The sequence below is a fragment of the Teichococcus deserti genome, from assembly GCF_001982615.1.
GTDB lineage: Bacteria > Pseudomonadota > Alphaproteobacteria > Acetobacterales > Acetobacteraceae > Pseudoroseomonas > Pseudoroseomonas deserti.
This window is the reverse complement of record NZ_MLCO01000059.1, coordinates 1-49,082: the sequence shown is the minus strand read 5'-3', so window position 1 is coordinate 49,082 and position 49,082 is coordinate 1. Positions and strand designations below refer to the sequence as shown.

The following is a 49,082-nucleotide window of genomic DNA, read 5'->3' as shown; positions in this document are numbered from 1 at the left end:
CCCCAGGAGGTGCCGGTCTTCCCCGCCACCCCCGACGGCCCGCCGCCCGGAAAGCCCCGCGTCAGGATCGAGGCCACCTGCGCCGCCGCCCGCGGCGCCAGCACCGGGGCGGCAGGCTCGGTTGCCACGTCGTCGGCCCGCCAGCGCAGCGGCGCCGCCCGCCCGGCATCGCCCAGCATGGCGGTCACGCTGACCACCTCGCGCAGCGTGACCCCGGCGCCGCCGAGCGCCAGCGGCAGCGTCGCCTCGGCCCCGGGCGGCAGCCGCGGGATGGCGCCGGCCCGCTTCATGGCGGTGGCGAAGCGCAGCGGCCCGATCCGGTCCAGCAGCAGCACCGCCGGCATGTTCAGCGACTTGCGCAGCGCCTCGGCCGCGGTGACCCGGCCGGTGAAGCCATGGTCGAAATTCTCCGGCGCATAGGTGCCGAAGCGCATCGGCGCATCGTCCAGCAGGCTGTCCGGCCGCGCCACCCCATCCTCGAAGGCCAGGGCGTAGAGCAGCGGCTTCATCGCCGAGCCCGGCGAGCGCACCGCCTGCGTCAGGTCCAGCGCGCCGGCCCGCGCCTCCTCGCCCCAGGCGCCGCCGACCAGGGCGCGGATTTCCCGCGTGTGCAGGTCGGCGACGATGGCGGCGGTCGAGACCCGGCCCGGCAGCCCCTCCCGCGCGCGTTCCAGCAACCCTTCCAGCGCCCGCTGCAGCCCGGCATCCAGCGTGGTGCGCGTGGCCCCTTCCCGCGCCGCCTGGCGCGACAGATGCGGCGCCAGCCCGGGCATCGGCAGCCGCTCGGACGGCACCACCGCGGCCAGCAGCGCGCGGTCGGCGGCGGAAATGCCCTCGGCCCCCGCCGCCCGCACCAGCAGCGTCCGGTCCCGCGCGACCCTAGCGGCTTCCGGATGGCGGTCGGGCCGCAGCGCCTCCGGCCGGCGCGGAATGGCCACCAGCAGCGCCGACTGCGCCGGGTCCAGGTTGCGCGCCTCCCGCCCGAACCAGGCCAGCGCCCCGGCCCGCACGCCCTCCAGATTGCCGCCCATCGGCGCCAGCGTCAGCCAGATCTTCAGCACGCCCGCCTTGCCGTAGCGCGCCTCCAGCTGCAGCGCCCGCGCCATCTCGATCAGCTTCGAACGCAGCGTCCGCGGCCGCGGCTCCAGCAGCCGCGCCGCCTGCATCGACAGCGTCGACCCGCCCGAGACCACCCTGCCCGCCCGCGCCCATTGCAGCGAGGCCCGCGCCATGGCGATCGGATCGACCCCGGGATGCCAGGCGAAACGCGCATCCTCGGCGGCGATCAGCAGGTTGACCAGATGCGGCGGCACGTCGCCGGCGGTCGTCTCCACCCGCCAGATCCCGCCAGGCGCCGGCAGGACCGAGAGGGTGCGGCCCTGCGCGTCGACGACCACCCGGGCCAGGGAATCAACCCGCGACAGGTCAGGCGGGAAGACGCGGTCCAAGACCGCAGCACTCAAGCAAACCAGAAAGGCAAACAGGAAGAAAAGTCGGGGGAAAGTATTCCCCCGAATCCCCCATCTATTTTTATTCTTTTTTAAGGCACTCATTCACGCGCCAGGACCGTGATGCGGCCCGTATTCTGCCGCGCGAAGACACCCGGGCGATACATGTCCTGCACCTGCGCCCCCGGCAGCTCGAAGCTGCCCGGCGTCACCGCCCGCACCACCACCGCGAAGCGCACCACCGCCGCCCGCGCTGACAACGGCGCCGCCACGGCGAAACGGTCGTCCAGAGCGGCGACATTCTCCGCCTCGCTCAGCGCGCCCAGGAACGGCATCCCCGGCACATTGCCCGAGGGCAGCCGCGTCGCGATCTCCCAACCGGCCGGCAGCCCCTGCTGGATCAGCGCACGATGCGCCTCCCCCGTCTCCGACCGCGCCTCGATCAGCAGGATGAACTGCCGGTTCTGCCGCAGGTCGTCGAGGTTCACGTCGCTGCCGTCCATCGCCAGGAACTTGCGGCTGATCCGCAAGCCCGCCCGCGCCGCCGGCTGCGGCTGCGAGGGCAGCCCGGTGACGGACACCGCCTGCAGCACCGCCCGGTCGCCGCCGTTGCGCGCCACCAGCCCGCCGCCCGGCACCGGACGGATCACGGTGGTCGCCGGCGGCACCGCCGCGCCATCGACGCTCATCCGCACCGGACGCCCATCGCGGCCCAGCGCGCTCGCCAGCAGGATGCCCCAGGCCTGGTCCTGCGTGCTGCTGCCGTCGGGCGTCAGGTCGCGCGCCCCTGGCAGCCGGCTCAGCTGCGCCGACAGCCGCTCCGGCAGCAGCCCGCTCTCGCGCAGCAGCAGCGTCACCGCCAGCAGGTCGCGCGCCGGGCTGCCATAGTCATGCGTCCAGTACAGCCGCGGGGCCGCGTCCAGCGCCGACTGGAAGGCCAGCGTGGCGCGCGGCGCATCGCCGATCCGCATCAGGGCGGCGCCAAGCTGGGCGCGGGACAGCGGCGTCGGCAGCTGGTCCAGCGTCTCGGCCAGCCGGCGCGTGGCGCCCGGCATCGGCCGCCCGGCCAGCGCCAGCGCATGCAGGCGATAGGCCTGGTCGGCGAACTCCTCCGGCTTTTCCGGCGCGACGTCTTCCGCCGTGCGCGCCAGGTTCTCCAGCGCCGCGGTCAGCGCCGCTTCGGGCACCATGGCACCACCGTCGCGGGCGCGCAGCAGCGCCTCGGTGGCATAGGCGGAAATCCACTGGTCGGCCTCGCCCTGCGCGCTCCAGGCGCCGAAGGCCCCGTCCCAGCGCTGCTTGTCCAGCAGCCGCGCGACCGCATCGGCCATGGCCAGGTTGCGCGGCTCGGAGACGGCGCCGGTCGACAGCGCCAGCAGCTTGGTCGCCGTCTGCTCGGCGCACCACAGCGGGAATTCCAGCGAGGCACGGCGCAGCGCCTCGGCATCGTAGCGCACCGGCTGGCCCCAGCTGGCCACCACCTGCGCCGTGCCCGGGACGAAGCCGGACAGGTCGGGGGCAATCTTCGCCTCGACCCCCGGCGCCAGCTCGGTCACCGCCACCTCGGTCAGCCGCGGACGGGAGGAGCGGATGGTGATCCGGCTTTCCCGCTCGGCGCGGTAGTTGTTCGGGCCGGTGACGGTCAGGCGCAGCACGCCCTCGCCCGCCCCGGTCGCGCGCAGCGTCAGGAAGGGCTCGGCCCGCGCGCCGGTGGCCAGGGTGGCCGCGACGCGCGAGGCGCCGTCGAAGGCCAGCGGGCCTTCCAGCTTGATCTCCGCGGCGACCTCGCCCTGCGGCAGCTCCAGGTTATGCAGCAGCACCGGCAGGCGCAGGCTGTCGCCCGGCGCCAGGAAGCGCGGCAGCAGCGCCTCGGCCACCACCGGGTCGCGCACCTGCAGCGGCTTGCTGGCGGCGCCCACCCGGTTGCCGGACCAGGCCACCGCCATCAGCCGGATCTCGCCCGCGAAGTCCGGCAGGTCCAGCGGCACCCGCGCGACGCCATCGGGGCCGGCTTCCACGATGCCGGAGAACAGCGAAACCACGCGCTGCGGCGGCTGCACGCCGGCGCCTTCGGCATCGCCGTCGCCGCCCTGGCGGAGTGCGGCCACCTCGCCCTCAGGGGGCGGGATCAGCCGGCCGTAATCGTCGCGGATATCGGCGCCCAGGCGACGACGTCCCAGGAAGTGCTTTACCGGATCAGGCGTCGCGAACTGGGTGATGCGCAGCACCCCCTCATCCACCGCGGCCAGCGTCAGCCGCACGGGCTGGCCGCCGGCATTGGCGACGCGCACCGGCACCTCGACCCGCTGCCGTGGGCGCAGCTGGTCGGGCACGTCCAGCGCCACCTCCAGCCGGCGCGGCACCGGGTCCAGCGCCACCCAGGCCAGGCCCAGCGCCCGGCGCGGCTGCCCCTCGGCGGCCGAGCCCGGGCGGAAGACGGTGACGGTGACATAGGCGCCGGGGCCCCAGGCGGCTTCCACCGGCAGGTCGACGGTGGTGCCGCCCTCCGGCACCTCGACCTCGCGCAGCGAGACCAGGCGGTTGGTCACCACGGCCAGGCTGGCGCGGCCGGCGAAGGGCGGGTTGATGCGGATCTTCGCCGTCGCCCCATCGGCATAGCTCTGCCGGTCGGCCGAGACATCGACCTTGTCCGGCACCTCGGCGCTGTCCGAGCCGACCCAGCCGGAGCGGAAGCGGATGGCGGCGATGGCCAGGCTGCCGGGCTTGCTGACCTCCAGCCGGTAGCGGCCGAAGGGCAGGCTGCGGGCGAAGCGCGCCGGCTTGCCCGGTTCCGTCTGCAAGGTCGCGGTATCCACCGGCTCGTCGCGCCAGATGGTCTCGTAGCGGGCGACGCTGCCGCGGGTCACCAGCCGCCATTCGGGGCGCTCGCGCAACAGCCGCGCCGCCAGCCGCCCGGTCAGGGCCGAGCCGTCGGGCGCCACCAGCGCCACGTCGAAGCCGGCCTCGGTGTTGACGTCGACGCTGCCGCCCTCGAAGCCCGGGCGGATGGCGATATAGGGCTCGCGGCCCAGCACCGGCAGGTCGACGGTGGCGCGGCTGGCGCGGCCGTTCGGATCGGCCAGGCTGACCGTGTAGCTGGCGCGCAGCGGCCGGGTGACGTCGGGCACCTCGGCCAGATTGGCCTGGAACACCGCCTTGCCCTCGGCATCGGTCTGCAGCGTGCCGCCCGGGATCTGGCCGCCGTTCAGCGGCTCCTCCGCCAGGCCGAAGCGCCAGCCGGCCCAGGGGCTGCGGCGCGGCCGGCCATCGGCGGCATCGGGCGCGAAGGGCTCGGGGTCGAGGCTGAGCTGGCCTTCCACCTCCGCCTCCAGGTCGGCCGCCGGGGCGCCGTAGAGGAAGCGCCCGACCAGCGGGATGTCGAGCGGCCGGCCGGGCACCAGCGCGCCCGGCGCCGGGCCGAAGGTGACCGCCAGCCGCTCCGGCACGAAGGCGTCGACGCGGAAGCTGATCTTGCCGATCGGCGGCTGCTCGGGCTCGAGGCGCGCCTCGACGGTCCAGACGCCGGCGGCGGCCCCGGCCGAGAGCGGGATGCTCCAGGCGATGGCGCCGTCCGGGCTGCGCGCCGGCACCGTCTCGGCCGCCACCTGGCCGTTCGGCCGCAGCAGCTTCAGCCGCAGCGGCAGGTCGCGCGGGCTGCCTGCGGCATCGCGCAGCAGCCCGGTCAGGTTGACCTGCTCGCCGGGGCGGTAGATGCCGCGCTCGGTCCAGAGGAAGCTGTCGACCGGCCCGGGATGCGGCAGCCCCTCGGCGCCGCGGTCGGACAGGTCGAAGGCCGCCGCCTCCAGGTTCAGCCCGACCAGGTCGTCGCCAGCGCTGGCATGCAGCGCGACGGGGGCCAGCGGCCCGCTGCCGCGCAGCAGCGGGGCGGCGAAGCGCACCAGCCCGTCGGCGCCGGTCTCGGCCTCGGCGAGGACGTCGTTGTTGCGCGCCATCAGCGCGACCTTGACGCCGGCGCGGGGGGCGGCGCCCTGCAGCGAGCGCACCTGCGCCGCCAGCCCCTCGCTGCTGCGCCAGGCGGTGACGCCGAGATCGGTCGCCACGATCTGCAGCGCGCCGACCACGCCGTTGCCGTTGCCGTTGCGCTCGCCGGCCTCGCTGGCGATCAGGACGTAGAGGCCGGGGCCGGCGCCGGTGATCTCGGCCGGCAGCGGCAGGGCGATGCGGTTGGAGGCATTGGCGCGGAAGCCCGGCACCTCGGCGCTGCCCTGCCAGACGACGCGGCCCCAGCTTTCCGGGACCTCCTCGGCCGACCAGGATTCCATGGCCTCCCCAAGCGGGTTCTGCCGGCCGAAGGGCAGCAGGTTGCGCTCGGTCAGCCGCACCAGCCGCAGCTTCAGCGCGCGCACATTCATCGTGGCGATGCCGACCCGCGCCACCTGGCCGCGCGGCAGCAGGAAGCGGGTGGCATCGAAGCCGATGCGCGGCGCGCGGTCGCGCATGGCGATGCTGACCGGCGTCTCGGCGCGGAGCCGCGCGCCATCCTCGCCCGGCATGCCGGCGCGCAGCACCAGCTTCGTCGTCTGCCCCCAGGGCAGGCCCGCGACGCACAGCGCGTTCTGCTCCCGCGTCACGGCAAGGTCGGGAATGGCGGGCTCGGCGCGCACCCAGTCACCCGCGCGGAAGTCGCCCGCCTGGCTGATTCGGCCGGTGAAGCCGATGCAGGCCCGCGCCGGCTCGGCCTCGGGCTCGGTGCGGATGGTGCGGACCAGCAGGCCCGCGGCACGGCGGGCGGTGGCCAGCGCCTCGCGCGCGGCGGGGTCGAGGCGGGCACGCTCGACCACGGCTTCCAGCGCGGCGATGGCGGCAACCCACTGGTCCTGCCGCTGCAGGGCTTCGGCGATCAGCTTCAGCGCCGGGATCTCGGCCGGGCCGGTCTCCATCGATGTGAAGTTCTGCCAGGCGGCCTGAAGGGCGCGGTTGAGGTCCGGCGTCGGCCGGGCCAGCTGGGCGCGGGCCAGCGACAGCCAGAAATCGGGCCTGGCGTCCGGCATGCCCACCCGCTGCTCCCAGGCCTGGGCGGCGGCATCCCAGTCGCCACGCGCCTCGGCATCGGCCGCGCGCTTCTCGGCCTGCAGCCGCTGCTGCGTGCTGGCGCCGGCCGGGAAGCGCCGGGTCAGGTCGCGGGCATAGCCGCCGGCGTCGCGCTGCAGCCCGGGCAGCGCAAAAGGCTGCGCCGCCGCGCTGCCGATGGCCAGCCCCCCGAGGCTGAGGCCCGCGGCCAGCACCGCGGTCGCCAGCAGGCGCGCCCGCCGGGGCGCCTTGGAAAACCCGGGCGCCTTGGGAAACAAGCTCATGCGGGCCATCCTGCAGCCATTGCGGTGGCGGCAGGATAATCCAGGCGAGAAACCCCGCCCACGGGGCCATCCTTCACAAGCGCGGGCGCAGCCTCACGCGGCGGCCACCAGGGCATCACGCATCCAGGAGGCCGCCGAGCCCAGCGCGTCGTTCTTGCGGTAGGCGACATGGAGCGGCAGCGGGATCGACCAGTCGAGGCTTTCGATCGCTTCCACCGCCAGCGGCACCAGCCTTCCGGCGGCGATCTCCGGTTCGGCCAGGTGACGCGGCAGCCGGCCCCAGCCGAGCCCGGCCAGCAGCGCCGCCTGCTTGGCCGCCATGTCGTTGACCCGCCAGATCGCGGCCGAGGGCAAGGTGAACTGCCGCCGCCGGCACCGGGCCGCCGGATCGCGCCAGCGGGTGGTCGGGTGCCACCGCCCGGCCGCCTGGGCAACGCCGCCAACAGCGACCAGACGGCACGCCTGGATACAATTTCATTCTATGCCCAGGGCGCCATCCACCTGTCGGATCGCTGGATCCTGGTTGGCGGGCTGCGCTACCAGCGTTTCCACCAGATCGCCGGCAAGGGCCGCCCCTTCAGCCTGAACACCGACGTTGACAAGCGCCGGTTGATGCCGCGCGCCGGGCTGGTCTTCAAGCTGCGCCCGGATGTCTCTCTCTTGGCCAGCGGCAGCCAGTCCTTCAGGCTGAATTCCTTCATCGCCAGTGCCTGTGGCGCGCGGCCGCCGGAGCCCGGCGAAAGTTGGGAGCGCGGCGTCAAGTTGGAGCTGCCGGGCGGCAGCAGCCTGACCGCCTCGGTCTTCAACATCAACAAGCAGAACATTCTACATATCTTTGATCTTGCAGAAACTTCCTACAATCCCAAGGCTGGCGATCTGCGCTTGAGGGGGCTCGAGCTCGACTAGGCCGGGCGGATCACGCCGCAGCTCTCGGTGATCGGCAGCTCCGCGCTGATCGACGCCAAGGTGATGACGAGCCCGAGGTGCAGGGTAAGCGTCTGCTCAATGTCGCCCGCCACATCGCAGCGCTGTTCTTCACCAGAGGCTTCGGCACCGTGCTGGGTCGGAGGAGCTGCGCGCCGGCTTCGGCGGCTGCACATGGCCGGCCGCCCAGGCGACCGCGACAAGGCCGGCGCCACGGTGCTGCCGGCGCAGGCGCCGGTCGCGGTCACCGACCTGCTCGGCCGCCGCATCACCCTGGCGCGGCCAGCCCAGCGGATCGTGCTGGCCCAGGGGCGGCTGCTCAGCCTGTTGGAGCTGCTGCACCCGGACCCGGTCAGCCTGCTCTCCGGCTGGGCCACGGACCTGCCGGTGGTGCTGCCCGATGAACATGCCGCCTGGGTCCGGCGCTTCCCGGGGCTGGCGCAGCTGCCCTCGCTGGGGCGGCAGGTGGCGGCGGGGCTGAACATCGAGCAGCTGGTGGCGCTGCAGCCCGACCTCGTGCTGCTCAGCCGCGGCGCCGCCGGCGCGCTCGACACCCAGGGCCGCAGCGCCGTGGTGCAGAAGATCGAAGGCCTGGGGCTGACGACCGCGGTGATCGACTGCATGGCGCGCCCGCTCGTCGAGACCGCGCCGAGCATCTCCGTCCGGGCGCGCTGATCGGGCGCGAGGCCCAGGCCGCCGAGCTCCGCGGCTTCTACGAGGGCCGCATGGCGCGGCTGATCCGCTGGTTCGCCGAGAACCACCCGCCCACCGTCCGAGTTATGCTGCATAATCATGGTGGTGGGCGGGAATGCTGCTACTCGATCGCAACCACCAGCTTCGCCGATCTGCTGGCTGAGGTCGGCGGCTACAGCATCGCCGGCGACTTCCTGCGCCGCCCGCTGAGCCAGCTGCACAAGGAATATGTGCTGACCGCGCCCTGGGACGCCTATCTCACCACTGGCGGCGTCTATAATGGCCGCGGCGGCGTCTCCCTGGGCGCCGGCATCGCGCCCGGGGAAGCGCGCACCACCCTGGCCGCCATGCTGAAGGCTCAGGGGCTGGACATGCTGGCGCCGGTCCGGGCCGGGCGCGCCTATGCCCTGTGGCACGGCTTCAACGAGACTCCGCTGCATTGCCTGGCGCTGGAAGCCATGGCCGGCTGGCTGCATCCTGCGGCGCGCGGCATCTTCGACCCGGCGGAGGGCTTGCGCAGCGTCAACCAGCGCTTCGCAGCCATCCCCGCCGAGGGCACCTACTGGACCCAGCTTTAAGCCACAGGATCAGCAGGTTGCGGCGTGATCTTCAGGCGCGCGCCGCGATCGGACGTTGGTCGAGCTTCGGCTTCCAACCCAGCAATCTCAAAGCATTCAGCGTCACCAGCACGGTCGCGCCGGTATCGGCCAGGATGGCCAGCCACAGCCCGGTGGTCCCGGTCAGCGTCGTCGCCACGAAGAGCAGCTTCAGCCCGACGGCCACCGCCACGTTCTGCTTAACGTTGGCCAGCGTCGCCCGCGACAGGGCGACCAGCTCGGCCACCCCGGTCACCCGCTGCTGCAGCAGCGCGGCATCCGCCGCCTCCAGCGCCACGTCGGTGCCGCCGCCCATGGCGACGCCGACGCTGGCCGCGGCCAGGGCCGGCGCGTCGTTGATGCCGTCGCCCACCATCACCACCGGGCCGCGCGCCTTCAGCGCCTCGATCTCGCGCAGCTTGTCGGCCGGCAGCAGCCCGGCCTTCACCTCCAGCCCGAGCCCTGCGGCGATCGCGCCGCCGGTGCGCGGATTGTCGCCGGTCAGCATCACCGCGCCGATCCCCTGCCGGCCCAGCGCCGCGATCGCCGCCGCCGCATCGGCCCGCGGCTCGTCGCGGATCGCCAGGATGCCGAGCGCGGCGCGGGCCGCGGTCAGCACCACCACGGTCTTGCCCTCCGCCTCCAGTGCCTCAGCCTGGGCGGCCAGCGCCGGCGGCAGGGCCGCGCCGCTCTCGGCCGCCCAGGACGGGCTGCCCAGCCCGATGCGGCGGCCCTCGATATTGGCGGCCACCGCCTTGCCGGGGATGGCGGCGCCGGCCCGGGCGGCGGGCACGGTCACGCCGCGCGCCGCGGCCTCGGCCAGCACGGCGCGGGCCAGCGGGTGGCTCGAACCTGCCTCGACGCCGGCGGCCAGGCGGAGCACCCCGTCCTCGGTCTGGCCCTCGGCCGCGCGGAGATCGGTGACCCGCGGCTGGCCGGCGGTCAGCGTGCCGGTCTTGTCGAAGGCGATGGTTTTCGCCGCCCCCAGCGCCTCCAGCGCCGCGCCACCCTTCACCAGCAGCCCGCGCCGGGCGCCGGCTGACAGCCCCGAGGCCATCGCCGCCGGCACCGAGATCACCAGCGCGCAGGGGCAGGCCACCAGCAGCAGCGCCAGCCCGCGATACAGCCAGGTCCCCCAGTCGCCGCCCAGCAGCAGCGGCGGCACCAGGATGACCAGCGCCGCGACGCCCATGGCGGCCGGGGTCCAGATCTCGGAGAAGCGCTCGATGAAGCGCTGCGCCTGGCCGCGCGAGGCCGTCGCCTCGGCCACCATGCGGGCGATGCGGGCCAGCGTGCTGTCCTCGCCGGCACGGGTCACGGCGACGGTCAGCACGGCCTCGGCATTGATGCTGCCGGCGACCACCGGCGCGCCCGGTCCGCGGGCGATAGGCATGGACTCCCCGGTGACCGGGCTTTCGTCCAGCGAGGAATGGCCTTCCGTGATCTCGCCGTCGCAGGGCACGCGCTCGCCGGGGCGGACCAGCACGCGGTCGCCGACGCGCAGCGCCTCGGCCGGCACCGTCTCGGCGGCACCCGAGCCGCCGATGCGCTGCGCCGTCCGCGGCATCATGGCGACCAGCGAGCGGATGCCGGCCCGCGCCCGCCCGGCGGCGATCCCCTCCAGCAGCTCGCCCAGGGCGAAGAGGAAGACCACCAGAGCGGCTTCCTCGGCCGCGCCGATCACCGCGGCGCCGAGGGCGGCGACCACCATCAGCGTCTCGATGCTGAAGGGGCTGCCGGCGCGGGCGAGCGCCAAGGCCCGCCGGCCGAAGGGCACCAGCGCCACCAGCGTCGCCGCCAGGTAGAGCGCATAGCCGGCCGAGGGCCAGAGCTGCGCCGCCCCCCAGGCCAGCGCCACCAGCCCGCCCAGCAGGAAGACCAGCCGGGCGCGCGCGGTCGCATGCCAGGGCCGGTCGGCATCGCCGGGGGCGCCATGATCATGGCCATGCGCGCCATGTCGCTGCCCGCCCTGCCCCTGCACAGCCGGGGTGGCATGGTCGCGGTCGTGATGGCCGCCGCCGGCCGCTTGGTCGTGAACGTGGTCGTGGTCGTGATGATGCCCGCCGCAGGCCGAATGGTCGTGATCATGGTGGGCATGCCGCGGCGCCGGCGCCGTGGCGCCCTCCAGCCGGGTGACGCCATAGCCCAGCGCGGCCACCTGGCGCTGCACCGCCTCGGCGGCGGCGGTCCCGGCCAGGCGCGCGGTCAGCCGCTCGGCCATCAGGTTGACCTCGACCTCCGAGATGCCCGGCAGCCGCTCCACCGCGCGCGTCACCTTGGCAACGCAGGCGGCGCAATCCATGCCCGCCACCCGCCAGACCGTCTTGCCCTCGTTCGCCATCCTGCCGCTCCGCCTGCTGTGCGGCGGTGGATATGCATCCTCCAGTCACTGGAGGTTCAAGGGCGGAAATGCGCGGTCGCGAAAAATCGCGCTGACGGCCGCAACCGTTGCGCTCCGCGCCGGTTTCCTTCCACGCAACCGTTTGCATGGGAGGAAAATCCTTCATGCCTGTCGCCGCCGAGGATCAGATCGCCCGCGCTGCCCTGGCCGCCCTGGTCGAGGCCATCGACGACCTGATCGCCCAGGGCGCCATGGCGCCGCAGCTCGCCCCGGGCGTCCTGCACCGCGCCATCGCCCATCTGCCGCCGCATCCGCGCGGGCTGCTGTCCCGCGCCGCGCGCGACATCCCCCATCTGCAGCCGCCCAAGGGCATGCGGGACAGCCTGGCCCGGATTGCGCCCTGACCGCGCCTCTGCTTCTGTCGCTGCCGCTTCAGGAGAGGAACAGAGCATGCGCGCCTATCGCTACGACCACCTGCATCTGCGCAGCCCGGATCCCGAGAAGGCCGCCGCCTTCTACACCGGCCTGCTGGGGGCCACCGAGAAGGCCCGCCTCGACAACAACGGCGCATTGCGCATCGTGCTCGACCTCGGCGGCGTCACCGTCTTCGTCGAGCAGGTGCCGGCCGCGACGCCCGTGCCGCCGCCCGCCCCCTTTGTCGGCATCGAGCATATCGGCCTGGTGGTCGACGACATCGCGGCCGCCATCGAGGAGCTCCGCGGCCAGGGCGTCGCCATCCTGGCCGAGCCGAAGCAGATCAAGCCGGGACTGAGCATCGCCTTCATCGGCGGACCGGATGGCGTGCGCATCGAGCTGCTGGAACGGAAGTAAGCCAGCGGCGGCAGGGCCAGTCGGGGGGACCTGTCGGGCGGACCTGTCCGGGGAAACGCTCCGGACAGGCCCTGCTTCGTCTATCCCACCAGCGGGTCGTCGAAGGCGGGCAGCGAACGCTCCCACGACCGCGCGGCGCGCAGCAGCGTCCGCTCGTCGAACATGCGCCCGACCAGCTGCAGCGATGTCGGCAGGCCGCTGGCCGACAGCCCCGACATCATCGCCAGCGCCGGATGGCCCGTGACGTTGAACGGTGCCCGCGCATGCATCGGATAGCTGCGCGCCACCTCGGCCGGATCGTCGATCCTCGCCGGCAGGGTCAGCGAGCTGGCGCAGAGCAGCAGGTCGAACTTGGTCAGCGCTGTCTCCACCGCCGCCGTCATCTGCCGCCGCAGCCGCATCGCCTGCAGCAGGTCGGCGGCCGTCAGGAAGCCGCCCACCAGCAGCGCGTCGCGCGTCAGCGTGGCATAGTCGCCGGGCCGCTCGGCCAGCCAGCCCTGGTGGATGGCGAAGGCCTCCGCCGTCAGGATGGTGCGGTTCACCGCGGCGAAATCGGCCAGCGACGGCAGCGCCATGTCGCGCACCACCGCGCCCATGGCGGAGAAGGCCGCCGCCGCCGCATCCAGCGCCGAGGCCACCTCGGGATCGGTGCCCGCCATGTCGCGCTCGTGGAAATGCCGGACATAGCCGATGCGCAGCCCGGCCACGCCGTTCTCCAGCCCGGCCAGCGGATCGGCCCAGGCGGCCGGCCGCGCGCTGCCCGGATCGGCGGCGTCATGCCCGGCCAGCGCCGCGGTCAGCGCCGCGACATCGGCGACCGTGCGCGCCATCGGCCCGACATGGTCCAGCGTCCAGGACAGCGGGAAGACGCCGGTGCGCGGCAGCAGCCCGTAGCTGGGCTTCAGCCCGACCACGCCACAGGCGCTGGCCGGGTTGCGGGTCGAGCCGCCGGTGTCGCTGCCCAGGGCGAGGGGGAAGAACCCCGCCGCCAGCCCGGCGCCTGAGCCGGAGGACGAGCCGCCCGGATGATGCGCCAGGTTCCAGGGATTGCGCGCCGGCGGGAAAGGCAGGTCGAAGCAGGGCCCGCCGAGGGCGAATTCATGCGTCGCCACCTTTCCCATCAGGATCGCCCCCGCCCCGCGCAGCCGCGCCACCACGGTGGCGTCGCGCGCGGCGCGGTGGTCCAGTCGGATCCGCGAATGGCAGGTGGTCGGCTGGCCGGCAACGTCGATGATGTCCTTCAGCCCGACCGGCACGCCATGCAGCGGGCCGCGCAACCCGCCGGCGGCGATCTCCTGCGCCGCCAGCGCCGCCGAAGCGCGGGCGCCGGCAGCGTCGAGCCGGATGAAGGCATGCACCTTCGGGTCCAGCGCGGCGATGCGCCCCAGCAGCGCCTCCACCACCTCGACCGGGGTGAAGCGGCCATGGGCATAGCCGGCCTGCAGCTGCGCGGCCGACAGCCGGTGCAGCCCGGCGGTCACCGCGGGCCCCGCGCCGGCTCGGGCTCGAGCTCCGGCGGCAGCGGGCGGGCCAGGCTGGCGCGCAGCTGGGCCGCCTTGCGCGCCGCCTGGCGCAGCAGCTCGGGCTGCTCCTGCCACAGCCGGGTCAGACCTGCCGCCTCGGCCATGGCCTTCACGCCGGAATCGTCGCTCATCGGGTCCCCTCCTGCTGCGACGCCATCATGCGGCAAGCGGGCGCAATGTCATCCATCCATCACAGGAGCAGAAATCTGGTTCAGCCGCTGGAATGGCCCTGCGGCCGGTCTTCGCGGGTCAGCCCGAGAATCCTGGAGGATCCATTCGTAATATCGTTGGTCATTCCATATCCGGAATCTACTCTGCGGCCACAAGAACAGGGAGGGGGTTCCATGAACCAGGACAACCAGCTTGGGCGCCGGCGGCTCTTTGCGGCCGCGGCGGCCTTTCCGGCCAGCGCCGTCTTTGCCCGGCATGGCCAGGCGCAGGGCGCGCCCACCATCCGGATCGGCGTGCTGACCGACATGTCGGGCGCCTATCGCGACACCGGCGGGCCGACCTCGCTGGCCTGCGCGCAGCAGGCGCTGGAGGACTTCCGGCCCGCCGAGCGTGGGCTGAATGTCGAGATCCTCAGCGCCGACCATCAGCAGAAGGCCGATGTCGGCGCCGCCATCGCCCGGCGCTGGTTCGACCTGGACCAGGTCGACGTCATCGTCGAGGTGAACAACAGCGCCGTCGCCCTGGCCGTCGCCAGCGTGGCGCAGGAGAAGAACCGCATCCATCTGAACACCGGCGCGGTGTCCTCCGACCTGACCGGGCGGGGCTGCAATCCGAACCTGCTTCATTGGACCAGCGACAGCTGGATGTGCGCCAATGCCGTGGCGCCGCATGTGGTGAAGAGCGGCGGCAAGGACTGGTATTTCATCGCCCCCGACTATGCCTTCGGCCATTCGCTGCAGCGCGACACGGCGCGGATGGTCGAGCAGGCCGGCGGCCAGGTGCTGGGGCGGACCTTCTATCCGTTTCCCTCGACCACCGACTTCTCCTCCTATCTGCTGCAGGCGGTGCGCAGCGGGGCGAAGGTGCTGGGCTTCGCCAATGGCGCGGGGGACCTGCAGAACTCGCTGAAGCAGGCGCATGAATTCGGCATCCGGCAGCGAGGGCTGCGGCTGACCAGCCTGGTCACCTTCATCACCGACATCCATTCGGTGGGACTGGAGATCACCCAGGACCTGCTGCTGACCGAGAGCTTCTACTGGGACCTGAACGACCGAACCCGCGCCTTCACCCGCCGCCTGCTGCCGAAGACGCCGCGCAACTACCCGAACCAGGAGCACGCGGCGACCTATTCCGGCGTGCTGCACTATCTCAAGGCGGTGGCGGAGATCGGCGCGCCGGCGGCCAAGGCCTCGGGACGGGACACGATCGCGGCGATGCGGCGGCTGCCGACCGACGACGACTGCTTCGGGCCGGGGCGGCTGCGGGAGGATGGGCGGAAGATCCATCCGACCCATCTGTTCACCGTGAAGAAGCCCGGGGAGAGCAAGGGGGCCTGGGACTACTACATCCCGGTCGGCAGCATCGCGGCCGAGCAGGCCTTCCGGCCGATCAGCGAGGGCGGCTGTCCGCTGATGGCGCGCTAGTCGAGGCCGTGCGGCGCCGCGGCGTGGCTGTGGTCCAGGCAATGGCCGTGGTCGAAATCGGCCAGGGTCTCCAGGATGCGGCAGTCGCGGGCGGTGCCGCCCTGGCAGGTCTCGGCCATCTCGGTCAGCTCGGCGCGCAGTGCGGTCAGGCGGCGGAGGCGTGAATCGACCTCGGCGATCTGGGCGGTGGCGATGGCATGGGCGGTGGCGCAGTCATCGGCCGGGTGCTCGACCAGGCCGAGCAGCGCGCGGATGGCCGGCATGGCGAAGCCGAGCTCGCGGGCGTGGCGGATGAAGCCCAGGCGGCGCAGGTGGTCCTGGGCATAGACCCGGTGGCCGCCGTCGGTGCGGAGCGGCGCGGGCAGCAGCTTTTCCTGCTCGTACCAGCGGATGGTGGTGGGTTTGACGCCCGTCCGCCGGGCCAGTTCGCCGATGCTGAGCTGCATGGCGGTCATATGGCGGGCGCTTTGGGTTGTTGCCAGCTTTCTTTCAGACAAAAATAGAAGGGGGTACGGGGGGATACTTCCCCCCGTGCTTATTCTTTAATTTCAATATCCAGGATGCCGTCGTTCCGCATCGTCGCGGTGTCCCCTTCGAGCAGCAGGACGGTCGTCGTGTCGCTTTCGACGATGGCCGGGCCTTGGATGACCTGCCCGGCCGGGAGCGTGGCGAAGTCGTGCAGCGGCACGCTTTTGGCGGTGCCGTCCAGGATGATGCTGCGGGTCGCGCCCGGCTGGTCGGCCCCGGTGTCCCGCCGGCTGCCCGAGGAAAGCTCCGGCAGGCGGCCGACGGCGGCAAGGCGGGCATTGACCAGCACCGCCTCCTCACCCGGCAGGTCGTAGGTGAAGAGGGCGCGGTGGCGGGCCTCGAAGGCCTCGGTGACACGGGTGGCGAGGCCGTCCTGGTCCCAACCGACCTCGTCCAGCGGCACGTCGATCTCGAAGACCTGCTCGCCGTAGCGCATGTCGGCGCGGCGCTGGATGGCGACCTCCCCTTGCCACCAGCCGGCCATGCGGGCGCGGGCGGCGGCTTCCAGGGTGTCGAAGGGGGCGCGGAGGGCGTCCTCCGACTTCATCGCCCCGGCGTCGAGGACGGAGCGGCTGACCTCGTAGCGCAGGTCGGTGTGCAGCATGCCCCAGGCGGAGAGGCCGGCGGCGAAGAAGGGCACCAGCACGCGGGTGATGCCGATCTCGCGGGCGACGCCCGTCGCGTGCAGGCCGGCGGCGCCGCCGAAGGAGAGGAGCGCGAAGCCGCGCGGGTCGACGCCGCGGCGGACGGTGGCGACGCGGATGCCGTCGGCCATGCGGGCATTGGCGATGCGCAGCATGCCGGCGGCGGTGGCCTCCGGCGTCAGCCCCAGCTTCTTGCCCAGTTCGGCCAAGGCGGTGTTGGCCGCACCCAGGTCCAGGGTCCGGCGGCCACCGAGGAAACGGGCCGGGTCCAGGTAGCCCAGGGCCAGGTTGGCGTCGGTCACGGTGGGCTCGGTGCCGCCGGCGCCGTAAGCCGCGGGGCCGGGCACGGCGCCGGCGCTGCGCGGGCCGACCTGCAGGGTGCCGCCGGCGCCCAGATGGCCGATCGAGCCGCCGCCGGCGCCGAGCGTCACGATGTCGAGGCTTTCGAGGGCGATGCGCTCGCCGCCGACGCTGCGGCCGCGGCCGAGCGCCGCGGCCCCCCCTTCGACCATGGCGATGTCGGTGGAGGTGCCGCCCATGTCGAAGGTGACCAGGTCCTGCGCCACGCCGGCGCGGGCCAGGGCCACCGCCGCCGCGACGCCGCCGGCCGGGCCGGAGAGCGCGGTGCCGACGGCGAGGCGCGAGGCCTCCTCGACCGGCGCCACGCCACCATGGCTGAGAATGACGAAAAGCGGGCCGGTGAAGCCGGCCGCGGTCAGGCGGCCGCCCAGCTTGCCGAGATAGCGGCTGACCAGCGGGCCGACATAGGCATTCACGGCCGTGGTGCTGAAGCGCTCGAATTCCTTGATCTGCGGCAGCACCTCGGCGGAGGTGGTGACGAAGATGCCGGGGATGGCCTGACGCACGGCTTCCGCCGCGGCGTCCTCATGCGCCGGGTCGCGCCAGGCGTGCAGGAAGCAGATGGCCACCGATTCCGCGCCGGCCGCCTTGGCGGCGTCGACGGCGGCGGCGAGCGATGCGGGGTCGAGCGCGGTCTGCACCCGGCCGTCGTCGCGCAGCCGCTCGCGCACGGGCAGGCGGCGCTCGCGCGGCACCAAGGGCTCGGGCGGCGGCATGCGCAGGTTGTAGCGCTCGGGCTTCAGGCCTTCGCGCATTTCCAGCACGTCGCGATGGCCCTCGGTGGTCAGCATGGCGACGCGCGCGCCCTTCTTTTCCAGCAGCGCGTTGGTGGCGACGGTGGTGCCGTGGACGATGCGGTCGGTCTGGCGCAGCAGATCCGCTGTCGTCACGCCCAGTGTCTCGGCGAGACGGGCAATGCCGGCGAGGACGCCTTCGCTCTGGTCGCCCGGGGTGCTGGCGGCCTTGGCCAAAGTCGTGGCGCCGCCAGGGGCGATGCCGACGACGTCGGTGAAGGTGCCGCCGACATCGACGCCGATCACATAGCCGGTCATGCCACCACTCCCGCGCGGCGGTCGCGCGCTGTCGCCTCGGGGTCGCGTTGCTCGGGCGGGCCCCAGCCGCCGCCGCCGCCGGACTTCACCTCCAGCACCTCGCCCGGGCCGATGACGATGCCGGTCTCCTTGGTCAGCAGCACCCGCTCGCTGCCATCGGCGCGCTTCAGCACATAGTGGTGGGGCAGGCCGTCGGCGCCGCCGGCCAGGCCCGTGGCGCCGTAGCGCGCGCCCTCGCCGGCGGTGTTGCCGCGGGTGGGGGCGTCGGTCTCGACATGCAGGCGCAGCTCGCCGCCGTCGCCGCCGCGGAACTTGCCCTCGCCGCCGGAGCCAGGGCGGAGCTCATGCTTTTCGAAGAACAGTGGAAAACGCGCCTCGGCCATTTCGACGCTGCCGAACTTGATGCCGCCGGCCGCCTGCCATTCGCCGGCGCAGGCCCAGCCGTCGCCGGCCGGCGAGGCGCCGCCTCCCGGCCGGGCATGGAACAGATGCCAGACGAAGGGGCGGTCGCGGCGCGGGTCGCGGCCGGTGATGGCGATGCGGAAGCGCTTGCCCCAGGCGGCCATGGCGCGGTCCGGGCAGCTCTGCCCCAGGGCGCGCACCACGGCCTCGAGGATTTCTTGGGCGCAGTGGTTGGTCGACAGCGTCACCGGCGCGCCCTCGGCGGCCCAGACGATGGTGCCCTCGCGGGCGATGACCTCGAGCAGGCGGAAGACGCCGTCATTCTTCGGCGTGTCGGGGTCGAGCAGATAGGCGAAGCCGATGGCCACCGCCGAGCGCATGTTGGCGTAGGAGGAATTGACGAAGCTGGCGACCTGCGGATCGCTCTTGGTCAGGTCCACCGTGATCGCCGAACCCTGCTTCGTCACGGTCGCGCGGATGGCGATGTCCTGGTTGCCGCGGCCGTCATCGTCGAGCAGCACTTCCGACGACCAGCTCCCGTCTTCCCAGGCTTCGACGATGCGGCGCGCCTCGGCCTCGGCCAGGTCGAGGATGGCGATGGCGGCTTCCGACACCTCGGCCGCGCCATGGCGGGAAAAAGCCTCCTGCAGGCGCTTCTCGCCCAGGCGGGCCGCGCCGACGGACGCCAGCATGTCGCCGCGGAAGTCGCGCGGCAGGCGGGTGTTGGCGGCCAGCATGGTCAGCAGGTCGGGCCGCACCACGCCGCCCTGGCCCAGGCGGATCGGCGGGATGCGGATGCCCTCCTGCCAGATCTCGGTGGCCGAGGGGTTGTAGGCGCCATGCGTCGCGCCGCCGATGTCGCTCTGATGCGCGCGCACCACGCTCCAGAAGCGCAGGGTGCCGCCGTCGTCGAAGACCGGCATGATGATGGTCAGGTCGGGCAGGTGGCTGCCGCCATGCTGCGGGTCGTTGACCAGGAAGATGTCGCCCGGATGCGTGTCGCCGGCGAAGGCCTCGGCCACCGCCTTCACGGCATAGGGCATGGCGCCGACATGCACGGGCAGATGGTCGGCCTGGGCGACCAGCCGGGCCTCGGCGTCGCAGAGCGCGATGGAAAAGTCGCGCGAGGCGTTGAGGATTTGTGAATAGGCGGTGCGCAGCAGCGCCTCGCCCATTTCCTCGACGATCGCCGTGAAGCGCGCCTGCAAGACGGCCAGGGTTACCGGATCGGGCATCGCAGCCAGGGACTCCCTTGTCTGAGAATCCCATCAGGAGCCCTTACGTTTTTTTAAGCAAGACGGGGCGGGGCACATTCTTGCCGGCTCATTTGCGAATCACTCTCAAATCTCTAAGGTGGCGGCGATCCCTTCCCCACGCTGCCATGGCCAACGACCCGGACCACCTGTTCCGCCTGCACCGCAGCCGCCTGAAGGCCGAAGCTAACCGGCGGCTGCGCGACGCCGAGGCCTCGGCCGACGCGGTGCAGGACACTTTTGTGCGTTATCTGTCGCGGCTGCGGGATGCGGAGCGTGCGCCGGTCGAGAACGCCCCCGGCTTCCTGCGGCGGATTCTGTCGAACCTGGTCAGCAACCGGCAGCTGCGCGGGCCGCGCGGCCAGGTGCCGGTCGACGAGGTCGAGCTGGCCGATGGCGCGCCCGACGGCGAGGCGGCGCTGCTGGGCGCCGAGGCGCGGGCCCGGCTGGCGCGGCTGATCGCCGAATTGCCGCCGCGCGGCCGCCAGGTGATCTACCTGCACAAGTTCCGCGGCCTCAGCTATGCCGAGATCGCCCAGCGGCTCGGGATTTCCGAGAACACGGTGATGGTCCATATGAGCCGCTCGCTCGCCGCCCTGCGCCGCCGCCTGCGCGAGGAAAGTGACGATGGCCGGTAATGGGGCGGGCCGCGGGCCGGGTCATGGTGATCGCCCGCCCCTTGATCCTGGAGAATTCCCCGTGTCGCCCGAGGCCGAGCTGACCCGCATCGAGGAGCAGGCGGCGATCTGGTTCACCCGGTCGCGCCAGCCCGCTTGGCCCGCCGCGGAACGCGACGCCCTGGCCGCCTGGCTGGCTGAGGACCCGCGGCATGCCGTGGCGCTGCGCGAGGCGGAGGCGCTGTGGGGGGCGTTGGACGGGCAGCGGGCGGCGCTGGGCGCGGGGTTGCCGAAGGGCCGCCGCAGCCTGTGGCGCCCGGCGCTGGGCCTGGCCGGGGCGGCGGCTGCGGCCGGGGGGGTGTTCTGGCTGTCCGACCCCGCCCGCCGCGCCGATTACCGCAGCGGCACCGGCGAGCGCCGGGTGGTGGAGCTGGCCGCCGACGGCAGCCGCGCCGAGCTCGACGCGGCCAGTGCGCTGTCGGCCGATTTCTCCGGGGCAGCACGGCGGCTGACGCTGCATGCCGGCCAAGCGCTGCTGACCCTGCCCCCTGCCCGCCCCTTCGAGGTGCTGGCTGGCGACGGGCGGCTGATCGGAACCGGCGGCAGCCTCGGGCTGCACCGTCGCGCCGAGCGGGTTTCGGTCGCCCTGCTGGAGGGCCGCGCCACGCTGCAGCAGGGTGGCCGCCGCGTGGTGCTGGAGCGCGGTGAGGCAGCGAGCTACGGCGTCGCCGGGCTGCAGGGGCCGGTCGCCGCCGACCCCGGCACGGCGACCGCCTGGCGCCAGGACCAGCTGATCTTCCGCCGCGCGCCGCTGGCCGAGGTGGTTCAGGACCTGGAGCGCTACCGCGGCGGGGTGATCCTGATCACCGACCGGAAGACGGCGGAGATCTCGGTCTCCGGCGCCTTCTCCACCCGCAATCCGGATGCGGTGCTGGCGGCGATCGGCCAGACGCTGCCGGTCACGGTGCGGCAGATCGCCGGGTATCTGGTGGTGATCTCGGCGGGGTGAGGCTCAGTCGATCCGGATCCCCGCCTTCTGCACCAGCGCCGCATAGCGTTCCGCCTCGCGCCGCACCAGGTTCGCCGCATCCTCCGCCGAGCCGCCGCCGGGGATGAAGCCGGCTTCCTCCAGCCGGGTGCGGATCATCGGATCGCTGACCGCCTTGTTGCCGGCGCGGACGCAGCGGTCGACGACAGGCGCCGGCAGCCCGGCCGGGCCCAGCATCATGTACCAGACATTGATCTCGAAGCCCGGATAGCCCAGCTCGGCGATGGTCGGCACTTCGGGCAGGCTGGCGACGCGGGCCGGCATGGTCACCGCCAGCGCCTTGGTGGTGCCGGCGCGCAGATGCGGCAGGTGGGTCGGCAGGGTGTCGATCGCCAGGTCCAGCGTGCCGGCCATCAGGTCGTTCAGCACCGGGCCGGTGCCGCGATAGGGCACGTGGGTCATCTGGATGCCGGCGGCCTGGCACAGCATCTCGGCCGCCAGGTGCTGCTGCGTCGCGATGCCGGAGGAGGCGTAGTTCAGCTTGCCCGGATTGGCCTTGGCGAAGGCGATCAGCCCGGCCAGGTCCTTGTACGGCGCATTGGCAGGGACGACGGCCACCAGCGGCACCGTGCCGGCCAGCATCAGCGGCGTGAAGTCGCGCGCCTGGTCGTAGGGCGGGTTCCGCATCAGCGGCCCGACCACCGACTGGGTCGAGACCGTGCCCATCACCAGCGTGTAGCCATCCGGCTTCGCCCTCGCCGCGGCGGCGGAGGCCACGGTGCCGCTGGCCCCGGCCCGGTTCTCGACGGCGACCGGCTGGCCGAGCTCGGCCTGCAGCGTCGGCGCCAGCAGGCGGGCGATGATATCGGTGCCGCCGCCGGGGGCGAAGCCGACCAGCATGGTCACGCTGCGGTTGGGATAGTCTGACTGGGCCAGGGCCTGCCGGGGCGCCAGGACAGGGGCGGCAGCCAGGGCCGCGCCCGCGCCGAGAAGATGGCGGCGATCGATCATGCTTTGCATTCTCCTGCGGCCCGGGCTTCGCGCGCCCGGTGCCGGGATTCTTGGACGCCCCCAGCATGGCGGCGCCGTGGCGGGATTGGAAAGCCCGAAAGCGCAGGCTTGCGGCGCGGCGAGCGACAGCGCGATAGTTTCGCGACCAATCACGCGCGGGGCCGCAGAAGCCGCCGCCGATAAGGGGGAGGTCGTCGGATGCGCCTTGCCATCACCCTGCGCCGCCTGGCTGCCGGTGCTGTCCTGTCCATGGCCCTGCTGGGCGCGGCCCTGGCGGCCGACCATCCCGCGCCGCAGCGGGGCGAGTTCACCGCCCGCGACTTCCGCTTCCATGACGGCACGGTGCTGCCGGCGCTGCGGCTGTCCTACCTGACGCTCGGCGCCCCCACGGGCGAGCCGGTGCTGCTGCTGCACGGCACGGCGGGCTCGGCGCAGGCCATGCTGGCGCCCGCCTTTGCCGGCGCGCTGTTCGGCCCCGGCCAGCCGCTGGATGCCCAGAAGTATTTCATCGTCATCCCCGACGCGCTGGGCGCCGGGCAGTCGGCCAAGCCGTCGGACGGGATGCGCGCCGGCTTTCCGGCCTACAACTACGACGACATGGTGCTGGCGCAGCACCGGCTGGTCACCGAAGGGCTGGGCATCCGCCACCTGCGGCTGGTGATCGGCAATTCCATGGGCGGCATGCATGCCTGGCTCTGGGGCATCGCCTGGCCGGAGATGATGGACGGGCTGGTGCCGCTGGCCTCGCAGCCGATCCCGATGTCCGGGCGCAACTGGATGATGCGGCGGATGATCATCGACGCCGTGCGCAACGACCCGGCCTGGCAGGGCGGCAACTACACCACCCAGCCGGCCGGGCTGCGCATCGCCAACGCGTTCTTCGGCATCGCCACCAGCGGCGGCAGCATCGCCTATCAGAGCCTGGCGCCCAGTCGCGAGGCGGCGGACCGCCTGCTGCAGGCGCGGCTGGCGCAGCCCTTCAACCAGGACGCCAATGACGTCTTGTTCCAGTGGGATTCCTCGCGCGACTTCGACCCGACCGAAGGCTTGCCGCGGATCACCGCGCCGGTGCTGGCGATCAACGCCGCCGATGACGAGCGCAACCCGCCGGAGACCGGGCTGATGGAGCAGGCGCTGGCCCGCATCCCGCAGGCGCGGCTGCACATGATCCCGGCCAGTGCCGAGACCCGCGGCCATGGCACCACCGGCATCGCCCGCTTCTGGGCGGCGCCGCTGGCCGAATTCCTGGCCGGCCTGCCGAAGCGCCAACCCTGACTGGACGGCGCGCCGCTTTGCCGGCAGGCTCGCGATTCTGGGAGCAAGAGCCAGGCACGCCGCGCCGCGGAGGAAGCCTGAGATGCACGACCTGTCTGTCTGCGGCTGCGCGCGAGCATCCACGCCGGCCGCCGCGTCCTGCCATCCGCTGGATCCGCTGACCCCGGCGGAGCTGATGCGCGTCGTCGCCGTCCTCCGCGCCGCGCCGGAATTCGGCGATGGTGTGCTGTTCGAGACGATCGAGCTGAAGGACCCCGACCGCGCGGCCCTGCGCGGCTTCGAGGCCGGCGGCCCGCCGCCGCCGCGCCAGGCCCGCGCCGCGCTGTTCCGCGCCGGCGCGCCGGGGGTGTGGCGGCTGGTGGTGGACCTCGACGCCGCGGCCGTGGTGGATCGGAAGCATCTGCCCGACGCCCGGCCGATGATCCAGATCGAGCAGTTCTTCGGCATCGAGGATCTGGTCCGCCAGGATCCGCGCTTCATCGCCGCCTGCGCCAGGCGCGGCATCACCGACATGCAGAAGGTCTGCGTCGATCCCTGGTCGGCCGGCAATTTCGGCATCCCCGGCGAGGAAGGCCGGCTGCTGTGCCACACCTTCGCCTGGCTGCGGCTGCGGCCGCACGAGAATTTCTACGCCCACCCGATCGAGGGGCTGAACGCCGTCGTCGACCTGATGAGCGGCACGGTGATCCGCGTCGACGACCATGGCGTCGTGCCCGTGCCGATGGCGGAGCACAATTACGACCGCGACTTCCTGGAAGCACCGCGCCAGCCCTACAAGCCGCTCGACGTGGTGCAGCCGGAGGGCGTCAGCTTCCGCCTCGAGGGCCGGCAGCTGAGCTGGGACCGCTGGAGCCTGCGCATCGGCTTCAACGCGCGCGAGGCGCTGACCCTGCACGACATCCGCTATGACGGCCGGCCGGTGCTGCACCGCGCCTCGCTGGTCGAGATGGTGGTGCCCTATGGCTCGCCGGAGAACGGCCACGCCCGCAAGAACGTCTTCGACGTCGGCGAATACGGGCTCGGCAAGCTGACCAACTCGCTGAAGCTCGGCTGCGACTGCCTGGGCGAGATCCAGTATCTCGACGCTCATCTCGGCACCATGCAGGGCGGCGTCATGACCATCGGAAACGCCATCTGCATCCACGAGGAGGATGCCGGGCTGCTCTGGAAGCACTGGGACTTCCGCAGCAACCGGGCCGAGGTCCGCCGCGCCCGCCGGCTGGTCGTCTCCTGCATCTGCACCGTCGGCAACTACGAATACGCGCTCTACTGGTACCTGCACACCGATGGCGGCATCCAGTTCGAGGTCAAGGCCACCGGCATCGTCAACACCGCCGCCTGCCTGCCCGGAAACCCGGGCAAATACGCGCGGGAGGTGGCGCCGGGAGTCGCCGCCCAGATCCACCAGCACATCTTCTGCGCGCGCCTCGAGATGGCGGTGGATGGCGACCGCAACAGCCTGGTGGAATGCAACACCGAGGCGGAGCCGGAAGGCCCGGCCAACCCCTACGGCAATGCCTTCTTCGAGACGGAGACGCTGCTGCCGACCGAGCGCGCGGCGCGGCGGCGGGTGGCGCCGGAGAGCCACCGCTACTGGAAGGTGTGCAGCAGCGACAAGACGAACGCCGTCGGCCGCCCCACCGCCTACAAGCTGGAGCCGCTGCATGCGGTGACGCCGATGGTCTCGCCCTGCTCACCCTCGGGCCGCCGGGCGCGCTTCACGCAGAACCATCTCTGGGCTTCGCCGCTGCATCCGGAGGAACGCTACCCGGCCGGCGAATACATGAACCATTCCGACGGCGCGGACGACATCTGGGCGATCACCGAGCAGGACCGGCCGATCACCGACACCGCCCTGGTGCTGTGGCACTGCTTCGGCCTGCATCACCCGGTGCGGCCGGAGGACTTTCCCGTCCAGCCCTGCATCAGCACCGGCTTCCGCCTGACGCCGAGCGGCTTCTTCGACCGCAACCCCGGCATCGACCTGGCGCCCTCCGTCAATGCCGCCAGCTGCCATGCCTGCGCCGGCGGCTGACCGCTTCCCCGCTTCTCGCACCGACAAGGACATCGACGATGCAGCGACGTGACCTGATGCGCGCCGGCCTGGCGCTCGGCGCCACCTCTGCCTTGCCGCTCGCGGCGCCCGCCCTCGCGCAGGCGCCCAAGGTGATCAAGTTCGTGCCGCAATCGGATCTGACGGTGATCGATCCGGTGGTCACCACCGCCTATGTCACGCGCCACCATGCGCTGATGATCTTCGACCAGCTCTACGGCATCGACAAGGATTTCCGCCCCCAGCCACAGATGGCCGAGGGGCACGAGGTCGCCGGCGACGGGCTGACGGTCAGCATCCGCCTGCGCGAGGGCCTGCGCTTCCACGACGGCGCGCCGGTGCTGGCGCGCGACGCCGTGGCCTCGATCCGCCGCTGGGCGGTGCGCGACGCCATGGGGCAGGCGATGATGGCAGCGACCAACGAGCTCTCGGCGCCCGACGACCGCACCATCCAGTTCCGCCTGAAGAAGCCCTTCCCCCTGTTGATCGACGCGCTTGCGAAGCCCGGGACGCCGATCCTGGTCGTCATGCCGGAGCGGCTCGCCAAGGGCGACGCCGCCGTGCCGATCACCGAGTTCATGGGCTCCGGCCCCTTCCGCTTCGTCCCCGGCGAGCGTGTCCCGGGCTCGCGCCTGGTCTATGAGCGCAACCGCGACTACGTCCCGCGCGCCGACGGGCCGGTGGCCTGGACCAGCGGGCCGAAGCGGGTGCATTTCGACCGCGTCGAATGGCACGTCCTGCCCGACCAGGCGACGGCCGCGGCGGCGCTGCAGAACGGCGAGGTCGACTGGCTGGAGCAGCCGATCGCCGATATCGGCGCCCAGCTGAAGCGCAACCGCAACATCCAGGTCGAGGTCTCCGACCCCACCGGCTTCATGTCGCTGGCGCGCTTCAACCACCTGCACCCGCCCTTCGACAATCCGGCGATCCGCCGCGCCCTGCTCGGCGCGCTGGCGCAGGAGGACTTCATGACGGCGGTGATCGGCGCCGACCGCAGCCAGTGGCGCGACGGCATCGGCTTCTTCCCCGCCGGCACGCCGATGGCGAGCAGCGCCGGGATGGCCGCGATCACCGGGCCGCGCGACCTGGCCAAGGTGAAGCGCGACCTGGCCGCCGCCGGCTACAAGGGCGAGAAGGTGACGCTGCTGGGCTCGACCGACCAGCCGGCGCTGTTCCAGCTGGCCCAGGTCGCCGCCGACTACCTGACCAAGGCCGGCATGAATGTCGAATTCATCACCACCGACTGGGGCGTGGTGACGCAGCGCCGCGCCAGCCGCGAGGCGCCGGACAAGGGCGGCTGGAACATGTTCTTCACCAACTTCACCGGGCTCGACTTCTTCAACCCCGGCACCAACATCGCGCTGCGCGGCAATGGCGCCAGCGCCTGGTTCGGCTGGCCGAGCATGCCGAAGGTCGAAGAGCTGCGGAACCAGTGGTTCGACGCCCCCGACCTGGCGACGCAGCAGAAGCTGGCGGCGCAGATCCAGGAGCAGGGGCTGCAGGACGTCCCCTACCTGCCGCTCGGCCAGTATCTGCAGAACTGGGCCTACCGGAAGACGCTGACGGGCGTGATCCAGGGCATGCCGATGTTCTGGAACGTCAACCGCGTCTGACGGCGCGATGCCCGCCCGGCGACGGCGTCGCCGGGCGAAGGCACGCGATCACTCGACCGGGCGGATCAGCACCAGCTGGAAGCTCGCGGTCTCGCCGCCGAGCTGCCTGGCGCGCAGATAGGCCGGGCGCGGCTGCGGCTCGACCGCCAGGCGCGAGGCCAGGCCGCCATCGGCATCGTCGTTCTCGGCGATCACCTCGCCATCGGCGTCCAGCATCTCCAGCACCGTGTCGGCGCCCTCCGACAGCGAGAAGGTCAGCGCCATCGACAGCCGCCCGTCATTCGGCAGGGCGATGACGGCGGGCTGGTCGCCCTCCAGCCGCACCGAGACGGCCTCGCCGATCTGCAGCGTCGGGCGGCGCGCCGCCTCCTCGATGCTGCCGACGGTGCCGCCGGCGGCGGCGCCGCTGCCCGTGCCGCGGCCGCCCGTGGCGCGCAGCACCAGGTCGAAGCGGCCGCCCTGGCCGTTCAGGGTGCCGGCGCGGACGAAGGCCGGGCGGCGGCCGGCACGGCTGGTGCTGATGCGCGAGGCCAGGCCCTGGCCGCCGTCGTCATCCTCGGCCAGCACCGCGCCATCCTCGTCGAGCAGATAGAGCACGGTGTCGGCGTCGCGGCCCAGGTTGCGCGTCTCGAGGACGAAGCTGCCCTCGGCCGGCAGGGCGAAGACGGCGCTCTGCCGCCGGCCGAGATCGAGCGACATCGTCCCCGGCGCCAGGACGCCGCGGTCGCGCGCGGCCTGCAGCGTGGTCGGGAAATCCGGCGGCGGCTGCGGCGCCTCGCGCACCAGCACCAGGTCGAACTCGCCGGCGGTGCGGTCGAGCGTGCCGACGCGGAGCGTCACCGCCCCCTCCGGCGGGTCGTTCAGCGGCAGCTCGGAGGCGAAGCCGCCGCCGCCATCATCGTCCTCGAGCAGCACGCGGCCCTCGGCATCGAGGAGCGCGAGCACGGTGTCGGTGCCGCCGCGCAGGTTGCGGGTGACGGCGACCAGCCCGCTGCGGTCGGCGGGCAGCGCGAAATAGGCGGTCTGGTTGCGGCGCAGGCGCAGATGGCGGGTGTTGCCGGGCTCCAGCGGCGGGGCGGAGGTCGCCATCTCCTGGCTGGTCGGGAAGTCGGGCGGGGTCTGCGGCGCGTTGCGGCGCAGGGTGATGTCGAAGCTGCCGGGCTGGTTGTCCAGCGTGCCGGCGCGGATCACGGCGACGCGGCTGTCGGCGCTGACCTCCAGGCTGGAGGAGAGATCGTCGCCGCCGCCATCATCATCCTCGATCAGCTTGCGGCCGCGTGCGTCGAGCCCGGCCAGCACGGTGTCGGTGCTGCGCCCGAGCCGGCTGGTGGTGACGGTGTAGTCGCCGCCCGCTTCGGGGGCGACGCGGAAATAGGCCGCCTGGCCGCGCGACAGCCGGACGCAGAGCCGCTGGTCGGGGCTGAGCGGCTGGACGCGCGCGGCGGCTTCCGGGCTGGTGGCAATCTCGGCCGCCTGGCCATTCGGGCAGGCGGCGTTGTTCGGCCGCACCACGCTGCCGCCCGCGCCGCCGCCGCCGCCGCTTTTCGGCGGGCCGCTCTCGGCCGCCGCCGGCGGCGGGGTCGGCGTCGCGCGAGGCTGCGCGCCCGCCGTGCCCGCCTGCAGCAGCCCGGCCAGCAGCGCCGCCGCCGGCAGCGCCTGCCATGCCCTCAACCGTCCGATCCGCGCCATCGCGCCTGCCCTCCGCAGCTTTATCGCAAGCAGCTAGACCACGGCCTGGAAGGCGGCAATCTGCGGGCGGATCACGTTCCTGATGGCAAGGATGACGTGGGCGTCACGAAGATTCGCCGCGCAGCGCGTCGCGCAGCAGCCGCAGCGCTGCATCGGCAAAGCGCTGCATATTGGCGGCGCGGTCGCCCTGCCCCGTCTCCAGCGTCGCCACCCGCGCCCTGCGGCCGGCCACCGCCAGACAGGCATGGCCGGCGGCATCGCCGTAGCGGTTGCCGGCCGGCCCGGTCGCGCCGGTCTCGGCAAGACCCCAGTCGGCGTCGAGGCGGAGGCGAACCCGCTGCGCCAGCAGCGCCGCATAGGGCTCGGTGGAGGGGCGCATGCCGGCCATGTCGGCCGCGGTGATGCCGAGCAGGCCTTCGCGCGCCGCGGCGGTGTAGATCACCCCGCCCCCCAGGAAGAAGGCCGAGGCGCCCGGCAGCGCCAGCAACCGCGCCGCGATCAGCCCGCCGGCCGAGCTCTCGGCGACCGCCAGCTTCTCGCCGCGGGCCGCCAGCAGCGCGGCGACATCCTGCTCGATCATTCGTCATCCCTCCGCAAAGTTCAAGAAACCGTTATATTTTGGCCATGGAAAGAATATCACAAGACGGTCATGGATCAGGGAAATAAAGCACCCCGCCTGTTCCACCTGTTCTTGCCGATCTATAAGGCGGCAACTGGCCGTCTGCACCCCCCGCAGCCCGGCGCCGAAGAACGAGGAACCCCCCGCCATGTCGCTGCGCACTCCCCTGCTCGCCGCCGCCCTGCTGGCCGTCGCCGTCCCGGCCTTCGCCCAGGCGCCGGCGGCCCAGGCGCCCGCCGGCCCGACGCCCGAGCAGCTGAAGACCATCTACGAGGCCGCGCGCAACCAGCAGGGCGTCTTCGAATACTGCCAGGCGGCCGGCCATATCGAGGCCAGCACCGTGGCGCTGCAGACCCGCATCATGGCCAACCTGCCGAAGCCGCAGGACACCAGCGGCGGCGAGGCGGCCTATGCCCGCGGCAAGGCCGGCGCCATCGTGGTCGGGCCGCAATCGGTGACGCTGGCGGAGGCCGCCAAGGGGCAGAACAGCACCGAGGCCGCGCTGTGCCAGCGCATGGGCGATTCCGTGAAGCAGGCCGGCGCCTCGCTGCCGCCGCAGTAAGCGGCCGGAAGCCGGACAGCGAAAAGGCCGGCGGGGGTGACCCCGCCGGCCTTTCCTGCGTCAGCCCGGACGGCTCAGCCGGGGCCGCCGATCCGCTTCGGCACCGCCTGCTTGTCGCGCAGCGCCGCCAGCCGGTCGGAGACGCTCAGCGCCGGGCCGCCGCCGCCGCTGGCCGCCTGCAGGGCGGCGGCGATGTTGGGGTCATCCTGCTCGGGGCGCGTCGGCGCCAGCAGCTTCGCCTTGCTGTTGGCCGCCTCGGCCTCGGCCAGGTTGCGCGCCGCGGTGTCCTGCATCGCCTTCAGCGCGACGCTGAGGCCGCTGGTGGCACCCGTCAGCCCGGCGGCCTGGCGCGCGGCCTCGGCACGGCGGTCGGCGGCATCGCGCTGCTGCTCGGCCCGCGTCATGTCGCGCTGGGCGCGGGTCAGCTCGGCGCGCGCCGTCTTCAGCTTGGCACCGGCCTGGTTGTAGGTGTCGGTCAGCATGGCGACGAATTCTTCCGCCTCGACCGCGTCGCGCTTCTCGCGCTCCAGCTCCGGCGCCATTTCCTCCAGCATGCCGACCAGCGTGCCGAGCGAGCGCTCGAGCTCCGCCTTCCGCCCGGCATCCGTCTCAGCGGCGGCGCGGTTCTGCAGCTGCTCGGCCGCCGCCAGGCGCTGCTCGGACAGCTTCTGGATGGCCTCGGCCTCACGCCGCTCCTTCTCGAAGACCTGGCGCGCCTCGGCGACCTGCAGGCCGAGCTGGTCGAGATGCTGCTCCATGGTGCGCAGCTCGGCTTCTGTCGCCGATTTCGGGTCCCAGCGGACGATCGCCTCGACGGCGGAGTTGACGGCCTGGTCGGTCTTCACGCCCACCAGGTTGCGGATGAAGGCCAGCATGGCGTTGTTCCTTGTGCTCGAAAGATCAGCCGGCCATGGCGCCGGCGTTCAGCAGGGCGACGGCCAGTTGCAGCCCGGCCAACAGCCAGGCGGCGGCCAGGTTGCCCTCCTCGATCATCTGCCGCAGGCCGCGGATCAGGAGGGAGGCCGCCAGGAAGACCAGCAGCTGCAGCACCAGCGCCACCAGCCCCCAGACGACGATGTCCAGCGTGACGCGGCTGGTCGCCAGCGTCGCCGCCAGCGGGATGGCCAACGCCACCAGGCTGGCGCCCAGCACGACGCCGGCCGCCGCATTGCCCTGGCGGACCAGCCGCATCTCATGGAAGGGCGTGATCGCCATGTAGAGCGCGACGCCCAGCGCCAGCAGCGCCAGCGTCACCGCGAATTGCAGCACCAGCACGGGCAGTCCGGCCCGCAGGGTCTCGAAGATGACGTCCATGGCGCGTTGCGTCCTTCAGGCCAGCGACAGCGAGGCGGGGTTGAGGTCGAGGCCGGCGCGGATTTCCACCCAGGCGTCCTGCCCGTCCTCGATGGCCGAGACCAGGATGTATTCGGTGGCCGGCGCCGGCGCCGGGCTGCCGGTGGGGCGGCCATAGAGCATGCTCTGGTTGCGGATGCTGCGGCGGCCCTGGGTGGTCTCCACCTCTTCCGGCATATCGCGCGGCGCGACCTTCGCGGCGCCGGGCGCCCAGATCCGCTGATAGACCTGCCCGTCCTTGGTCTGGAATTCCGGCCAGCCGATCATGCCCTCGCGCGGGTCGAGCCAGGCTTCCCACTCGGCCTCGTCGGCCGGGGTGACCTCGTCGAGCAGGGCGAAGAAGCGGCATTCGTCCGGCGCATTGCCGGCGCCCAGATGCAGCTGGATCATCCCCTGCTCCTCCGGCAGGTAGAGCCGCACGATCGACCCCTGTCCGGTCCCGCCGATCCGCCCGATCGCCTCGACGCTCAGCGCGCCCGCCCCCGAGGGCGGCGGCGCCAGATGGGTGGCGCCGGCGGCCAGGATGAAGGGGGTGGGGTCGATGCTGACCGGCATGCCCAGGCGGAACTGCGACGGGGCATAGGCCTCGCCCGACATCTTGTGGCGCAGGATATTGCCGGCGCTCTGCAGCGGGCTGGCATTGCCCGAGGGGCCAGAGGACATGGTGGGCGGCTCCGGACGGCGGCGGCGCCAGGCCAGCACGGCGAGCACCGCGCCGCCGGCCAGCAGCACCAGGATGACGGTGACGGCGCCGATGCCGCCTTCCTCCTCCTCGCCGGCATCGGCGGTGGAGGGGGTGCGGGCATCCAGCGCCTCCTGCCCGGTCGCGACCGCCAGCGGCACGTCGGGGGGCAGGAAATCGGCGTTGCGCGGCTGGTCGCGGCGGCTGTCCAGCGCCGTGTCGAGCTCGGTCAGGCGCGAGCGGATCTCGGGATCGGAGGCCGCCCGCTGCTCGGCGGTCTGGCGGAACTGCTGGTAGCCGGGATCGGCCTGGTGGTGGTGGAAGAAGTCGGCATGGCCCGGGCTGGACAGCGTGCTGAACAGGAACCACAGGAAGGCCGCGTCCCAGATGCCGAAGCGGCGCGGCCCGCCCAGCATGCCGGCCGGCGGCGCCCAGCCACGATCGCGGTACCAGCCGCCATAGCCACCCGGGGCATAGCCGCCGCCCGAGGAATAGCCGCCGGAATACGACCCGCCCGAGGAAGACCGCCCCGTGCTGCGCGACGAGCCGCTGCCCCACCACCCGCCGCCGCTGCCGGCCGTGCTGCCGGAGGTCGTGGCGGGAGTGTCGCGGCGGCGCTGCTCGGCGGCGTCGCGCTCGCGCAGGCGGCGCAGCGCATCGCCCGACTGGCTGCGGCTGTAGCTGCGGTCGCCGGCCGAGCGGTCGCGATAGCTCGGGCTGGTGCTGGGAGTGCGGCTGGAGCCGGAGGACGGCCGCGCGTAGCCGCCCGAGGAACTTCGGCTGCTGCTGCCGCTGCTGTAGCTGCGCGACGTGCTGGGCGAGCGCGAATAGCCGCCGGAGGAGCGCGGGCGCGCCTCGGCCTCGGCGATCAGCTGCCGGGGCGCCAGATAGGAAGCCGGGGGGATGCCCGCCTGACCGGCGATCGCCAGGCCGGCGATGATCAAAGGCACGGCCAGGCGTTTGCGCATGGGGCTCCCGGTGGCACTTCCCGGTGGGACTGGGCGGGGTCGACTGGTCGCTGGGTCGGCTCCAGCGGCAGCGCAGGTCTCAGGCGGTCACGGCAGAGAGCATAGGCGCGGCCGCCGCCCGCGGCCAGGGAGCCCCCAGGTCACAAGCCGGCTACCAGCCGGCCAGCGCCACCCCTTCCGCCCGGGCCAGGAAGGCCGAGATGTCCGTCTGCGACAGGGGGCGGCTGAACAGATACCCCTGGGCATAGCGGCAGCCCTCGGCCTCGACGGTGGCGGCCTGGTCGGCGGTCTCGACGCCCTCGGCGGTGATCGTCATGTCGAAGCTGCGGCCGAGGCCGACGATGGCGCGCAGGATGGCCAGCGACTGCGCCCGCCCGGGCAGGTCGGCGACGAAGGAACGGTCGATCTTGATCTTGTCGAAGGGGAAGCGCTGCAGATAGCTCAGCGAGGAATAGCCGGTGCCGAAATCATCCATGGCGATGCCGATGCCCATGGCGCGCAGCGCGTGCAGCGTCTCCAGCGCCAGGGCATCCTCGTGCAGCAGCACGCTTTCGGTGATCTCGAGCTCCAGCCGGCTGGCGGGCAGGCCGGTCTCCTCCAGCGCGGCGGCGACCGCCTCGACCAGGCCCGGGCCGGTGAACTGCGCGGGCGAGAGGTTGACCGCGACGCTGATGCTGTCGGGCCAGTCCAGCGCGGCGACACAGGCCTGGCGCAGCACCCAGCGGCCCAGCGGCACGATCAGCCCGGTCTCCTCGGCGACGGGCACGAAGTCCGCCGGCGAGACCGGGCCGCGGCCGGGGCGGAACCAGCGCAGCAGCGCCTCGCAGGCGACGATGCGGCGCTCGCCCAGCGCCACCACCGGCTGGAAGGCCAGCGAGAACTCGCCGTTCTCCAGCGCCTCGCGCAGGTCGTGGCGCAAGGCCCGCCTGCTCTGCAGGCGCTGCGTCATCTCGGGCGCGAAGAAGCGGTAGAGCCCCGGCCCCTCGGTCTTGGCGCTGTAGAGCGCCATGTCGGCCTGCTTGATCAGCGCATCCGCCTCGGGCGCCGCTCCCTGGGTCACCGGCAGGGCGATGCCGATGCTGGCGCCGACGCGCAGCCGCTGGCCCTCGATCAGATAGGGCTCGCTGACGGCGTCGATGATGCGGACGGCCAGTCCCCCGATCGCCTCGCGCGGGCCGGCGCCGCGCAGCAGCAGGCCGAACTCGTCGCCGCCGAGGCGGGCGATGCAGGCGCTGTCCTGGGCGACGCGGCGCAGGCGATCCGCCGCCTGCTGCAGCAGCTGGTCGCCGCCCAGATGGCCGAGTGCGTCGTTGACATCCTTGAAGTTGTCGAGGTCGAGGAAGAGCAGCGCGCAACCGGCCGAGCCCTCGCGCAGGGCGCGGCCGATCTCCTCCTGGAAGAAGCCGCGGTTGGCGAGGCCGGTCAGCCCGTCATGCCGCGCCATATGGGCGATGCGCTGCTCGCTGCGGCGCTGCTCGGCCTCGGCGCGGCGGCGCTCGCTGACGTCGCGGAAGAACAGCGTCAGCCCCTCGCCCGAGGGATAGGCATGCACCTCCAGCCAGGCGTCCAGCGAGGGCAGGTATTCCTCGAAGGTGGTCGGCCCCGGCTGCGCCATGGCGCGCTGCAGCTGGCGCGCGAAGGATGGGTCGCCGGGCGTCGCCAGCATCATCCAGGCGCTGGCGCCCAGCGCCGGCCCGCGCCGCGCGAACCAGGCCTCCGCCCGCCCGTTGACATAGGTGAAGATCCAGTCGCGGTCGAGCACGGCGACGCAGTCGGAGGTGGTCTCCAGCACGTCCGCGAGGCGGGCGGCCGAAGCCTCCTGCTGCTCGCGCGCCTGCTTCTCCTCGGTGATGTCGCGCGAGATCCACAGCAGGCGATAGGGCAGCCCGTCGGCGCCGGCGATCGGGCAGATCGAGATCTCCCACCATTTCGCCCGGCCGCGCGCGGTCGGGCAATGAATGGTGAACTGCACGCTCTCGCCGCGGGCGGCGACATGGGCGCCCTGCTGCACCGCGGCGACATAGTCAGCCGGCAGGGCCTGGCGCCAGCCGAAGCCTTCCACCGTCTCGGCCGTGTCGAGATCGAACAGCGCCAGCCCCGGGCCGTTCATGAAGATCAGATAGCCCGAGAGGTCGAGCACCTTGATGCAGACCGGGCTGCTCTCCAGCACGCTGCGCGCCAGCTCGTCGCTCTTGCGCAGCGCCTCGCGCACCGCCTTGGCCTCGTCGACATCCTCGACGGTGCCGTACCAGCGGATGATGCGACCTTCCGCATCGTGGCGGGCGGCGGCGCGGACGCGGTACCAGGTGTATTCGCCGGTGGCATTGGACAGGCGGTATTCCAGATCGACCGGGGTCCCGGCGCGCAGCGCGATGCCCCATTCGCGCAGGGTGGGCGCCACGTCGTCCGGATGCAGCGCGCGCAGCCAGCCGTCGCCCAGCGTCTCCTCCAGCCGCATGCCGATCAGCGCCGGCCAGCGTGGCCCGACCGACAGGATCATGCCGTCCGGATCGGCGGTCCAGGGCATCTGCGGGCTGAGCTCGATGGTGTAGCGGTAGTTCTCGTCGCTCTCGCGCAGCGCCGCCAGGCTGCGGCCATGCTCGACCAGGGTGGAGAGGCCGAGTGCCAGCTCCTCCAGCGGCGCCAGGTCGATGCCCTCCGGATCGCGCGGCGCCAGATCGAGGATGCAAAGGCTGCCCACCGGCAGGCCGGTTGCGTCGCGCAGCGGAACGGCGGCGTAGAAGCGGAAATGCGGCGGCCCCTGCACCATCGGGTGGTCGGCGAAGCGCGGATCGGCCAGGGTGTCGGGCACCAGCATGGGCTGGCCGGGGCGCAGGATGGCATGGGCGCAGAAGCTGAGGTCGCGCGGCATGCTGCTGCCCTGCGGCAGGCCGACCGCGGCCTTGAACCATTGCCGGTCGCGGTCGACCAGCGAGACCAGGGCATAGGGCACGCCATAGATGCGGCTGGCCAGCCGGGCGAAGGCGTCGAAGCGCGGATCCGGGGGGGTGTCGAGCAGCTCGCAGGCGCCGAGGGCGCGCAGCCTGGCTTCCTCGTTCTCCGGAATCGGCGCCGCCGCCATCAACAGCCTCTCCATCGAGGCTGCCGGTCGCGCCCCGCTGCGATCATGCGCCCATCCCCTTTCGCGGTCGTTTCCATGACAGCTACCAGTGCAAGCGGAGCCACGCGCAAGAGTTGCATGAACCGGTTGCACCGCCCGTTCTCCGGGCCGCTTTTTCTCGCAAGCCTCGTGCCGCCGCAACCGCGACCTGCGCCGTCAGCCCGTCCTGGAGCCCGTTTCGGCGGCTCAACACGCAGTGGTGAAAGCCTGCTTGACCGGCCGCGGCAAAGGGCGCGAAGCTTGCCCCATGACCGCCCGCGGAAGCCCTGCCAAGCGTCGCCAAAGCGTCCCGGAGCCTAACGGGAACGAGCGCGAGGGCCGCCTGGCAGTGTTCCGCCCTGCGTCGCGGGCCAGGCCGGCTCGCTGGCCCTGACCTCCGCGGCGGCCACGGGCCTGCGTCAGCCCCCGCGATGCGTGTCGCGGGGTTTTTTTTGAGCCTCATCAGGAGACCCGGCATGGCCAGCGAGGCCGCCCTGCTCGTGCAGCAACAGCTTGACGCCTACAATGCCCGCGACCTTGGCCCCTATATGCGCTGCTGGAGCGAGGATTGCGCCTATTGGGAGCTGCCCGACCAGGCGCTGCCGGACGATGCCGCGGCGCTGCGCGCCCGCCAGTCGGGGCGCTTCCGCGAGCCCGACCTGCACAACCGGCTGAAGCGCCGGGTCGAGCTGCCGGCCGCAGCCGCCAACGACCATGGCCTGGTGATCGACCACGAGACCATGACCCGCACCTATCCGGACGGCCGCGGCACGGTCGAGGTCTATGCCATCTACGAGCTGGCGCGCGGCCGCATTTCCCGCGCCTGGCTGTGCCTGGGCACGCCGCAGCTGGCCGGCTGAGGCGCGGCCCGCGCGCCGCGCCGCGGCCGCCGCGCCGATTCCCGTGACATCCGACCGCAACCTTTGCCGCTGCCGCGCGCTTGCCCCCCCGGAGGGTGGCCGGCGCCGGCCGTCCTGCGGCGGCCTCGCCGCCCGGATCGGGAGGGCAAGTCTTGCAAGAACCGCGCGACCTTCGGCTTGCAGCTTGCGAAAACGTCATCGCGCCCGCGCTTGGCCGCACCCCCCGCTTCGACCAGCATCGCCAGACATCCCCAACCGCGAGGAGTGGGCCCATGCGGATATTCGTCACGACGGCAGCGTTGCTTGGCCTGGCCAGCGGCGCGGCCCTTGCCCAGGGTGCCGCCGGCACCGCCGCGGCGCCCGAGCCGGTGACCCAGGTCAGCACGGTCGCCGACCTGGCCGCCATCTGCGATCCCGCCGCCGGCAGCCCGCTGCGGCTGGAATCGATCGCCTACTGCCAGGGCTTCATCACCGCCGCCGGGCAGTATCATGCGGCGCTGAACCCGCCGGGTTCGGCGGTCAGCCGGCCGCTGTTCTGCGTGCCGACGCCGGCGCCGACCGTCGCGCAGACCGGCCTGGGCTTCGCCGCCTGGGCGCGCGCCAACCCGGCGCACAATGCCGAGCCGGCGCTGGACGGGCTGCTGCGCTACGCCCAGGCGACCTATGCCTGCCCGCCGCAGGCGGCCGCCCAGCCGGCCCGCCGCGCCGCCCGCCCCGCGACCACGCCGCGCTGAGAGGAGACGCCATCATGATCCGTTCCGCGCGCATCGCGCTGCCGCTGATCGCGGCCCTGTCGCTCGGCGCCTGCGCCGACATGAACCCGCAGGCCCGCAACGTCGTCGGCGGCACCGCCGGCGGCGCCGCCCTTGGCGGCATCATCGGCTCCTTCAGCGGCAATGCCGGCTTCGGCGCCCTGCTCGGCGCCGGCGCGGGTGCCGGCGCCGGCTATCTCTACGACCAGTCGCAGCGCAATTCCTACGGCGGCTACGGCCCCGAGCCGCGTGGCCGCGGCGGTCGCGGCGGCTACGGCCGCTACTGATCGAGGCCAATGGCGGCCGGGCCCTGGCCCGGCCGCAGCACCCGGCGCAACCCGGCCAGCAGCCGTGGATGCCGCGCCAGCCAGGCCTGCAGCGGCGCCAGCAGCCGCCAGCTGGTCGATTGCAGGATTTCCGGGCTCGCCCGCGTCGCCTGTTCTGCCGCCGCCTCGGCCGCGCGTAGATGAAGCGCTGCTTCGCCTGTCGCGTCGCGGGCGTCGCGCCGGGCGAGGGCGATCCCGGCCGACAGCTGGTCGCGCCGCGAACAGCGCAGGACATGCGCCAGCCAAAGCTCCATCGCCCGGCGCATGCGCGCGTCGCCGTGGTCGCGCAGCAAGATCGCCGTCCAGGGCGGCGGCTGCGCCAGCGCCTCGGGGCAGGCCGGCTGGTCGTGGTTGAGCTGCTCGAAGATCCGCCCCTGGTCGTCATAGCCGGGCCAGCTGACCTCGAGAAACTCGTTGGGCAGGCGGTCGCGGCAGCGGTGCGCCGGCAGCGCCAGGCCCTGCCCCGCCGCCAGCTGCGCGAAGCGATCCTCGGGCGGCGCGGTCAGCAGCACGCTGTTGTGGATGTCGAGCGGCAGGTCGAAGTCGGGCAGGAGGCGGTGCGGCAGCAGTTCCATCGCGCGCTGGCTGCGCACCGGATCCCTCGGCAGGCAGGGCGCGACTTGGCGGATCTGCCAGCTGTCGCTGCGCAGCGCCGGATCGTCGGTCAGGCAGAGGAAGGGCAGCGTCGAGCGGGCCGCCGCCGGCTGCTCGGTGAGGCGCTCATAGCCGCCGGTCAGCAGGGTGTAGACGCAGCGGCGCGGCCCGCCAGGGCCGGCATCGGGAATGGCCATGCCCCGGCTGTGTCATGCCGCCCGCGTCACGACCGGTGACGCCGCCGCGAGCGGCCCGGCGTCACCCTGCCTTCAGCGCCTTCAGCGCCGAGGCCCAGATCTCCCGCGTCGCGGCGATGTCGTCGGCATCATGCGCGCAGGAGACATAGTACTTGCTGTCGCCCTTCAGGATGCCGCGCTGGCGCAGCAATGTGTTGAACCGCTTCATCAGCGCCGCGTCGGCGTTCAGCGTGCCGCGGTAGTCGACGACCGGCTCGGCCGCGAAGACCACATCGAAAAGCGGCGGCTCGCCGAGGATCTGCGCGGCAAAGCCGGCGCGCTGGATCTCTTCCGACAGGCTCGCCATCAGCTGGCGGCCGGTCGCGAACAGCGCGTCATAGCTGCCCGGGCGGCGCAGCACGGCCAGCGTCGCCAGCCCCGCCGCCGCGGCCACCGGATTGCCCGAGAGCGTGCCGATCTGCGGCAGGAATCTGTCCTCGCCGGCCGTCGCCCGGTCGAACAGCGCCATGATCTCGGCGCGGCCGGCGATGGCAGCGAGCGGGAAGCCGCCGCCGCAGATCTTTCCCAGCGTGCAAAGGTCGGGAGTGACGCCATAATATTCCTGCGCGCCGCCATAGGCGAAGCGGAAGCCGGTGACGACCTCGTCGAAGATCAGCGGAATGCCAAGCCGTGCGGTGACATCGCGCAGGCCCTGCAGGAAGCCGGGGATGGGCGGGATCAGCCGCTGGAACGGCTCGACGATAACGCCGCCGAGCTCCTCCGCATGGCGCTCGATCAGTGCGGTCGCGGCGGCCAGGTCGTTGAACGGGGCGACGATCACCTCCTCGACCACGCTGGCTGGGATGCCGGGAGAATCCGGGATCGGCCGCGCCGAGTTGCCCGGCCGCTTCGGCGCCAGGCTCATCAGGGCATAGTCGCTCATGCCGTGATAGCCGCCCTCGAACTTCAGGATCTTTTCGCGGCCGCGGAAGGCGCGGGCCAGGCGCATGGCGTAGAGATCGGCCTCGGTGCCGCTGGAGAGGAAGCGCACCTGCTCGGCGCAGGGCACGGCGTCCACGATGGCCTCGGCCAGCAGGATGCCGCGGCGGTTGTTGCCGAAGAAGGTGGTGCCCAGCGGGATCTGCGCCTGCGCCGCCGCGGTCACCTCGGGATGCGCATGGCCCAGCAGCATCGGGCCGGAGCCCAGCAGGTAGTCGATATACTCGCGCCCATCCTCGTCCCAGACATGGCCGCCGGCGCCGCGCGCCAGCACCACGTCGCCGGCGAGATTGCCGAAGCTGCCGCCCGGCAGCACGCGGCGCGCGGTCTCGAGCAGCGCCTCCTGCCCCGTGGCGGCGGCCGTCGTCGCGGCGGCGCTGGCGGAAGCGGTCATGCCCGATATCCCCTGTTCTCACGAAACCGCCGGAAGGCTGCGACAGGCGGCACGGGGGCGCAAGCCGGTTTCACGCCGCTCGGCACTATAGCAGCGCAGCGCTGAACCCTTGCGAACACGTTTTTCCGCGCCGGGTGCTGTGCCGCAGAAAGCGGATTGCCCCCGGCGCCGAATGGGTCTGGCATGTGGGGCCGAGCCGCAGGGGAGAGACCGCGTGACCGATACCGAGCTGGCCTGGATGCCCGCGACCAAGCTGGCGGCGCTGATCCGGCAGAAGCAAGTCTCGCCGCTGGAGGTGACGACGGCGGTGCTGGCCCAGGCCGAGGCCGCCGAGCCGCGGATCAACGCCCTGGCGCATCTGGCCGCCGAGGCGGCGCTCGCCGCCGCCCGCCGCGCCGAGCAGGCGGTGATGCGCGGCGACAGGCTTGGCCCGCTGCATGGCGTGACGGCGACGCTGAAGGATCTGACGCCGACCGCGGACATGCCGATGCAGAGCGGCTCGCAGATCTTCGCCGGCCACCGTCCGACCGAGGACGCGCCGGTCGCGACGCGGCTGGTCGAGGCCGGGGCGATCGTCATCGGCAAGACCACCACCTCGGAATTCGGCTGGACCGGGGTCAGCCGCAGCCCGCTGACCGGGATCACCAGCAATCCCTGGAAGGCCGGCTACAATGCCGGCGCGAGCTCGGCCGGCGCCGGGGCCGCGGCGGCCGCCGGCTACGGCCCGTTGCACCAGGGCAGCGACGGGGCGGGCTCGATCCGCATGCCGGCGCATTTCTGCGGCATCTACGGGCTGAAGCCCAGTTTCGGCCGGGTGCCCTACTACCCGCCCTCGGTCGGCGACCTGACTTCGCATATCGGGCCGATGACGCGGCATGTGGCGGATGCGGCGCTGATGCTGCAGGTCATGGCCGGGCCGCACCCCTGGGACTTCACCAGCGCCGAGGCGCCGCCCGCCGATTATCCGGGGCTGCTGCATCAGAAGCCGATGGGGGGCAAGACGCTGCGGATCGGCTGGAGCGCCGATCTGGGCCATGCCCGGGTCGACCCGGATGTCGCGGCGATCAGCCTGGAGGCCGCGCGCGCCCTGGCCGCGGCGTTGGGCAGCGAGCTGGAGCCGGTCGCGACCCCCTGGGGCCCGACAGGCGTCGAGATCGGCCGCTTCTTCTGGTCGGCGCATATGTCGCGCTGGCTGCCGGAGCTGGACAAATGGGAAAGCCGGATGGATCCAGGCCTGGTCGCCTGCATCCGCGACGGCGCTCCGGTCAGCGCCGGCGACTACCAGCGGATGCGGACCAGGAAATACGCCTATGTCACCGAGATCCACCGCTTCATGGCGGGGTTGGATCTCCTGGTGACGCCGGCGGTCTCGGTCGCCGCCTTCCCGGCCAAGGATCTGCAGCCGGCGCATTGGCCGCAGCACCCTTGGGACTGGCTGCGCTGGGCTGAGTTTTCCTATCCGTTCAACATGTCGGGCCATCCGGCGGCCAGCCTGCCGGCGGGCTTCACCGGGGAAGGCCTGCCGGTCGGGCTGCAGATCGTCGGCCAGCGCTTCGACGATCTTTCTGTCCTTCAGGCCTCGGCGGCGTTCGAGCAGGCGCGGCCCTGGGCCGGGCTGCGTCCGCCTTTGGCCTAGCGTGTGGCGCCGTAGACGCCGAGATGCACGTCCACCGTGGCGAGCAGCGGCGTCTCCAGCCCGAAGCCGCGGGCGCGGGCGAGCAGGTCGCCGATGATCTGCGCGCCCTCGATCGGCTGGCCTTTCGCCAGGTCGCGATACATCGACGAGGTCTGGGTCGAGGCCGGGTCGGTAAAGCCCGCCGCCAGCCGCTGCATCAGCGCGGTGGCCGGCGGATGGCCCGAGGCGGCGGCGACGCTGGCGATCTCCTGCAGCAGGCTGGCGGCGAAGGCGCCGCCGCCGGGGACGGAATTCACCGCGCCGACAGGGCCGCGCATCAGGCAGGTGATGCCGCCGAGCGTCGCCAGCATCACCCATTTGTCCCACATGTCCTGCAGGATGGTGGTCGACGCCCGGGCGGCGAAGCCGGCGCCCTGCAGCGCCGCGTCCAGCCTTTCCACCCGCGGCGACAGCCTGCCATCCTGCTCGCCATAGGATAGCTCCTGCAGCGCGGCGAGCTGGCGGATCCGGCCTTCGGCGTCGAGCTCGGTGGCCACCTTGCAGACGCCGCCCAGCACGGCCGTCCCGTATCTCTCTGTCAGCGTTTCGAGATGGCGCATCCCGTTCAGGATCGGCACCAGCACCGTCTCCGGACCGACGGCGGGCGCCAGATCGGTCATGGCGCCCTCCAGCGCATAGGCCTTCACGCTGAGCAGCACGGCGTCATAGGGGCCCGCGAGGTCCCCCGTTTCGACGATCTGTGGCTGCAGGGTCAGGTCGCCATGCGACGGGCTGAGGATCTGCAGGCCGCCGGCGCGCAGCTGCGCCGCCCGTCCGGGCCGCACCAGGAAGCTGACGTCGCGCCCGGCCGCCGCCAGCCGCCCGCCGAAATAGCCGCCGGTGGCCCCGGCACCGACGATCAGGATGCGCATCCCCTGCCCCTTTTCCGCTTGGTTCCGCGGATTATGGGCATATGCCCGCAATCGTCAATCGGGCCCTGAGCGTGGCGGCTCGCGGCGGGATCGCCGAAAAGCCCCGATCGCGCGATCAAGCCAGGATCAGGGGATGCCGATCAGCTTGTGGGTCTGCAGCGACAGCCGCCATTGCGGGTGGGCCAGGCAGTAGCGGACAGCGGCCTCGGTATTGGCCAGCCGGTCCGGCCCGTCCATCGGCTGCAGGTAGAAATGGCGGAAGGCCAGGTGCTGCACCGCCTCGGGCATCAGCGCCGGCTGCGGAAAGACCAGCTTCAGCTCCGACCCGCCGGCGACGGTCAGCGCCGCGCCGGCTTTGGGGCTGACGCAGAGCCAGTCGATGCCGGGCGGCGGGACGAAGGTGCCGTTGCTCTCCACCGCGATCTCGAAGCCGCGCTCATGCATGGCGGCGATCAGGGCCGCGTCCAGCTGCAGCAGCGGCTCGCCGCCGGTGAAGACCACGTAGCGATGCGCATCCCCGCCCGGCCAGGCGGTCAGCACCGCCTCGGCCAGGGCCTCGGCATCGGCGAAGCGGCCGCCGCCCTCGCCATCCGTGCCGATGAAGTCGGTGTCGCAGAACTGGCAGACCGCCTTGGCGCGGTCCTGCTCCCGCCCCGACCACAGGTTGCAGCCGGTGAACCGACAGAAGACCGAGGGACGGCCGGCCTGCGCGCCCTCGCCCTGCAACGTCGCGAAGATTTCTTTCACGGCATAGCTCATGCGGCGGCGCCCAGGTCGTTGATGCTGGCATCGGCGCGGTGCCACCAGGCATCGGCCGGCAAGCCCTCCGGCAGGAACGCCGCCGGGTCGCCGTCGAAGGTGACGCTGTTGGTCGGCGTCTCCTCGATCCGGATCGAGGCGCAGCGCAGCACGCCCCCATCGGCCGCCAGGAAGGCGGAAATCTTCGTCATCATCAGGCAGGCCAGCATTTCCGTGGTCGGGTCGCCCGGGGTGACCAGCAGCCGGGCGGCGCGCGTCGGCTCGTGCTGGCGGAACCAGCCCAGCAGAGGATCGGCCGCATTGACCTGGAAGGCATGGTCGACGGCATCGTCGATCCAGCCATGCCAGCGCGCCTTGGCCCGCTCGAAGGGCTCGACCATGTTGGCGGCGCCGTCCAGGCGTTGCGGCTGTGTCGCCGTCAGTCGGACGGTGACCGTCTCGTTATGGCCATGCGGCAGGGCGCATTTTTCCGACAGGCCCGCGGTCAGGCGATGCGCCATGGAGAAGCGGCGGGAGAAGACGAGGCCGAACATGCGGCCGGCCTTAGACCAGACGGCTCGCGCTGGGAAGCGCCGCGCGTCAGGCATGCCGGCCGGGGATACCAGGTCGGGGATATCACGCGGGGCGGGCTTGCCGCAGGCCGGAATTGATGCCCTCCTGGCCGCAAGGGGCCATCACCCCAGGCCCAGCAAGAACGACATGGAGACCGCCGCATGACCACCGCCGCCCCGCCCCGCTGGCGCTCGCTGATGTTCGTCCCCGCCCATGTCGAGCGCTTCGTCGCCAAGGCGCATCTGCGCGGCGCGGATGCCGTGATCCTGGACCTGGAGGATGCCGTGCCGGCCGCCGAGAAGCCGGCGGCGCGGGCGACGCTGGCGGGTTCCATCGCCTCGATCACCAGCAACGGCACCGCGGCGATGGTGCGGGTCAATCACGGACTGCTGGAGCTGGCGCGCGACCTGGAGGCGGCGGTGATGCCGGGCCTGGCCGCGCTGGTGGTGCCGAAGGTCGAGGATGCCGGCTATATCCGCGAGATCGCCGATGCGCTGGCAACCCTCGAGATCGCCCGCGGCCTGCCGGTCGGCGGCATCCGCCTGGTGCTGCAGATCGAGACGCCGGTCGCGCTGTTCTCGCTGCCCGCCATCGCCGCCAGCCATCCGCGCGTCGCGGCGATGACGCTGGGGCCGGAAGACTATTCGGCCGCCATGGGCGGCGTGCCGGAGGCCGATGTGCTGTTCACGCCGAACTATGCCGTGCTGGCCGCGGCGCGGGCGGCGGGCGTGCTGCCGCTGGGCTTCGTCGGCAGCATCGGTGCCTATGACGACATCGAGGCCTTTTCCGAGACGATCCGCCGCGCCCGGCGCATGGGGTTCCGCGGCGCGCTGGTGGTGCACCCGTCCCAGGTCGCCGTGCTGAACGACGCCTTCTCGCCCTCGGCTGCCGAGATCGACTGGGCCCGCCGCGTCCGCGAAGGCGACATCGCCGCCCGTGCCGAGGGCCGCGGCGCCTTCCAGCTCGACGGCCGCATGGTCGACGCGCCGGTGGTGCGGCGCGCCGACGAAATCCTGGCGATGGCCGGGGGCTGATCAGGATGACGACCCTCGCCAAGCCGGATCGACGCCCATGCTGATCAGGAACGGTGCCGCGGTGCTGCATGCCCGGGTGGATGGTCCGGCCGATGGCGTGCCCCTGCTGCTGCTGCACGGGCTGGCCGGCGACCTGCGCATGTGGGACCCGCAGGCCGAGGCACTGTCGGCCCAGTATCGCGTCATCCGCTTCGACCTGCGCGGCCAGGGGCTGAGCGAAGGCGGCGTCGCGGGCGTGACGCTGGCCGACCTCGCCGATGACGCGGTCGCCGTGCTGGACGCCCTCAGCGTCGCGTCCGCGCATGTCGGCGGCATCTCGCTCGGCGGCCGGGTGGCATTGGAACTCGCCGCGCGCGCCCCGGCGCGGGTGCTGTCGCTGATGCCCTGCAACACCGCCATCACCTTCGGCGCGCCCGAGGCCTGGGACCAGCGCATCGCCCGCGCCCTGGAATCCGGCATGGAGGCCAATGCCGATGCCGCCCTGTCCCGCTGGGTGGAGGATGTCGCCTCCCCCGGCTCGCGCGCGCTGCGGCGGATGATCGTCACCGGCCCGGTCGACGGCTATGTCGCCGGCGCCGGCATCCTGCGCGACGCCCGTGCCGACAGCATTGCCGGAAAGATCACCGCGCGCACCACGGTGATCTTCGGCGAGGCCGATGTGGCGACGCCGCTGCGGGATTCGCAGGCCATCCGCGACGCCATCCCCGGCGCGGCGCTGGTCACCATCCCCCGCGCCGCGCATGTGCCCAACTTCGAATTTGCCGAGGAACTGACCGCGGCGATGCGGGCGCATCTCGCCGGCTAGGGAAGTTCCCTGACGACGCGGCCGGATTTCATGACGAAGTCCGGCCGCCGCACCACGGCGATGTCGCGCCGCGGGTCGCCGGGCAGCGCGACCAGATCGGCCTCATAGCCCACGGCCAGCCGCCCGATCCGGTCGGACAGGCCCAGCAGAGAAGAACCTTCGGTGATGCAGGCGGTCAGCGCCTGGTCGGGGGTCATGCCGGCCTCGACCAGCAATTCCATCTCCACCGCGCTGGGGCCGAGCGGCGTCGCCGGCGGGCCGACGAAATCCGTTCCCGCCGCGATCCGCACGCCTGCGCGCAGGGCCTGCTGCAGCGCCTCCCGTTGCGCCGCGCGATGCCGGCGCCAGCCGGCCGCGGCGTGGGGCGCCGCCGTCTCGGCCCGCAGCGCCGGCAGCGCCAGGGTCGGCACCAGCACGGCGCCGCTGTCGGCGATCCTTTTCGCCAGCTCGGCCGAGATCCCATGGCCGTGCTCGATGCTGTCGACGCCGCAGTCGAGGGCCTGGCGCACGGCGGCCTCGCCGATGGCATGACTGGCGACCTTGAGGCCGTTGCGATGCGCCTCCTCGACCACGGCGCGCAGCTCGGCATCGGTATAGGCCAGGCGGAGGCGCGCCGGGTCGTCGCCCCAGGGCCGCAGCGTGTCGGTGTGCTCGCCGACCGAGCCGCCGACCTTGATGAAATCGGCGCCCTGGCGGATGCGCTCCCGCACCCGGCGGCGGCATTCGTCCGGGCCGTCGGCATACATGCCGAGCGTTTCCACCCAGGCCTGCGGGAAGGCCGCATGGTCCCAGGTGCCGGCGCGCGAGCAGATGAACTCGCCGGCGGCGACGATATGCGGGCCGGGCACCACCCCCTCCCGCACCGCCCGCGCCAGCGAGGGGCCCAGCGGCCCGCCCAGGCAGCGGACGGCGGTGATGCCGGCCTGCAGCATTCTTTCAAGATCGCCGACAGCCCGGGCGGCACGGTAGGCGGGTGTCCAGTTCCAGAGCGCAGAGGGATCGGACAGATCGAGGCCCCAGAGATGCAGATGCGCGTCGATGAAGCCGGGTGTCAGGAAGCGGGCGCCGAGATCGCTGACCACTGCGCCCTCGGGCCGCGGACGGGTGCCCTGGCGGCCGATCCAGGCGATGCGGCCGGCCTCGACATGCAGCTCCGGCTGGTCGAGCACGGCGCCCCCCTCGCCGGTCCAGGCGGCGGCGGCGAGCAGGATGTGTGTCGGTTCAGGCATTGGCGCTTCCTTCCTCGCGGCGGCCATCGTTTTTCCGATGGTCAGAACTACCCGGTTCGTTCATAGAGTCAGACCAGAAAGCCGCGCCCCCATCAAGGCAGCGCCAGGAGGAAAACCATGTCCATCACCCGCCGCCAGGCCGTCCTCGGCGCGCTCGGGTTCGGCGCCGCTGTTGCCGGCCGCCCTGCCCTGGCCCAGGGCCCGGCCTACCCGACCCGCACCGTCACCGTGATCGTGCCCTTCGCCCCCGGTGGCTCGACCGATTTCGTGGCGCGGCTGCTGTCGCAGCAGCTCTCGGCGCAATTCGGCCAGCAGTTCGTCGTCGACAACCGCGCGGGCGCCAGCGGCACGGTGGGCCAGGCGATCCTGGCCCGTGCCCGGCCGGACGGCTACACCCTGGCCGTGGTGCCGAACGGCACCTTCGCCATGGCGCCCTTCATGTTCGAGCGCCTGCCCTATGACAACGCGACCGCCTTCGCGCCGATCGGCATGCTGGCGACCAATGCCATGTTCATCTGCGTCAATCCCTCCGGCCCCTACAAGACGCTGGCCGACCTGCTGCAAGCGGCGCGCGAGAAGCCGGGCACCATCAGCTACGGCTCGGCCGGCTCGGGCGTCGCCAACCACCTGGGCGTCGAGCTGATGCTCGACATGTCCAACACCAGCATGCTGCATGTTCCCTATCGCAGCGGCGCCCAGGGCGTGCAGGCGGTGCTGGCCAAGGAGGTTGCCCTCTCCTTCGTCGATTCCGTCACCGCGGTGCCCTATCTGCGCTCCGGCGAGCTGCGGGCGCTCGCCGTGACCAGCGCGGAGCGCAGCAAGGAAGCCCCCGACGTCCCGACCGTCGCGGAATCGGGTCTCACCGGCTACCGCGCCTCAACCGATTTCGGGCTTTTCGCGCCCGCCGGCACGCCCGAGCCCATCGTCGCCCAGCTGGCAAGTGCGGCCCGCCGCATCATGCTGTCCGCCGAGGTGCGCGAGAAGCTGGCGCCGCTTTCTATCGACCCGGTCGGCGGCACGCCGGAGGAGTTCCGCCCCTATGCGGCGCAGGAAATGGAGAAGTGGGGCGCGCTGATCCGAAAGCGCAACATCAAGCCCGAGTGACGATCGAAGGGGCGCTGGCCTGGCGCCCCTTGCGCAACCTTGGCCGGCGCCGCGGAGTTTTCCTGCCATGGAGAACCGGACCCGTCGCCGCCTGCTGGCCCCCCTGCTGATCCTGCCGCTGCTGGCCGGTGCCCTGCCGGCCCAGGCGCAGAACCCGCAGGACGTGATCAACCAGCTGCTGGGCGGCGCGCTCGGCGGCGGCAACAACGACGAGGCGCAGCGCCGCGCCTATGAGGCCGGCCGTCGCGACCAGGCCGAGGCCGAGCGCCGCCGCGACGAGCATCGTCGCGCACGCTGGGAGGACGGCCGCCGCCGCGAGGAATGGCGCCGCCACCGCTGGGAACAGGAGCATCAGCGCCGCGAGGTGATGGAGCAGCGCCGCCGCGTCGAAGAGGATCGACGCCGCATCGAGGCCGATCGCCGGCGGATCGCCGCGGAACGCTGGCGGTGAGCGCAGGCCTCGGCCCCCTGGTCATTGCCGGCGCTGGCCTGACCGCCCTGCTGCTGCCCACCGGACTCTGGGCGCTGGGCCTGCTGAGCTAGTCGCGCCGGGCCTGGAAGAAGGTATTCTGGCCGCGGACGAAGCCGGCGGCCTCGTAGAACAGGATGGTTCCGTCCCGCTGCGAGCCGGTGGCCAGCATCACCTTGTAGCACTCGGCCGCCCAGGCGCGGTCGAGCGCCGCCTGCAGCACCTTACGCCCCAGCCCTTGCCGGCGATGGGCTGCGTCGGTCACCACATTCTCGACCACCGCCCAGGGCCGGGTGCCGCGGGTCAGGTTCGGCACCACGACCAGGGTGCAGGTGGCCGCGACCTGTCCCTCAAGCTCGGCCACCAGCACCGTCACCAGCCCGGACGCCTCCCCCGCCCGCAGCGCTGCCGCGGCAGCGTCGGGCGAGGGCCGCGAATCCTCCGGGT

The 49,082-nt window shown here is 72.6% G+C and carries 43 protein-coding genes; 20 read left to right on the top strand and 23 right to left on the bottom strand.

Annotation, left to right across the window (positions count from 1 at the left end; genetic code table 11):
• The 3 genes from BKE38_RS07640 to BKE38_RS07630 form a co-directional block, all read right to left on the bottom strand.
• Nucleotides 1-1,448 (bottom strand): transglycosylase domain-containing protein (locus BKE38_RS07640; RefSeq protein WP_076956755.1); only part of this gene is annotated, 1,448 nt, incomplete at its 3' end.
• A 101-nt stretch (nt 1,449-1,549) separates the two neighbouring features.
• Nucleotides 1,550-6,763, bottom strand: a complete 5,214-nt coding sequence (locus BKE38_RS07635; RefSeq protein WP_076956754.1) for an alpha-2-macroglobulin family protein — start codon at nt 6,761-6,763, stop codon at nt 1,550-1,552.
• 93 nt (nt 6,764-6,856) lie between these two features.
• Nucleotides 6,857-7,216 (bottom strand): LysR substrate-binding domain-containing protein, encoded by a 360-nt coding sequence (locus tag BKE38_RS07630; RefSeq protein WP_278247610.1) that lies wholly within the window; start codon nt 7,214-7,216, stop codon nt 6,857-6,859.
• Between BKE38_RS07630 and BKE38_RS07625 the strand changes: the two genes are divergently transcribed.
• From BKE38_RS07625 to BKE38_RS07615, 3 genes are all read left to right on the top strand, one after another.
• The gene (locus BKE38_RS07625) at nt 7,172-7,669 is read left to right on the top strand and encodes a TonB-dependent receptor domain-containing protein (protein WP_076956752.1); all 498 of its coding nucleotides are present in this window, start codon (nt 7,172-7,174) and stop codon (nt 7,667-7,669) included. The genes BKE38_RS07630 and BKE38_RS07625 overlap by 45 nt on opposite strands.
• A 192-nt stretch (nt 7,670-7,861) precedes the next feature.
• Complete coding sequence (locus BKE38_RS07620) at nt 7,862-8,362, top strand: TroA family protein (RefSeq protein ID WP_076956751.1); 501 nt, start codon at nt 7,862-7,864, stop codon at nt 8,360-8,362.
• Between the two features lie 50 nt (nt 8,363-8,412).
• Nucleotides 8,413-8,958: a TroA family protein gene (locus BKE38_RS07615; protein ID WP_076956750.1), complete on the top strand. Its 546-nt coding sequence runs from the start codon at nt 8,413-8,415 to the stop codon at nt 8,956-8,958.
• A gap of 31 nt (nt 8,959-8,989) precedes the next feature.
• On the opposite strand, the gene BKE38_RS07610 is transcribed toward BKE38_RS07615, so the two are convergent.
• Entirely contained in the window at nt 8,990-11,317 is a 2,328-nt protein-coding gene (locus BKE38_RS07610) for a heavy metal translocating P-type ATPase (RefSeq protein WP_076956749.1), read from the bottom strand.
• A 164-nt stretch (nt 11,318-11,481) separates the two neighbouring features.
• Here BKE38_RS07610 and BKE38_RS07605 point away from each other — a divergent pair, with 164 nt between their 5' ends.
• Entirely contained in the window at nt 11,482-11,721 is a 240-nt protein-coding gene (locus BKE38_RS07605; protein ID WP_076956748.1) for a hypothetical protein, read from the top strand.
• A 46-nt stretch (nt 11,722-11,767) separates the two neighbouring features.
• The gene (locus BKE38_RS07600) at nt 11,768-12,148 is read left to right on the top strand and encodes a VOC family protein (RefSeq protein ID WP_076956747.1); all 381 of its coding nucleotides are present in this window, start codon (nt 11,768-11,770) and stop codon (nt 12,146-12,148) included.
• An 80-nt stretch (nt 12,149-12,228) separates the two neighbouring features.
• Here the strand turns inward: BKE38_RS07600 and BKE38_RS07595 are convergent, their stop codons facing one another.
• Both BKE38_RS07595 and BKE38_RS31895 read right to left on the bottom strand, forming a co-directional pair.
• A complete protein-coding gene (locus BKE38_RS07595; protein WP_076956746.1) occupies nt 12,229-13,629 on the bottom strand; it encodes an amidase in 1,401 nt (466 codons plus the stop codon).
• Entirely contained in the window at nt 13,626-13,802 is a 177-nt protein-coding gene (locus tag BKE38_RS31895; RefSeq protein WP_165694142.1) for a hypothetical protein, read from the bottom strand. Before BKE38_RS31895 ends, BKE38_RS07595 begins: the two co-directional genes overlap by 4 nt.
• 213 nt (nt 13,803-14,015) lie before the next feature.
• On the opposite strand from BKE38_RS31895, the gene BKE38_RS07590 reads away from it, so the two are divergent.
• A complete protein-coding gene (locus BKE38_RS07590) occupies nt 14,016-15,266 on the top strand; it encodes an ABC transporter substrate-binding protein (protein WP_076956745.1) in 1,251 nt (416 codons plus the stop codon).
• Here BKE38_RS07590 and BKE38_RS07585 read toward each other — a convergent pair.
• From BKE38_RS07585 to BKE38_RS07575, 3 genes are all read right to left on the bottom strand, one after another.
• Nucleotides 15,263-15,721, bottom strand: coding sequence for a MerR family transcriptional regulator (locus BKE38_RS07585; protein ID WP_083747367.1), 459 nt, complete (start codon nt 15,719-15,721; stop codon nt 15,263-15,265). The genes BKE38_RS07590 and BKE38_RS07585 overlap by 4 nt on opposite strands.
• A gap of 80 nt (nt 15,722-15,801) precedes the next feature.
• Nucleotides 15,802-17,850, bottom strand: coding sequence for a hydantoinase/oxoprolinase family protein (locus BKE38_RS07580; protein WP_076956744.1), 2,049 nt, complete (start codon nt 17,848-17,850; stop codon nt 15,802-15,804).
• Nucleotides 17,847-19,487, bottom strand: coding sequence for a hydantoinase B/oxoprolinase family protein (locus tag BKE38_RS07575; protein ID WP_076956743.1), 1,641 nt, complete (start codon nt 19,485-19,487; stop codon nt 17,847-17,849). The genes BKE38_RS07580 and BKE38_RS07575 overlap by 4 nt, the downstream gene beginning before the upstream one ends.
• A 146-nt stretch (nt 19,488-19,633) precedes the next feature.
• Between BKE38_RS07575 and BKE38_RS07570 the strand changes: the two genes are divergently transcribed.
• On the top strand, nt 19,634-20,143 hold the full coding sequence (locus BKE38_RS07570) for an RNA polymerase sigma factor (protein WP_076956742.1): 510 nt from the start codon (nt 19,634-19,636) through the stop codon (nt 20,141-20,143).
• Nucleotides 20,144-20,204: 61 nt separating this feature from the next.
• Entirely contained in the window at nt 20,205-21,131 is a 927-nt protein-coding gene (locus BKE38_RS07565) for a FecR family protein (protein ID WP_076956741.1), read from the top strand.
• Between the two features lie 3 nt (nt 21,132-21,134).
• Here BKE38_RS07565 and BKE38_RS07560 read toward each other — a convergent pair whose 3' ends face one another.
• Nucleotides 21,135-22,121, bottom strand: coding sequence for a Bug family tripartite tricarboxylate transporter substrate binding protein (locus BKE38_RS07560; RefSeq protein WP_165694141.1), 987 nt, complete (start codon nt 22,119-22,121; stop codon nt 21,135-21,137).
• Nucleotides 22,122-22,319: 198 nt separating this feature from the next.
• Between BKE38_RS07560 and BKE38_RS07555 the strand changes: the two genes are divergently transcribed.
• From BKE38_RS07555 to BKE38_RS07545, 3 genes are all read left to right on the top strand, one after another.
• Nucleotides 22,320-23,396 (top strand): alpha/beta fold hydrolase, encoded by a 1,077-nt coding sequence (locus BKE38_RS07555; RefSeq protein ID WP_076956739.1) that lies wholly within the window; start codon nt 22,320-22,322, stop codon nt 23,394-23,396.
• Between the two features lie 82 nt (nt 23,397-23,478).
• On the top strand, nt 23,479-25,431 hold the full coding sequence (locus BKE38_RS07550; protein WP_076956738.1) for a primary-amine oxidase: 1,953 nt from the start codon (nt 23,479-23,481) through the stop codon (nt 25,429-25,431).
• Between the two features lie 38 nt (nt 25,432-25,469).
• Nucleotides 25,470-27,062 (top strand): ABC transporter substrate-binding protein, encoded by a 1,593-nt coding sequence (locus tag BKE38_RS07545; protein ID WP_076956737.1) that lies wholly within the window; start codon nt 25,470-25,472, stop codon nt 27,060-27,062.
• 48 nt (nt 27,063-27,110) lie between these two features.
• Here the strand turns inward: BKE38_RS07545 and BKE38_RS07540 are convergent, their stop codons facing one another.
• Both BKE38_RS07540 and BKE38_RS07535 read right to left on the bottom strand, forming a co-directional pair.
• A complete protein-coding gene (locus BKE38_RS07540; protein WP_076956736.1) occupies nt 27,111-28,733 on the bottom strand; it encodes a hypothetical protein in 1,623 nt (540 codons plus the stop codon).
• A gap of 121 nt (nt 28,734-28,854) precedes the next feature.
• Nucleotides 28,855-29,331: a CinA family protein gene (locus tag BKE38_RS07535; RefSeq protein WP_076956735.1), complete on the bottom strand. Its 477-nt coding sequence runs from the start codon at nt 29,329-29,331 to the stop codon at nt 28,855-28,857.
• Between the two features lie 187 nt (nt 29,332-29,518).
• Between BKE38_RS07535 and BKE38_RS07530 the strand changes: the two genes are divergently transcribed.
• A complete protein-coding gene (locus BKE38_RS07530; RefSeq protein WP_076956734.1) occupies nt 29,519-29,932 on the top strand; it encodes a pore-forming ESAT-6 family protein in 414 nt (137 codons plus the stop codon).
• 74 nt (nt 29,933-30,006) lie between these two features.
• Here BKE38_RS07530 and BKE38_RS07525 read toward each other — a convergent pair whose 3' ends face one another.
• From BKE38_RS07525 to BKE38_RS07510, 4 genes are all read right to left on the bottom strand, one after another.
• Entirely contained in the window at nt 30,007-30,807 is an 801-nt protein-coding gene (locus BKE38_RS07525) for a hypothetical protein (RefSeq protein WP_076956733.1), read from the bottom strand.
• A gap of 25 nt (nt 30,808-30,832) precedes the next feature.
• The gene (locus BKE38_RS07520; RefSeq protein ID WP_076956732.1) at nt 30,833-31,246 is read right to left on the bottom strand and encodes a DUF350 domain-containing protein; all 414 of its coding nucleotides are present in this window, start codon (nt 31,244-31,246) and stop codon (nt 30,833-30,835) included.
• A 15-nt stretch (nt 31,247-31,261) separates the two neighbouring features.
• Nucleotides 31,262-32,935, bottom strand: a complete 1,674-nt coding sequence (locus BKE38_RS07515) for a DUF2491 family protein (RefSeq protein ID WP_083747365.1) — start codon at nt 32,933-32,935, stop codon at nt 31,262-31,264.
• Between the two features lie 151 nt (nt 32,936-33,086).
• The gene (locus BKE38_RS07510) at nt 33,087-36,032 is read right to left on the bottom strand and encodes a bifunctional diguanylate cyclase/phosphodiesterase (RefSeq protein WP_083747364.1); all 2,946 of its coding nucleotides are present in this window, start codon (nt 36,030-36,032) and stop codon (nt 33,087-33,089) included.
• Between the two features lie 479 nt (nt 36,033-36,511).
• Between BKE38_RS07510 and BKE38_RS07505 the strand changes: the two genes are divergently transcribed.
• The 3 genes from BKE38_RS07505 to BKE38_RS07495 all read left to right on the top strand — a co-directional run bounded on the left by BKE38_RS07505 (nt 36,512) and on the right by BKE38_RS07495 (nt 37,934).
• A complete protein-coding gene (locus BKE38_RS07505) occupies nt 36,512-36,895 on the top strand; it encodes a nuclear transport factor 2 family protein (RefSeq protein WP_076956730.1) in 384 nt (127 codons plus the stop codon).
• A gap of 272 nt (nt 36,896-37,167) precedes the next feature.
• Nucleotides 37,168-37,629: a Rap1a/Tai family immunity protein gene (locus BKE38_RS07500; protein WP_131829510.1), complete on the top strand. Its 462-nt coding sequence runs from the start codon at nt 37,168-37,170 to the stop codon at nt 37,627-37,629.
• Between the two features lie 14 nt (nt 37,630-37,643).
• Nucleotides 37,644-37,934 (top strand): glycine zipper domain-containing protein, encoded by a 291-nt coding sequence (locus BKE38_RS07495; protein WP_076956728.1) that lies wholly within the window; start codon nt 37,644-37,646, stop codon nt 37,932-37,934.
• On the opposite strand, the gene BKE38_RS07490 is transcribed toward BKE38_RS07495, so the two are convergent.
• A complete protein-coding gene (locus tag BKE38_RS07490; protein WP_076956727.1) occupies nt 37,928-38,764 on the bottom strand; it encodes a hypothetical protein in 837 nt (278 codons plus the stop codon). The genes BKE38_RS07495 and BKE38_RS07490 overlap by 7 nt on opposite strands.
• A gap of 61 nt (nt 38,765-38,825) precedes the next feature.
• Nucleotides 38,826-40,136 (bottom strand): aspartate aminotransferase family protein, encoded by a 1,311-nt coding sequence (locus BKE38_RS07485; protein WP_083747363.1) that lies wholly within the window; start codon nt 40,134-40,136, stop codon nt 38,826-38,828.
• 214 nt (nt 40,137-40,350) lie between these two features.
• On the opposite strand from BKE38_RS07485, the gene BKE38_RS07480 reads away from it, so the two are divergent.
• Nucleotides 40,351-41,772: an amidase gene (locus tag BKE38_RS07480; RefSeq protein ID WP_207553523.1), complete on the top strand. Its 1,422-nt coding sequence runs from the start codon at nt 40,351-40,353 to the stop codon at nt 41,770-41,772.
• Here BKE38_RS07480 and BKE38_RS07475 read toward each other — a convergent pair.
• The 3 genes from BKE38_RS07475 to BKE38_RS07465 all read right to left on the bottom strand — a co-directional run bounded on the left by BKE38_RS07475 (nt 41,769) and on the right by BKE38_RS07465 (nt 43,975).
• Nucleotides 41,769-42,683, bottom strand: coding sequence for a ketopantoate reductase family protein (locus BKE38_RS07475; RefSeq protein ID WP_076956726.1), 915 nt, complete (start codon nt 42,681-42,683; stop codon nt 41,769-41,771). The two genes, BKE38_RS07480 and BKE38_RS07475, sit on opposite strands and share 4 nt — an antisense overlap.
• 126 nt (nt 42,684-42,809) lie before the next feature.
• Entirely contained in the window at nt 42,810-43,442 is a 633-nt protein-coding gene (queE, locus tag BKE38_RS07470) for a 7-carboxy-7-deazaguanine synthase (protein ID WP_076956725.1), read from the bottom strand.
• Nucleotides 43,439-43,975, bottom strand: a complete 537-nt coding sequence (locus BKE38_RS07465) for a 6-pyruvoyl trahydropterin synthase family protein (RefSeq protein WP_076956724.1) — start codon at nt 43,973-43,975, stop codon at nt 43,439-43,441. Before BKE38_RS07465 ends, queE begins: the two co-directional genes overlap by 4 nt.
• 180 nt (nt 43,976-44,155) lie before the next feature.
• Between BKE38_RS07465 and BKE38_RS07460 the strand changes: the two genes are divergently transcribed.
• Complete coding sequence (locus BKE38_RS07460) at nt 44,156-45,028, top strand: HpcH/HpaI aldolase/citrate lyase family protein (RefSeq protein WP_076956723.1); 873 nt, start codon at nt 44,156-44,158, stop codon at nt 45,026-45,028.
• A 37-nt stretch (nt 45,029-45,065) separates the two neighbouring features.
• Nucleotides 45,066-45,833 (top strand): alpha/beta fold hydrolase, encoded by a 768-nt coding sequence (locus BKE38_RS07455; RefSeq protein WP_076956722.1) that lies wholly within the window; start codon nt 45,066-45,068, stop codon nt 45,831-45,833.
• On the opposite strand, the gene BKE38_RS07450 is transcribed toward BKE38_RS07455, so the two are convergent.
• Nucleotides 45,830-47,062 (bottom strand): amidohydrolase family protein, encoded by a 1,233-nt coding sequence (locus BKE38_RS07450; protein ID WP_076956721.1) that lies wholly within the window; start codon nt 47,060-47,062, stop codon nt 45,830-45,832. The two genes, BKE38_RS07455 and BKE38_RS07450, sit on opposite strands and share 4 nt — an antisense overlap.
• Before the next feature lie 117 nt (nt 47,063-47,179).
• Here BKE38_RS07450 and BKE38_RS07445 point away from each other — a divergent pair, with 117 nt between their 5' ends.
• Both BKE38_RS07445 and BKE38_RS07440 read left to right on the top strand, forming a co-directional pair.
• Nucleotides 47,180-48,166, top strand: a complete 987-nt coding sequence (locus tag BKE38_RS07445) for a Bug family tripartite tricarboxylate transporter substrate binding protein (protein ID WP_076956720.1) — start codon at nt 47,180-47,182, stop codon at nt 48,164-48,166.
• 67 nt (nt 48,167-48,233) lie between these two features.
• Nucleotides 48,234-48,617 carry a hypothetical protein gene (locus tag BKE38_RS07440; RefSeq protein WP_076956719.1) on the top strand — a complete coding sequence of 128 codons (384 nt, stop codon included), beginning with the start codon at nt 48,234-48,236 and terminating at the stop codon, nt 48,615-48,617.
• Nucleotides 48,618-48,705: 88 nt separating this feature from the next.
• Here the strand turns inward: BKE38_RS07440 and BKE38_RS07435 are convergent.
• On the bottom strand, nt 48,706-49,082 hold a 377-nt coding region (locus BKE38_RS07435; protein WP_076956718.1), incomplete at its 5' end, for a GNAT family N-acetyltransferase.

Excerpts from the sequence above, each read along its gene's own strand:
- BKE38_RS07635 (WP_076956754.1), bottom strand. The coding sequence starts at position 6,763 with ATGAGCTTGTTTCCCAAGGCGCCCGGGTTTTCCAAGGCGCCCCGGCGG.
- BKE38_RS07620 (WP_076956751.1), top strand. The coding sequence starts at position 7,862 with ATGGCCGGCCGCCCAGGCGACCGCGACAAGGCCGGCGCCACGGTGCTG.
- BKE38_RS07615 (WP_076956750.1), top strand. The coding sequence starts at position 8,413 with ATGGCGCGGCTGATCCGCTGGTTCGCCGAGAACCACCCGCCCACCGTC.
- BKE38_RS07610 (WP_076956749.1), bottom strand. The coding sequence starts at position 11,317 with ATGGCGAACGAGGGCAAGACGGTCTGGCGGGTGGCGGGCATGGATTGC.
- BKE38_RS07605 (WP_076956748.1), top strand. The coding sequence starts at position 11,482 with ATGCCTGTCGCCGCCGAGGATCAGATCGCCCGCGCTGCCCTGGCCGCC.
- BKE38_RS07600 (WP_076956747.1), top strand. The coding sequence starts at position 11,768 with ATGCGCGCCTATCGCTACGACCACCTGCATCTGCGCAGCCCGGATCCC.
- BKE38_RS31895 (WP_165694142.1), bottom strand. The coding sequence starts at position 13,802 with ATGAGCGACGATTCCGGCGTGAAGGCCATGGCCGAGGCGGCAGGTCTG.
- BKE38_RS07590 (WP_076956745.1), top strand. The coding sequence starts at position 14,016 with ATGAACCAGGACAACCAGCTTGGGCGCCGGCGGCTCTTTGCGGCCGCG.
- BKE38_RS07585 (WP_083747367.1), bottom strand. The coding sequence starts at position 15,721 with ATGACCGCCATGCAGCTCAGCATCGGCGAACTGGCCCGGCGGACGGGC.
- BKE38_RS07580 (WP_076956744.1), bottom strand. The coding sequence starts at position 17,850 with ATGACCGGCTATGTGATCGGCGTCGATGTCGGCGGCACCTTCACCGAC.
- BKE38_RS07575 (WP_076956743.1), bottom strand. The coding sequence starts at position 19,487 with ATGCCCGATCCGGTAACCCTGGCCGTCTTGCAGGCGCGCTTCACGGCG.
- BKE38_RS07570 (WP_076956742.1), top strand. The coding sequence starts at position 19,634 with ATGGCCAACGACCCGGACCACCTGTTCCGCCTGCACCGCAGCCGCCTG.
- BKE38_RS07560 (WP_165694141.1), bottom strand. The coding sequence starts at position 22,121 with ATGATCGATCGCCGCCATCTTCTCGGCGCGGGCGCGGCCCTGGCTGCC.
- BKE38_RS07555 (WP_076956739.1), top strand. The coding sequence starts at position 22,320 with ATGCGCCTTGCCATCACCCTGCGCCGCCTGGCTGCCGGTGCTGTCCTG.
- BKE38_RS07550 (WP_076956738.1), top strand. The coding sequence starts at position 23,479 with ATGCACGACCTGTCTGTCTGCGGCTGCGCGCGAGCATCCACGCCGGCC.
- BKE38_RS07545 (WP_076956737.1), top strand. The coding sequence starts at position 25,470 with ATGCAGCGACGTGACCTGATGCGCGCCGGCCTGGCGCTCGGCGCCACC.
- BKE38_RS07535 (WP_076956735.1), bottom strand. The coding sequence starts at position 29,331 with ATGATCGAGCAGGATGTCGCCGCGCTGCTGGCGGCCCGCGGCGAGAAG.
- BKE38_RS07530 (WP_076956734.1), top strand. The coding sequence starts at position 29,519 with ATGTCGCTGCGCACTCCCCTGCTCGCCGCCGCCCTGCTGGCCGTCGCC.
- BKE38_RS07525 (WP_076956733.1), bottom strand. The coding sequence starts at position 30,807 with ATGCTGGCCTTCATCCGCAACCTGGTGGGCGTGAAGACCGACCAGGCC.
- BKE38_RS07520 (WP_076956732.1), bottom strand. The coding sequence starts at position 31,246 with ATGGACGTCATCTTCGAGACCCTGCGGGCCGGACTGCCCGTGCTGGTG.
- BKE38_RS07515 (WP_083747365.1), bottom strand. The coding sequence starts at position 32,935 with ATGCGCAAACGCCTGGCCGTGCCTTTGATCATCGCCGGCCTGGCGATC.
- BKE38_RS07510 (WP_083747364.1), bottom strand. The coding sequence starts at position 36,032 with ATGGAGAGGCTGTTGATGGCGGCGGCGCCGATTCCGGAGAACGAGGAA.
- BKE38_RS07505 (WP_076956730.1), top strand. The coding sequence starts at position 36,512 with ATGGCCAGCGAGGCCGCCCTGCTCGTGCAGCAACAGCTTGACGCCTAC.
- BKE38_RS07500 (WP_131829510.1), top strand. The coding sequence starts at position 37,168 with ATGCGGATATTCGTCACGACGGCAGCGTTGCTTGGCCTGGCCAGCGGC.
- BKE38_RS07495 (WP_076956728.1), top strand. The coding sequence starts at position 37,644 with ATGATCCGTTCCGCGCGCATCGCGCTGCCGCTGATCGCGGCCCTGTCG.
- BKE38_RS07490 (WP_076956727.1), bottom strand. The coding sequence starts at position 38,764 with ATGGCCATTCCCGATGCCGGCCCTGGCGGGCCGCGCCGCTGCGTCTAC.
- BKE38_RS07485 (WP_083747363.1), bottom strand. The coding sequence starts at position 40,136 with ATGACCGCTTCCGCCAGCGCCGCCGCGACGACGGCCGCCGCCACGGGG.
- BKE38_RS07475 (WP_076956726.1), bottom strand. The coding sequence starts at position 42,683 with ATGCGCATCCTGATCGTCGGTGCCGGGGCCACCGGCGGCTATTTCGGC.
- queE (WP_076956725.1), bottom strand. The coding sequence starts at position 43,442 with ATGAGCTATGCCGTGAAAGAAATCTTCGCGACGTTGCAGGGCGAGGGC.
- BKE38_RS07465 (WP_076956724.1), bottom strand. The coding sequence starts at position 43,975 with ATGTTCGGCCTCGTCTTCTCCCGCCGCTTCTCCATGGCGCATCGCCTG.
- BKE38_RS07460 (WP_076956723.1), top strand. The coding sequence starts at position 44,156 with ATGACCACCGCCGCCCCGCCCCGCTGGCGCTCGCTGATGTTCGTCCCC.
- BKE38_RS07455 (WP_076956722.1), top strand. The coding sequence starts at position 45,066 with ATGCTGATCAGGAACGGTGCCGCGGTGCTGCATGCCCGGGTGGATGGT.
- BKE38_RS07450 (WP_076956721.1), bottom strand. The coding sequence starts at position 47,062 with ATGCCTGAACCGACACACATCCTGCTCGCCGCCGCCGCCTGGACCGGC.
- BKE38_RS07445 (WP_076956720.1), top strand. The coding sequence starts at position 47,180 with ATGTCCATCACCCGCCGCCAGGCCGTCCTCGGCGCGCTCGGGTTCGGC.
- BKE38_RS07440 (WP_076956719.1), top strand. The coding sequence starts at position 48,234 with ATGGAGAACCGGACCCGTCGCCGCCTGCTGGCCCCCCTGCTGATCCTG.